This window comes from Brevibacterium epidermidis NBRC 14811 (assembly GCF_001570805.1).
In the GTDB taxonomy this organism is placed as follows: Bacteria; Actinomycetota; Actinomycetes; order Actinomycetales; family Brevibacteriaceae; genus Brevibacterium; species Brevibacterium epidermidis.
Genome location: NZ_BCSJ01000021.1, coordinates 1 through 57,671 on the forward strand (window position 1 = coordinate 1; position 57,671 = coordinate 57,671).

Annotated in this window: 46 protein-coding genes and 1 pseudogene (1 of these 47 running past the window's edge); 19 read left to right on the plus strand and 28 right to left on the minus strand. The window is 61.3% G+C overall.

All coding sequences use genetic code 11. The features are described from left to right. A pseudogene (locus BEP01S_RS16955) lies at nt 1-625 on the plus strand (hypothetical protein); the annotation flags it as partial. Between the two features lie 145 nt (nt 626-770). On the opposite strand, the gene BEP01S_RS16105 reads toward BEP01S_RS16955, so the two are convergent. Further along, nucleotides 771-2,300, minus strand: a complete 1,530-nt coding sequence (locus tag BEP01S_RS16105) for a deoxyguanosinetriphosphate triphosphohydrolase family protein (protein ID WP_062245420.1) — start codon at nt 2,298-2,300, stop codon at nt 771-773. 165 nt (nt 2,301-2,465) lie between these two features. Between BEP01S_RS16105 and BEP01S_RS16110 the strand changes: the two genes are divergently transcribed. Then, a complete protein-coding gene (locus BEP01S_RS16110) occupies nt 2,466-2,645 on the plus strand; it encodes a hypothetical protein (RefSeq protein ID WP_062245423.1) in 180 nt (59 codons plus the stop codon). 70 nt (nt 2,646-2,715) lie between these two features. On the opposite strand, the gene BEP01S_RS16115 is transcribed toward BEP01S_RS16110, so the two are convergent. Next, the gene (locus tag BEP01S_RS16115) at nt 2,716-3,465 is read right to left on the minus strand and encodes an aminoacyl-tRNA hydrolase (protein WP_306306270.1); all 750 of its coding nucleotides are present in this window, start codon (nt 3,463-3,465) and stop codon (nt 2,716-2,718) included. Nucleotides 3,466-3,705: 240 nt separating this feature from the next. On the opposite strand from BEP01S_RS16115, the gene BEP01S_RS16120 reads away from it, so the two are divergent. Further along, a complete protein-coding gene (locus BEP01S_RS16120; RefSeq protein ID WP_244882303.1) occupies nt 3,706-4,767 on the plus strand; it encodes an alpha/beta hydrolase fold domain-containing protein in 1,062 nt (353 codons plus the stop codon). A gap of 46 nt (nt 4,768-4,813) precedes the next feature. Here BEP01S_RS16120 and BEP01S_RS16125 read toward each other — a convergent pair whose 3' ends face one another. Both BEP01S_RS16125 and BEP01S_RS16130 read right to left on the minus strand, forming a co-directional pair. Next, the gene (locus tag BEP01S_RS16125; RefSeq protein WP_062245426.1) at nt 4,814-5,797 is read right to left on the minus strand and encodes a YihY/virulence factor BrkB family protein; all 984 of its coding nucleotides are present in this window, start codon (nt 5,795-5,797) and stop codon (nt 4,814-4,816) included. Nucleotides 5,798-5,823: 26 nt separating this feature from the next. Beyond that, on the minus strand, nt 5,824-6,909 hold the full coding sequence (locus BEP01S_RS16130; protein ID WP_082018782.1) for an AI-2E family transporter: 1,086 nt from the start codon (nt 6,907-6,909) through the stop codon (nt 5,824-5,826). A 142-nt stretch (nt 6,910-7,051) separates the two neighbouring features. Between BEP01S_RS16130 and BEP01S_RS16135 the strand changes: the two genes are divergently transcribed. From BEP01S_RS16135 to BEP01S_RS16150, 4 genes are all read left to right on the plus strand, one after another. Further along, nucleotides 7,052-8,137, plus strand: a complete 1,086-nt coding sequence (locus BEP01S_RS16135) for a phosphatase PAP2 family protein (protein WP_062245429.1) — start codon at nt 7,052-7,054, stop codon at nt 8,135-8,137. Nucleotides 8,138-8,267: 130 nt separating this feature from the next. Further along, nucleotides 8,268-10,058, plus strand: a complete 1,791-nt coding sequence (locus tag BEP01S_RS16140; protein ID WP_083532781.1) for a DEAD/DEAH box helicase — start codon at nt 8,268-8,270, stop codon at nt 10,056-10,058. Nucleotides 10,059-10,145: 87 nt separating this feature from the next. Then, nucleotides 10,146-11,612 carry a cryptochrome/photolyase family protein gene (locus BEP01S_RS16145; RefSeq protein WP_062245433.1) on the plus strand — a complete coding sequence of 489 codons (1,467 nt, stop codon included), beginning with the start codon at nt 10,146-10,148 and terminating at the stop codon, nt 11,610-11,612. Further along, the gene (locus BEP01S_RS16150) at nt 11,609-12,475 is read left to right on the plus strand and encodes a Rossmann-fold NAD(P)-binding domain-containing protein (protein WP_062245435.1); all 867 of its coding nucleotides are present in this window, start codon (nt 11,609-11,611) and stop codon (nt 12,473-12,475) included. Before BEP01S_RS16145 ends, BEP01S_RS16150 begins: the two co-directional genes overlap by 4 nt. 22 nt (nt 12,476-12,497) lie before the next feature. On the opposite strand, the gene BEP01S_RS16155 is transcribed toward BEP01S_RS16150, so the two are convergent. Then, nucleotides 12,498-14,042 (minus strand): SDR family oxidoreductase, encoded by a 1,545-nt coding sequence (locus BEP01S_RS16155; protein WP_083532782.1) that lies wholly within the window; start codon nt 14,040-14,042, stop codon nt 12,498-12,500. 94 nt (nt 14,043-14,136) lie between these two features. Then, nucleotides 14,137-15,177, minus strand: coding sequence for a baeRF2 domain-containing protein (locus BEP01S_RS16160; RefSeq protein ID WP_062245439.1), 1,041 nt, complete (start codon nt 15,175-15,177; stop codon nt 14,137-14,139). A 183-nt stretch (nt 15,178-15,360) separates the two neighbouring features. Here BEP01S_RS16160 and BEP01S_RS16165 point away from each other — a divergent pair, with 183 nt between their 5' ends. After that, nucleotides 15,361-16,314, plus strand: coding sequence for an NADP-dependent oxidoreductase (locus tag BEP01S_RS16165; protein ID WP_062245442.1), 954 nt, complete (start codon nt 15,361-15,363; stop codon nt 16,312-16,314). 107 nt (nt 16,315-16,421) lie between these two features. Here BEP01S_RS16165 and BEP01S_RS16170 read toward each other — a convergent pair whose 3' ends face one another. After that, complete coding sequence (locus BEP01S_RS16170) at nt 16,422-16,595, minus strand: hypothetical protein (RefSeq protein ID WP_157070599.1); 174 nt, start codon at nt 16,593-16,595, stop codon at nt 16,422-16,424. 167 nt (nt 16,596-16,762) lie between these two features. On the opposite strand from BEP01S_RS16170, the gene BEP01S_RS16175 reads away from it, so the two are divergent. Next, on the plus strand, nt 16,763-16,978 hold the full coding sequence (locus BEP01S_RS16175; RefSeq protein ID WP_062245448.1) for a hypothetical protein: 216 nt from the start codon (nt 16,763-16,765) through the stop codon (nt 16,976-16,978). A 94-nt stretch (nt 16,979-17,072) separates the two neighbouring features. Here BEP01S_RS16175 and BEP01S_RS16180 read toward each other — a convergent pair whose 3' ends face one another. The 10 genes from BEP01S_RS16180 to BEP01S_RS16225 all read right to left on the minus strand — a co-directional run bounded on the left by BEP01S_RS16180 (nt 17,073) and on the right by BEP01S_RS16225 (nt 30,940). Then, entirely contained in the window at nt 17,073-18,851 is a 1,779-nt protein-coding gene (locus BEP01S_RS16180; protein ID WP_083532783.1) for an ABC transporter ATP-binding protein, read from the minus strand. Beyond that, nucleotides 18,851-19,768 carry an ABC transporter permease gene (locus tag BEP01S_RS16185; RefSeq protein WP_083532784.1) on the minus strand — a complete coding sequence of 306 codons (918 nt, stop codon included), beginning with the start codon at nt 19,766-19,768 and terminating at the stop codon, nt 18,851-18,853. Before BEP01S_RS16185 ends, BEP01S_RS16180 begins: the two co-directional genes overlap by 1 nt. Then, a complete protein-coding gene (locus tag BEP01S_RS16190; RefSeq protein WP_062245452.1) occupies nt 19,765-20,718 on the minus strand; it encodes an ABC transporter permease in 954 nt (317 codons plus the stop codon). The genes BEP01S_RS16185 and BEP01S_RS16190 overlap by 4 nt, the downstream gene beginning before the upstream one ends. A gap of 1 nt (nt 20,719) precedes the next feature. Then, complete coding sequence (locus tag BEP01S_RS16195) at nt 20,720-22,267, minus strand: ABC transporter substrate-binding protein (RefSeq protein WP_062245455.1); 1,548 nt, start codon at nt 22,265-22,267, stop codon at nt 20,720-20,722. Then, a complete protein-coding gene (locus tag BEP01S_RS16200; RefSeq protein WP_244882304.1) occupies nt 22,264-23,295 on the minus strand; it encodes a TetR/AcrR family transcriptional regulator in 1,032 nt (343 codons plus the stop codon). The genes BEP01S_RS16195 and BEP01S_RS16200 overlap by 4 nt, the downstream gene beginning before the upstream one ends. A gap of 233 nt (nt 23,296-23,528) precedes the next feature. Then, nucleotides 23,529-25,406, minus strand: a complete 1,878-nt coding sequence (locus BEP01S_RS16205) for a glycosyltransferase (RefSeq protein WP_167348289.1) — start codon at nt 25,404-25,406, stop codon at nt 23,529-23,531. Nucleotides 25,407-25,592: 186 nt separating this feature from the next. After that, entirely contained in the window at nt 25,593-27,260 is a 1,668-nt protein-coding gene (locus tag BEP01S_RS16210) for a polysaccharide pyruvyl transferase family protein (RefSeq protein WP_062245468.1), read from the minus strand. Nucleotides 27,261-27,397: 137 nt separating this feature from the next. Further along, entirely contained in the window at nt 27,398-28,402 is a 1,005-nt protein-coding gene (locus tag BEP01S_RS16215; protein ID WP_218004350.1) for an NAD-dependent epimerase/dehydratase family protein, read from the minus strand. 97 nt (nt 28,403-28,499) lie between these two features. Then, nucleotides 28,500-29,222 carry an IspD/TarI family cytidylyltransferase gene (locus BEP01S_RS16220; protein ID WP_083532786.1) on the minus strand — a complete coding sequence of 241 codons (723 nt, stop codon included), beginning with the start codon at nt 29,220-29,222 and terminating at the stop codon, nt 28,500-28,502. Further along, nucleotides 29,204-30,940, minus strand: a complete 1,737-nt coding sequence (locus BEP01S_RS16225) for a CDP-glycerol glycerophosphotransferase family protein (RefSeq protein WP_244882305.1) — start codon at nt 30,938-30,940, stop codon at nt 29,204-29,206. The genes BEP01S_RS16220 and BEP01S_RS16225 overlap by 19 nt, the downstream gene beginning before the upstream one ends. A 288-nt stretch (nt 30,941-31,228) precedes the next feature. On the opposite strand from BEP01S_RS16225, the gene BEP01S_RS16230 reads away from it, so the two are divergent. Then, nucleotides 31,229-32,509 carry a CDP-glycerol glycerophosphotransferase family protein gene (locus tag BEP01S_RS16230; protein WP_244882306.1) on the plus strand — a complete coding sequence of 427 codons (1,281 nt, stop codon included), beginning with the start codon at nt 31,229-31,231 and terminating at the stop codon, nt 32,507-32,509. A gap of 76 nt (nt 32,510-32,585) precedes the next feature. On the opposite strand, the gene BEP01S_RS16235 is transcribed toward BEP01S_RS16230, so the two are convergent. The 7 genes from BEP01S_RS16235 to BEP01S_RS16265 all read right to left on the minus strand — a co-directional run bounded on the left by BEP01S_RS16235 (nt 32,586) and on the right by BEP01S_RS16265 (nt 43,137). Further along, a complete protein-coding gene (locus tag BEP01S_RS16235) occupies nt 32,586-34,253 on the minus strand; it encodes a glycosyltransferase (RefSeq protein ID WP_167348290.1) in 1,668 nt (555 codons plus the stop codon). 259 nt (nt 34,254-34,512) lie between these two features. Continuing rightward, on the minus strand, nt 34,513-37,161 hold the full coding sequence (locus BEP01S_RS16240; RefSeq protein ID WP_062245473.1) for a glycosyltransferase family protein: 2,649 nt from the start codon (nt 37,159-37,161) through the stop codon (nt 34,513-34,515). A 130-nt stretch (nt 37,162-37,291) separates the two neighbouring features. Continuing rightward, nucleotides 37,292-39,412, minus strand: coding sequence for an acyltransferase family protein (locus BEP01S_RS16245; protein WP_083532789.1), 2,121 nt, complete (start codon nt 39,410-39,412; stop codon nt 37,292-37,294). 148 nt (nt 39,413-39,560) lie between these two features. After that, the gene (locus BEP01S_RS16250) at nt 39,561-40,484 is read right to left on the minus strand and encodes a glycosyltransferase family 2 protein (protein ID WP_062245479.1); all 924 of its coding nucleotides are present in this window, start codon (nt 40,482-40,484) and stop codon (nt 39,561-39,563) included. Further along, a complete protein-coding gene (locus tag BEP01S_RS16255) occupies nt 40,481-41,311 on the minus strand; it encodes a CDP-alcohol phosphatidyltransferase family protein (protein ID WP_244882308.1) in 831 nt (276 codons plus the stop codon). Before BEP01S_RS16255 ends, BEP01S_RS16250 begins: the two co-directional genes overlap by 4 nt. A gap of 64 nt (nt 41,312-41,375) precedes the next feature. After that, entirely contained in the window at nt 41,376-41,765 is a 390-nt protein-coding gene (tagD, locus tag BEP01S_RS16260; RefSeq protein ID WP_062245484.1) for a glycerol-3-phosphate cytidylyltransferase, read from the minus strand. A gap of 103 nt (nt 41,766-41,868) precedes the next feature. Continuing rightward, entirely contained in the window at nt 41,869-43,137 is a 1,269-nt protein-coding gene (locus tag BEP01S_RS16265; RefSeq protein WP_062245486.1) for a CDP-glycerol glycerophosphotransferase family protein, read from the minus strand. A 135-nt stretch (nt 43,138-43,272) separates the two neighbouring features. On the opposite strand from BEP01S_RS16265, the gene BEP01S_RS16270 reads away from it, so the two are divergent. Then, complete coding sequence (locus tag BEP01S_RS16270) at nt 43,273-44,403, plus strand: magnesium and cobalt transport protein CorA (RefSeq protein WP_062245489.1); 1,131 nt, start codon at nt 43,273-43,275, stop codon at nt 44,401-44,403. Here the strand turns inward: BEP01S_RS16270 and BEP01S_RS16275 are convergent. Beyond that, nucleotides 44,387-47,053, minus strand: coding sequence for a glycosyltransferase (locus BEP01S_RS16275; RefSeq protein ID WP_167348291.1), 2,667 nt, complete (start codon nt 47,051-47,053; stop codon nt 44,387-44,389). The two genes, BEP01S_RS16270 and BEP01S_RS16275, sit on opposite strands and share 17 nt — an antisense overlap. A 63-nt stretch (nt 47,054-47,116) precedes the next feature. Here BEP01S_RS16275 and BEP01S_RS16280 point away from each other — a divergent pair, with 63 nt between their 5' ends. From BEP01S_RS16280 to BEP01S_RS16290, 3 genes are all read left to right on the plus strand, one after another. After that, nucleotides 47,117-49,042, plus strand: a complete 1,926-nt coding sequence (locus tag BEP01S_RS16280) for a CDP-glycerol glycerophosphotransferase family protein (RefSeq protein WP_083532790.1) — start codon at nt 47,117-47,119, stop codon at nt 49,040-49,042. Between the two features lie 27 nt (nt 49,043-49,069). Beyond that, nucleotides 49,070-50,104: an XcbB/CpsF family capsular polysaccharide biosynthesis protein gene (locus BEP01S_RS16285; RefSeq protein WP_157070600.1), complete on the plus strand. Its 1,035-nt coding sequence runs from the start codon at nt 49,070-49,072 to the stop codon at nt 50,102-50,104. Between the two features lie 143 nt (nt 50,105-50,247). Next, the gene (locus BEP01S_RS16290) at nt 50,248-50,853 is read left to right on the plus strand and encodes an HdeD family acid-resistance protein (protein ID WP_062245500.1); all 606 of its coding nucleotides are present in this window, start codon (nt 50,248-50,250) and stop codon (nt 50,851-50,853) included. Here BEP01S_RS16290 and BEP01S_RS16295 read toward each other — a convergent pair whose 3' ends face one another. Further along, on the minus strand, nt 50,854-51,756 hold the full coding sequence (locus BEP01S_RS16295) for a CPBP family intramembrane glutamic endopeptidase (protein ID WP_218004351.1): 903 nt from the start codon (nt 51,754-51,756) through the stop codon (nt 50,854-50,856). 196 nt (nt 51,757-51,952) lie between these two features. Between BEP01S_RS16295 and BEP01S_RS16300 the strand changes: the two genes are divergently transcribed. From BEP01S_RS16300 to BEP01S_RS16310, 3 genes are all read left to right on the plus strand, one after another. After that, complete coding sequence (locus BEP01S_RS16300) at nt 51,953-52,828, plus strand: glycerophosphodiester phosphodiesterase (protein ID WP_062245503.1); 876 nt, start codon at nt 51,953-51,955, stop codon at nt 52,826-52,828. A gap of 91 nt (nt 52,829-52,919) precedes the next feature. Next, entirely contained in the window at nt 52,920-53,681 is a 762-nt protein-coding gene (locus tag BEP01S_RS16305) for a pyrimidine reductase family protein (RefSeq protein ID WP_062245506.1), read from the plus strand. Beyond that, on the plus strand, nt 53,678-54,196 hold the full coding sequence (locus BEP01S_RS16310; protein WP_062245509.1) for a flavin reductase family protein: 519 nt from the start codon (nt 53,678-53,680) through the stop codon (nt 54,194-54,196). The genes BEP01S_RS16305 and BEP01S_RS16310 overlap by 4 nt, the downstream gene beginning before the upstream one ends. An 8-nt stretch (nt 54,197-54,204) precedes the next feature. Here BEP01S_RS16310 and BEP01S_RS16315 read toward each other — a convergent pair whose 3' ends face one another. Further along, complete coding sequence (locus tag BEP01S_RS16315; RefSeq protein WP_157070601.1) at nt 54,205-55,461, minus strand: phospholipase D-like domain-containing protein; 1,257 nt, start codon at nt 55,459-55,461, stop codon at nt 54,205-54,207. A 119-nt stretch (nt 55,462-55,580) separates the two neighbouring features. On the opposite strand from BEP01S_RS16315, the gene BEP01S_RS16320 reads away from it, so the two are divergent. Beyond that, nucleotides 55,581-56,684, plus strand: a complete 1,104-nt coding sequence (locus tag BEP01S_RS16320) for an FUSC family protein (RefSeq protein WP_062245512.1) — start codon at nt 55,581-55,583, stop codon at nt 56,682-56,684. A gap of 115 nt (nt 56,685-56,799) precedes the next feature. After that, on the plus strand, nt 56,800-57,216 hold the full coding sequence (locus BEP01S_RS16325) for a ChaB family protein (RefSeq protein WP_062245515.1): 417 nt from the start codon (nt 56,800-56,802) through the stop codon (nt 57,214-57,216). Nucleotides 57,217-57,436: 220 nt separating this feature from the next. On the opposite strand, the gene BEP01S_RS16330 is transcribed toward BEP01S_RS16325, so the two are convergent. Beyond that, nucleotides 57,437-57,671 carry the 3' portion of a hypothetical protein gene (locus BEP01S_RS16330; protein ID WP_244882310.1) on the minus strand. Its footprint extends 188 nt past the window's final position, so the window shows 235 of its 423 coding nt (coding positions 189-423); the start codon falls outside the window, past its right edge; it ends in the stop codon at nt 57,437-57,439.

The window sequence follows — 57,671 nt, forward strand, 5'->3', positions numbered from 1 at the left end:
AACGGCCGATTCCTCGGCTGAAGCCTCCGTGGCTGCGGCAGCTGACTCGTCCTCGGCAGGAGCTGCCGACGGTGCCGAAGCAGAAGCGGAAGCCTCGACTGAGGCCGACGCGGATCCGGAGGGTGCTGCCGCAGCCGACTCGGCTGAGGCTGAGGCCGAGGCAGACGCTGCGGAAGCCACCGCAGATGCCGAGGCTGACGCGGCCGAGGCATCGGCTTCGACCGATGGCGACAACGCCAACGCCTCGGCGGCAGACGATGCCGACAAGGCCACGGCAGCCGCCGATTCGGACCAGGCAGCAGCCACCGACGGCGGAGACAGCGCCGACGCAGCCGCAGCCTCGGCGAATGCTGGTGGATCGGCAAGTGCCGGAGACTCGGCCAACGCCGGAACCTCGGCGAACGCCTCCTCAGGGTCCTCGGCCAACGCAGGTTCCAGCGCCAACGGCGGAGCCTCGGCCGGTTCGAGCACGAACGCGTCGGGCAGCAGCGCCGGTGGAGATCTGCCGCGGACGGGTGCCGACGGCATCCCGGCCATGGCCGGATTCGCCGCACTGCTCCTCGCCGGTGGTGCCGCAGCGGTGTGGGCAACCCGCCGCTACCGCGTCTCGGCAGGCAAGCACTGAGGGTGACCCAGCTCAGTCACTGAGCTGACGCCACAACGGCGGGGTCGGAGTGAGAACTCCGGCCCCGCCGTTCGTGTATCCGCCCACTGCAACTTCCACAAACCGCCGAAAGCAGCCGACCACCCACCCCACCAAGCCCAAAAACCTACAACCCGCGCCCGGCCTCCCACGGTTCCTCCGAGGCCCCGGTGATAAGCGCGTTGACCGACATCGCCTGTGCGTCGGTGAACGAGGCGACGTAGTCCACGACCGCCCGAGCCCGGCCGCGCCGAACGATCGCCGCCGCGCCTTCCTCCCCCAGCGCTTCAGGATTGCGCGCGTACAGATCCTGGTACTCCTGTGTGGCCGCCTCGACGGAATCGACGAGCCGCCTCGGGATCCTGGTCGCCTCATCGGGGTCGAGGAGCCATTCGTGGAAGCCCTCGACCAGGGAGGCGATGATCCGCGTCTGCCCGCGCTGATAAACCGCGAGGTCGGAGCGTTCGAGCACGAACTTCGCGTGCACGAACTTGAGCACCACGACGTCGTGCCAGGCTTCCTGGCTCAGCCGCACGTGCCCGCTGCGAATGTGCGGATCCGGGTCGACGACGATCGAAGCCTGCAGCCGATCGATCCAGCGCCTGGTGAACCCGGTGACCGCACGATCCGCCTCCAGTCCCCCATCGTAGGGAACCGCCAGCAACCCCTCGACGAGGTCCCGATTGATCCGCTCGACCGAGGCCCGGAACGCCTCCTCTGACGCGATCCACGGATCCTTCTCCCCGATGTGTCGCCGGATTGCTTCGAGGGCATGACCAGGACGACGTCGATCCAACTCCGCGGAATCGAGCGTCGCCAACTCTCTGCAGTCGCGCAGCCACCGCCCGAGCTCTGCGGATACAGCCGTATACTGCAGCACGTTCGACCGGTAGAAATCGTCCAGGTCGTGCACCGCATACGCAATATCGTCGGCGACATCCATGACCGCACACTCGAGCGTCTGCTGATACTTCCCGATCGCCGGAAACGCCGAGAGCACGTCCGCCATCTCCTCGACCTCAGTGGCATAGGCGGAAAACTTCATCGCCCCCTCGCCGACATCGTCGCCGACCCCGCGGGGCATCCGCGCCGCCGACGACGCCCGATCGCCCGTCCATTCCCCGCGCTCCCACGGATACTTGAGCACCGCAGCTCGAACCGCACGCGTGAGGTTCAGGCCGCGCGCCGTTGCCTCGCAGCTGTCGAGAGCGGTGAGAATCCGAAACGTCTGCGCGTTCCCTTCGAATCCGTCATCGAGGCGCAGCACCTGCCGCGACACCCGGTCGAGTTCCTTCTCGCCGAGGTGGCCGAACGGCGGGTGCCCCAGATCGTGGGCGGCCGCGGCCGCCTGCACGACAACAGGATCGCACCCGCCGAGGCGGCTGACCGTATCCCGGGTCGCCTCGTCGGCGTTATTCAACGTGATCGCGATCGATCGGGCCACTGCGGAGACCTTGAGCGAATGGGTCAGCCGGTTGTGGATGACGGTGCCGGACCCGGCCTGCGGGATGACCTGGGTGACCGAGGCCAGGCGGGAGAAGAACGGGGAGAACCGGATCCGTTCGATATCGACGCGGAACTCGTCCTCTCCGGGGCGGGCCTCCTCGGCGACATTGCGATCGCGGCCCCCGGTCAAGTGAAATCTCTGGCGTTCCATGAACTCAGACTACCGATTCCGCACCCTGAAGACCCTCTATTGCTACCTGACGGGGGCCCAGCAACCTGGCGCCAGGTTGCTGGGCCCCCGTCAGGTAGCAATAGGGACCCTTGAGACTCAGATCACAGCATCGTATGGTGAGGATACCTATAGGAGGTGGTCACAATGACCGGAGTCAATGAAGATTTCTACCAGCCCCAGACCCATCCCGGCGACATCATCGAAGTCGAGGACGAAGAGACCGGTGAAATGGTCAAGCACATGATCTACCTCGACGAGTTCGGCAACGGCACGAAGACACGGCCGTTGAGCGAGGAAGAGCTCAAAGACCTCGACGACGCCTGAGTCTTCCCTCGCCGAGGCGGCTTCCCCCACTTCCCGACTCACCGACGACCCATGGGGGTCAGTCGCGCCCTCACCAGCGGGCGCGGACGGTTTCTGTGGGTCCGTCGACTTCCGTGAAGCCGGCGTCGACGACGCTGATCTGCTGGTCGTTCGCCGCCCACGATTCTCGGCTTGCCGTGATCACGCGCAGGCTGAACTCGGATTCGCGCCAGCGATTCCGCACATCGTCGGGCATCTGCTCGAACGCCAGCTGCGCAGCATGACCGCATTGGGCGGCGGCCTTCCCGGTCGTCAGCGTCAACGCAGGTGAGAGTTCGATCGTCACGACCGCTTCGACGGCGGACACGGAGCTCTCTCCCTCATCCGGGAATTCGGTGCCGCCGACCTGGAGCTTCTTCAGCTCAGTCGGCAGAGGTTCGACGGGTCCGGGGGCGAACACGAGCGCCTCGGCGGGAGCGAAATCGTCGGTGCCGCCGAAGGTCACGCTCACACACCCGAGGGCACGTGCGTCCTCGAGCTTCTTCCCGTCGCCACGACGCACGACCTTGCGGATGGCTCCGTCCCGCCAGTATTCAACGGCCTCATTCCATTCCCCTCCCGGCTGCGAACGCGGATCGTCGAGGAAGGTCACGACGGCGCGAGAGGTGGCCTCGAGGACGTCGACATGGCGGGCGATGGCAGTCTTGGACCGACGCACGACGATCGGCAGGGACCACGGGATGTCGTGGTCGGTCTCGTGCCGGCGCATGTGATCGGTGCGCAGATTCTCGGTCGGCACATCGCCAGGCTGCGGATGCCCGGGCTGCATGCTGTCGGTCAAGGTTTCGCTCCTGCAATGTCAGTGTCCGTGAGGATTGTCGTTCGGGGTGCGGGGCCGCCGGTGCCGCAGTCCCATAGTCATAACAGTCGCGACCGCCGGATATTCCGCGACACCGCCGATGCGCGCCGCACGGTCCCAACGTCGCACCCGAACCGCTGGCCCCTCCGCTTGATGACCAGGTGCCCTCGCTAAGCTGGGAATCATTGCCGCCGACCAAGAATGAGGCTGATGATTCCCGGCGTGACAGTCGACCCCGCGCTCACCGAAGCGCTGCTGGCCACCATTCCTGCCGACATCGTGGCATCGATGTCGCCACAGATGCGCGAGGTCATGGCCGTCCAGGCCACTCGGGCCGACGCGTGCCGCCGAGCCGGCGAGGCCTTCGCCGCTGCCCCCGGTGACCTCTCCCCTGCCGCTCGATCTTTGGCCGCCAAACGCGCCGAATACCGGACCGAACGCACGCTGTGGAACGAAGGTGGCCCAACCATGGCCCGCACCGATGATCACCACATCCGTGCCGCCGGGGTCGACGTTCCGATCCGCATCCATCGCCCCACCACCGAGGCGGTCCTGCCCGGTCTCCTGTTCCTCCACGGCGGTGGGTTCAGCCTCGGAGACCTCGATACGCACGACCGGATCATGCGCGTGCTCGCCGCTGCCGGCGGTTTCGCCGTGATCGGAGTCGACTATTCGCTGTCGCCGGAGGTGAAGTTCCCGCAGGCGCTGCACGAGTGTGCCGGGGTCGTCGACCATCTCGCCGGCCACGGTGAGGATTTCGACATCGACGGCACACGTCTGGCCATCTCCGGAGATTCGGCTGGGGCGGTGCTCACCCTCGGGGCAGGTCTGCTTCTGCGCGATGAACCGGAGACCATCGGGGCGAGTCCCGCGAGCTTCTCGGCTTTGCGCGCCCTTCTGCCCATCTACGGCAGCCACGGTCTCATCGACTCGGCCAGTCGCAGGCTCTACGGCGGCGACTGGGACGGAATGGGCATCCACGACCTCAGCAACCTCCTCGACGACTACCTGCCGACCCCGGAGGACGAACATTCACCGTTCGTCGCGCACCTCACCGCCGATCTCTCCGGTCTGCCGCCGGTGTTCGTCGCGGCCGCCGGTCTCGATCCGTTGCGCGATGACAGCCGGGCATTGGCCAGGACCCTGCAGCGGGCAGGCAACGACGTCCGCTTCGAGGAGTATCCGGATGTGCTCCATTCGTTCCTCCACTTCGGTCGGATCCTCGACGACACAACCACGGTGCTCCACAACGCTGCGGCTTTCGCTGCACACCATCTGAACTGATTCGTGCGGTCGGCGCCCAGCGGGCGCGGACGAAACGGGTTTCCGGTCAGCGGCCCGTGACCTGGTTCCTTCGCCCAGGGCTGCCGTGAGTGCCGTGACCAGGACGCCCAGGGCTGCTGTGACTGCTGTCAGCAGGACGCTCCTCGCTGCCGCGATCCGAACGACCGCCTTCCCTCGGCCGTCGGAACAGCACGTCTGCGTCACCGTCGGACTGCCGTTGCCGCTCGCGTTCGATCTCGGCGTCGAACTCGGCGCCGAGGAGCAGCGAGAGGTTGACCATCCACACCCAGGCGAGCCCGACGATCACTCCCCCGATCGACCCATAGGTGACGTTGTAGCTGCTGAAATTGTTGATGTAGAGCACGAAGCAGGCCGACACGGCAAGCAGCACGAGCAGCGCGACGAACGCACCGAGGCTGACCCACCGGAACTTCGGCTGCCTGACGTTCGGGGTCACGTAGTAGAGCAGGGCGATGAGCAGCATGACGAAGAAGACGAAGACCGGCCATCTGACCACGTTCCAGATCAGCAGGGCAACCGCGCCCATTCCGATGAGCTCGCCGAGCGTTTCGGCGATAGGCCCCGACAGCACGAGCAGCAGCCCCAGAGCGGCCAGGACAATAAGCGTGACCACGGTCATCAGGAGCATGAGCGGCTTGAACTTCCAATACGGCCTGGTCTCCTCGACCCGGTAGACAGCGTTCAAGGCACGACCGAGCGCGCCGATGTATTTCGACGACGACCAGATCGCCAGCAGCAGGCTGCCGATGAGGGTGACACCGGCCGAAGACGACTCGGTGAGTTCGACGATGATCGGGCGAATCGCCTTGGCCGCCTCGGCCGAGACTCCGTGGACCAGGGAGAGCACCGCCTTCGTGGTCGACTCGGCTTCCCCGACCACGCCGAGCAGCGACACCATGGCGAGGATCGCCGGGGCAGCAGAGAGCAGAGCGTAGAAGCTCAGCCCGGCTGCTCTGTCGAGGCACTCGTCGTCGAGCAGACGCCGAAGAGCGCCCTTGACGATTCGCACTCGATTCAACCGTGGCCCGGCCCGTCTCAACGCTGTCCCACTCTGTAGTCCTTGGCCGCGTGGATCATCGCATTGAGAGTCGCGATGACCGGCACGGAGAAGAAGGCCCCGGCGATGCCCGCCACCGCTGCTCCCGCTGTCACCCCGAGGATCACAGCCAGGGGGTGGATCTTCACTGTGGGCCCTGTCAGCCACGGCTGCAGAACGTGGCTTTCGAGCTGTTGGACGACGACGACGATCGCGAGCATGATCAGGCCGTGCACCCACCCGTTGAAGAGCAGCGCCAAGCCGACCGCGACCGCTCCGCCCACGATCGCTCCGACGAACGGCACGAAGGCACCGAGGAAGACCACCATGGCGATCGGCACCGCCAAGGGGACGCCGAGGATCAGAGCACCCACTCCGATTCCGATCGCATCGCTGGCCGCGACGACCAGCTGGATCCGAATGAAGTTCGTCAGCGTCTTCCAACCGGCCTCACCGGCCGCGAAGATCCGCGCATGCGCCTTCTTCGGCCAGATGTTGACGACCCAGGTCCAGATGCCGCGCCCGTCGATGAGCGCGAAGAGGGTGACGAACAGGATGATGATGACGCCTTCGATTACATGAGCCGCCGTCGTGCCCACCTCGGCGGCACCGGAGCCGAGACCGGCGGCGTTGTCCTGCAGCCACTTCCCCGAGGAATCAACGAGGTCGTTGAGTTTGGCTTCGGTGATTCCGAACGGCTGCGTGGCCAAGAGCTGCTTCGCCTCGTCCAGGGTCGTCGCCACCTGCTTCTGGATCTCAGGTATCTCACTTCTGATCTGAAAGGTGATGAGGAGGACGAGCCCGGCCAACAGGCCGAGGACGACCACCCACACGGTGACCACCGCCAACCATTTCGGCCACCGATGCCGCTGCAGGAACGTCGACATGGGGACCAGGAGGGCAGAGAGGACGAGGCCGGCCAGGAATGGAACGACGATCTGTGCGATCTGCAGTGCCACGAAGATCGCGACTGTGATTCCCGCGATGATCACCAGCAGGTATCCGGTGAAGCGGGCACCGAGTTTGAGTCCCTCGGGTATCGGGTCATCGCGATTCGGAGGCGCGTTCAATGGACCTTCTGTCATGGACCAACACTAATGCCGCGAGCCGCACAGTGGGTGGACCATTCTGTTCTGGCCCGCCGGCGCGGGCGAGAACGGGGCTCCGGTCAGCCGCCTCCGAGGAAAATCCGAAGATGTACTAAAAGTGAATTACTACGGTATTCCGATGACCAGATTGCGACGTTGGCCCTACAGCTTTGCCATGGCGCTCGCCCTCCTCGTCGGAGCGGCCGCCGTGTTCTCCTCCCTCTTCCTCGACCTCCCGCTGCGGGACCCCGACGGCTTCCTCGGTCCCTCATACATCCGTCTGCCTCTGCTGGTTCTCGGATTCATCGGCGCCGGGCTGATCGTGGAAACGGTGAGGCGAAACGGGTGGCGAAATCTGCCGACGTCGGTCGTCGACATCGCAAAGAAGGAGTGGAATGCCCACCGGCTGCTGTGCATCGGTGCCGGGCTGCTGAGTTTCTACGTCTGCTACGTCGCCTACCGCAATCTCAAGAGCGTGCTGCCGGTCTACCGCGAGGGCACCCTCTTCGATCAGCAGCTGTTCCACCTCGACCATTGGCTCGTGGGCGGGAACACTCCGGCCGTGCTCCTGCACGAACTCCTCGGCACCGGCATCGCAGCGAACCTCCTCTCTATCGCTTACCTCGCTTACCTGCCGCTCATTCCGATCAGCCTCGGCGCGGTCCTCGTGCTCAATCGCAGACTCGCCGTCGGCGCTTGGTATACGACGATGTTGAGCCTCAATTGGGTGCTCGGCACCGTCAGCTACTATCTCCTGCCGTCGGTCGGTCCCGTGTTCAGCCACGCCGAGGTCTTCCGGGCGCTGCCCGACACCGGAGTCAGTGAGCTCCAGGAATCCCTCATCGACACTCGCCTCGACTACCTCAGCAACCCGATCGGCAGCGATTCCATCCAGGGTGTCGCCGCGTTCGCTTCGCTTCACGTCTCCGTCACCTTCGCCGCAGCATTGTTCATGACGCTGACGAAACAGCATCGCGCCGTCCAGGTGTTCACCTGGATCTTCTTCGGTGTGACGGTCGTGGCCACCATCTACTTCGGATGGCATTACATCCTCGACGACATCGCGGGCATCGGCATCGGCTGGGCGTCGGTGGCGCTCTCCGCATGGGTGACCGGGCACCGCCGAGTTCGCCGACGGCCGGTCGCCGCAGTCTCCGAGCCTGATTCCGTGTCCGCGGCGAAGTCCGCGGATTCTGTCTCACGCACCGCCGGGGCTATACTGTAATCACCTGCGAACCCGTTTTCGGGTTCCCTGCGTCGTCAGGACGCCTCGTCTCTGCAGCTGGGTGATAGCACCCGCGCATTTCCGAAGCCGTTTTCTCTCGGCGATCGAGAGCGCCGACAGCGCTCATTCCATGACCGGAAGCGGCTGCCTGCCACCTATTCACGGCACCGGCACGCCCTCCGGCACGTCGAAGGGCCATCCCATCACTACTTCACAGACACGCACCAATCCCCGCAGCACCCGCACCCACGGAGGCAGCAACCGGAACACCAACACAAGCAGCACCGGCAATCGCGCGAAGAAAGCCACCTCGGCACCGACGTCGTTCTCCGACCTCGGCGTCCCCGCGAAGCTCGTCGACTCCCTCGACCGTGAAGGCAAGACCCAGGCCTTCCCCATCCAGCAGGACACTCTGCCCGACACGCTGGCCGGCCGTGATGTGCTCGGCCGCGGAAAGACCGGGTCCGGCAAGACCCTGGCGTTCTCCATTCCGCTCGTCGCTCGCCTGTCCGAATCCGGCGAGGGTTCGCAGAAGTTCCGCCATCCGCGCGGGCTCGTCCTGGCTCCCACCCGTGAGCTCGCCACGCAGATCACCGAGGTCATCGACCCGTTGGCCAAGGCCGTGGGCTTGCGGACGACGACGATCTTCGGCGGCATCAAGCAGCGTCGACAGGAGGTCGCACTCAAGGCCGGCGTCGATATCGTCGTGGCCTGCCCGGGCCGCCTCGAGGACCTGCTCCAGCAGGACATCCTCACGCTCGAGAACATCGAGGTCACCATCCTCGACGAGGCCGACCACATGGCTGACCTCGGGTTCCTGCCCGGAGTCACCCGAATCCTCAACCAGACCCCGGCTGAGGGACAGCGGATGTTCTTCTCCGCCACCTTGGACAACGACGTCGACAAACTCGTCCGTCGTTTCCTCCACAACGAGGTCCTCCACTCCGTGGATGAGGCGACCTCCCACGTTTCGGCCATGACCCACCACGTGTTCGAGGTGTCGGTCGACGACAAGAACGAACTCGTGCACAAGCTCGCCTCCGGCACGGGCCGCCGCATCCTCTTCACCCGCACGAAGCACCGGGCCAAGCGCTTCGCCCGCCAACTCACAGCAGCGGGCATTCCCGCCGTCGACCTGCACGGCAACCTGTCGCAGGGTGCGCGCGATCGCAACCTCGCCGCGTTCACCGATGGTGAGGCGAAGGTGCTCGTGGCCACAGACATCGCCGCCCGCGGCGTCCACGTCGACTCCGTCGAGCTCGTCGTCCACGTCGATCCCCCGACCGAGCACAAGGCGTACCTGCACCGCTCCGGTCGCACCGCACGTGCCGGCAGCGCCGGTGACGTCGTCACGGTGATGACCGCCGAAGAGCGCAAGGACACTCAGATCCTCCTGCGCAAGGCCGCCATCAAGGCGACCCCGCAGAAGGTCAACGCAGAGTCCCCCGAGGTGACCGAGCTCGTCGGTGAGATCGCCGAGTTCGTCGCCCCGCAGCCGAAGGAACCCGTCCAGCCGCGCAAGAAGACCGAACCTTCCACGTCGAATGGTCGTTCATCCCGCCGTCGCCGAGGCGGCCGTGGCGGAAGCTCGGGTCGCGGTGAGCCCGGCAACGGCGGCAGCGACCGCAGCCGTGAGAACTCGAGCGCCACCGGTGGCGGTCGCAGCGGCGAATCGCGTCGCGGCGAGAGCGGCGGCCGTGGCCGGGGCGCCGGGCACACCGGCGAGGGAAATCGTCGTCGCGAGAACTCCCGCGGCGGCCGTTCCGGCAATGGCCGCTCGGGCGGTCAGCGCGCGGAATCTTCGAGTCGTCAGCCGAGCAGCCGTCGCGCGTCCGAATCCCGCGGCACCAGCCCCGAGGCTCGTCGCCGCAACCGCACCCGTGCCGGAGGCTCGCAGCAGGTCTACTCGACCAGCAGCTGACGTCCTCACAATCGGGTTACCCTGCTCGGATACTACACTTTGGTGTAAATGCCGACTGGGCGAACCAGCTGTGGGAGGAGTCTGCCGATGAGCCAGGACCGCGAGTCCCTCACCCTCGTCTGGTTTCGCGACGACCTGCGCGTCGAGGACCACGAGGCCCTGACAGCGGCCTGCGGCGACGGGCAGGTGATCGGCCTCTGGATCAGAGAGTGCCGCAGCGACGACGGCCTGGGCCCACGCCCGTTAGGCGGGGCGGCCCGGTGGTGGGCGCACGAATCGCTGCGCGTCCTGGAGACCGAACTCGCACAGCTCGGCATCCCGCTGCTCTTCGCAGCAGGCTCGGCCGCCGACATCGTCCCGCAGGCGGCTGCGGACCTGAAAGTCGATGCTGTGCGCTGGTCGCGCCGTTATGCGCCGGCTGCACGTCGCCTCGACGCGCAGATCAAGACGGACCTGGCTGATGCCGGTCGTGCCGTGCACTCCCATACCGGCGCGCTGCTCGTCGAGCCTTGGACGGTCAGCCCTCAGGGCGGTGACTTCTACAAGGTCTTCACGCCGTTCTTCAACGCTGTGCGCGATCGCAGCGTCGGCGACAGCCTCCCGGCGCCGCGCACACAGAGTTCTCCGACGAAGGCCCAGCGACAGGCTTTTGCCGGGCGCTCCTGGGGACGCAGTCTCGACGATCTCGGTCTTCTCGACGGAACCGACACGGGCTCGGGCAGCTTCGCCTCGGCGAGGACTCCACAGTGGTGGCGGACGACCGTGGCCGGGCACTGGAACCCCGGGTGCAGGGAGGCGGCCGGTGAGCTCGCCTGCTTGAGCGACGGGCTCGACGGCTACGCAGATTCTCACGATGTCCCCGCAGACCCTGACAGCACGTCAGGCCTGTCGCCGCGACTGCGCTTCGGCGAACTCTCCCCCCGCCAGCTGCTGGCAGCGGCCCTGGACATACCGGAGGTGAGGGACGATGATCGGCAGGCATGGATCCGGCAGCTCTACTGGCGGGAGTTCTCCTGGCACCTGACCTATCACCTGCCGGCCGTCGAATCCGAACCGATGCGACCTGAATTCGCGTCCTTCCCCTATGAGGACGACCCCGAGGCACTCGACCACTGGTGCAGCGGCACGACCGGGATCGACCTCGTCGATGCCGGCATGGCTCAGCTGTGGCAGACCGGATGGATGCACAATCGAGTGCGGATGGCCACGGCGAGCTTTCTCACGAAGAATCTGCTGATCCACTGGTGGCACGGCGAGCAGTGGTTCTGGGACACGCTGGTCGACGCCGATGAAGCCAACAACCCGGTCTCGTGGCAATGGGTGGCCGGGTGCGGAGCCGATGCGGCTCCGTATTTTCGCATCTTCAATCCCGAACGCCAACGTGAGCGTTTCGATCCCGACTACGAGTACGTGGGCAGGTGGTTGGGCCGCGGTCCGGGCGGTCTCACTCGGGCGGAACGCTCGCGGGGTGATCGCGAGCCGATCGTCGATCTCAAGGCATCGCGCCAGGCGGCATTGGCCGCCTATGACAGGATGAAGAGTGAGGCGAAATGAGCACGACGAACGGACGCAGGATTCTCATGGCCGGGTGCGGAGACCTGGGCACACGGCTGGGCCTGCGACTGGTCGACCAGGGGCACCGGGTGATCGGACTGCGCCGACGCGTCGCCGAACTGCCCGACGCCTTTGAGCCGATCAGTATGGACCTCTCCGGATTCGGAGCTCCCGGCCGCGATAGGGTCGATGCTGCAGACCGCAGCGATCCGCGACTGGACGGACTCGATGCGGTCGTGATCACTCTGACTTCGGACGAACCGACTCGGACCGGATACGAACGGGCCTATCTCCACGGGCTGAGAGGTCTCGCCCGCGTGCTCGGGTCACAGCCGGGCCGAGTCATCCTGGTCTCTTCCACGCGTGTCCTTGCGGAGGACCCGACACGTGTGATCACCGAAGACGCTCCACTCGCCCCAGGGTCCGGGCCGGGTGAGGTCCTCGCTGCGGCCGAGTCCGAGGCGGCCGAGCTCTTCGACCACCTCACGATCGTCCGCCCGGCTGGTATCTACGGACCTGGCCGTACCCGCCTCATCGACTCCGTGCGACGCGGCCAGCGGTTCAACCATCAGCGGTGGACGAACCGCATCCACCGAGACGACCTCGTTCGCGGCCTCGAGCGCTTGGCACTTGCCTCGGAACCGCCGGACCTGGTCCACGCTGTCGATTCGCTTCCTGCTCAGATGGGCGACGTCGCCGCCTTCATCGCCGGCCGCCTCGGCGTGCCCGTCCCCGGCCATGCCGACGACGAGACGCCGAGCGGCAAACGTATCGACGGAACTCGCTTCGGCTCGCTCGTGGGCGAACTCGGCTACCCCACGTACCGGCACGGCTTCGCTTCGATGCTGACGACAGCCCCCTGATCATGGACAAAACCGGGAACGTTCAGGCTCGGCGCCGCGCCTCGGCTGCGATGTTCTTCGCCATGGCGGGAAAGATGAAGCGATGAAACGGGGCGACGAGGGCCCAGTAGATGCGGCCTCGCACTCCAGTGGGGATAAAGGTCGCCGTCTGGTGATACTCACAGCCTTCGAATGAGTCTGTCAGAGCGAATTCGAGCCACGCGTGCCCGGAGACCTTCATCTCGGCGCGCAGCAGGAGACGAGAGTTCGGCTCCAGCTGTTCGACTCGCCACCAGTCGACGGGGTCGCCGGTGCGCAGGCTGTCGGGCAGCCGTCGGCCCCGGTTGAGGCCAGCGCCTCCGACTGCTTTGTCCCAGATCCCACGAATCTTCCATGCCAGCGGCCACGAGTACCAGCCGTTGGTCCCACCGATCCCCTCGATCACAGGCCACACCTCGGCGGCGCTGACACCGCTGATCGTCGTCGACCGTTCATCGGTGAAGATGCGCCGGCCGGACCACTTCGGATCACTGGGCGACGGCTGGGCCGCCTCGTCGAGCTCTCCGGCGTCGGCGTCCCAGTTCGTATCCACGGCACCTTCGATTTCACGGCGCAGGGCGAGTCGGACGGCGTCGGCGAACCCGATGAGCCCGGACTCGGGCGGCGGAATGACCGCGTCGACGTCCTGATCCGAGGCCACCGCGTCTTCCTGCAAGGATTGGACGAGCGGCAAGGTGAGGCTGAACGGCAGCGGGGTGACCAACCCGACCCAGATGCCTGACAGCGTCGGCGCGGGAAGAGGCAAAGCGATGACGTGGCGGGGCTTGAGCCCTGCGACGGCAGCAAAGGTACGCATCACGTTCGCATAAGTGAGGATCTGACGTGAACCGATATCGAAGGACCGGTTGACCGCCTCCTGCACATCAGCCGCGGAGAGAAGGTAGTAGAGAGCGTCACGAACCGACAGCGGCTCGACGCGGTTGGACACCCAGTCCGGTGCCGGCATCCAGCGCAGGGTCGTCGCGAGGTGGCGGATCATCTCGAACGAAGCCGATCCGGAGCCGATGATGATGCCGGCGTTGAAGACGATCGCGTCGACCTCGGAGTCGAGCAGAATCCGTCCGACGTTCGCTCGTGAACGCATGTGCTTCGAGAGTTCACGTCCCTCCGGATGGAGCCCTCCGAGGTAGACGATGCGGCGTACGCCGGCAGATGCGGCCGCGCTGGCGAAGCGCCTGGCCGCCTCGGCTTCGGCTGCCTCGAAGTCCCCGCCGGAGCCCATGGAATGCACAAGGTAATAGACGGTATCGATGCCGCCGAGGCTGTCATCGAGACCGCCACCGGTGTCGAGGTCGACGGTTCTCACGTCGACGTCGGCTGCCCATGGAACCTGCTTGAGCTTCTCCGGTCGCCGCACACCGACCCGAACCTGGTGTCCGGCCTGCAGCAGTCGGGGCACAAGGCGACCGCCGATGTAACCGGTCGCCCCGAGCACGAGCACGCGCCGCGGGGTGCGGGTTCGGCGGATGACTTCGTCGCCGAGCGACTTCGGGCCAGGCGGGGTCGAGCGTTCCGTCGGGCGATTCATCGGGGGGTCCTTTCGGCCTGCCGAGATCGGCTGTCACGGACCAACCATACACATGTCACCCATTCAATACTGCCGGCCATCGTGTAGCTGCTGCTCAGTCCGCGAGCGCAGCGCCGACGTCGTAGCGGAGGATCGCAGCAATGCCGTCGCTCATCGGATCGTGGCTGAGTCCGATCTCAGCTGAGGACAGGATAGCCGCGGAGACGATCTCCGCTTCACCTGCTGAGGCCTCGGCATCATCGAGCAGCAGGACCGCCGCCGCTCCGCGTTCCACTGCCTTTTCGACTTCTGCTCGCCCTTCGACCGCACGGCCGTGTGCTTTGCTTTCGCCCAGACGCTCCGAGTTCTCAGCCTCTCGTTCTTCGGCGAGCCTCGTCACCAACGTCCTGATGGCCACGTCGATCGCCTCTTCGGCACCGTCATCGTCATTGCCGCCTTCTGAGATCTCGTGAAGCAGCTCTTCGGCCCGTACGGACAGTTCGGCCTTGACGACAGTTCTGCCCTGCACTTCTCCTGCCAGGACGACGGCGTCCGGTGCATGATCGGTGATCAATCGGTCGACGAAGTCGGCGACGCTGCGTGCATTGTCCTTGATGATCTCGTCGACACGGCGCCGGATCTGGTTGTGCGAGTATGCTCCTCGCCGCGGCTTGTTGATGTCTTCGTCGTTGTCGCCGGTCACGTGGACCGGCTCGTTCTCGATGCGTTCGCGATCCGGGGTCACGCTCAGTTCACGGACGGCCGCACCATCCTGCCCGGCGATGACGAGGACGACATCGAACTGTCTGCACTCCTGTCGGAGAAAGGCTCCAAGCTCCGGCGCCTCGCCGTAGTGGGCCGAATCTCCTTCTCCCAGCGCCGCGTCCCAGTGTTCGTCCAGCAGAACTCCCTGTGAGTTCGCGACGATGGTCCGACCGTCTGTGTGCACCTCGGTGGGTTCGTCGGCGAGGATGATCGCATCGATGGACTCGAGGAGAGACTCCTCTGCCCCGCTTTCGGACAGCTGCTCTCGCAGCTCCGACCAGCGCAGACGCAGCTGCGTCTCGGCATCGGCTGAAGGAGTACGACCCTCAAGGTAGACCGTGGCATATGGACCGCCGCTCCCGTAGACCGTGCGCAAGTGATTGTGGTTCATCCCCTGTTCCTCCTCAGCGTCTGTGGCTGTCTGACCTGCCCCCAAGGGGCTCGCCGCGCTGCGCGCGGTGTTCTCAGCGTGGCATTGTGGGGAGACCGCTGTAAACAGTCTTGACAAACCAGGGTCGGGCATTTACAGAAAGAGTCAGGTCAGCTGCGGCTTCTGAAGTGACACAATGGGACCATGAACACCGAAACGATGATGCGCGCCGTCAGCCAGCAGACTTTCGGCAGCGCCGACGTTCTCGAAATCACCGAGATTCCGCGCCCGAAGCCCCGCACCAACGAAATCCTCGTGAAAGTCCACGCTGCGGGTCTCAACCCGACCGATTGGAAGCACCGTTCTGGCCACGGCTTCGTCGACAAACTGCCATTAGTACTCGGCTGGGACGTCTCCGGTGTGGTCGAAGCCGTCGGTATCGGCGTCGCGACGTTCAGACCAGGCGACGAGGTGTTCGGCATGATGTCGTATCCGTTCGGACTCGGTACCCACGCCGACTACGTCGCCGCCCCGGCCAGATTCTTCGCGGCGAAACCCCGATCGGTTGACCACGTGCAGGCGGGGGCACTCCCCCTCGTCTCTCTGACCGCCTGGCAGGCGCTCGTCGACAATGCGGACTTACAGTCGGGACAGCGCGTGCTGATCCACGCAGCCGCGGGCGGCGTCGGGCACATCGCTGTGCAGATCGCGAAATCGCTGGGCGCATACGTGATCGGAACCGCGAGTTCGGCGAAGCACGGCTTCCTGCGCGAGGTCGGCGCCGATGAAGTCATCGACTACCGAACGGATGACTTCGCCGATCGAGTGCGAGACGTGGACGCGGTGCTCGATACGATCGGCGGTGACACGGCGATGCGCTCCCTGCACACGCTTCGCAAGGGCGGCTCTCTCGTCTCGCTCATCCCTGTCGGCTCCGCTGATCTCCTTCGCGAAGCAGATCAGCTCGGAGTGCGAGCACTTCGGATGCTCGTGGACTCCTCGCGCAGCACACTGGAAACCATCTCCGGGCTCGTCGACGACGGTGCACTGCGTGCCGCAATCGCCGGCACTTTCCCGCTCTCGGAGGCAGCAGAAGCCCATCGAGAAGGCGAGACCAACCACACCACCGGCAAACTCGTACTCACAATGGACGAGTAGGCCAAGCCCAATCTGGTCAGTTCCACAGTCGAAGCGGCACTATGCTCACTGCCGCGACGCAGGGCCCGGCACCTGTGCATCGGTGCCGGGCCCTGCGATCACGGAAGTCAGTAGTGTGCTGGCGGATCGCTCGCGGGGAAGGACTCTTCCTCCCACTCATCGACCAATTCGTCCTCTTTCTCCTTCGACGCGGAATCCGTGCCGGGATTTTCCGCAACGTCATCCCTGGCTCCCTCGGGGGCCGCTTTCGGATCCTTCTCGTCTTCGCTGAAATCGCTCATCACGATCATCCCTTCTCTATCGAGTGTACGAACCTATGCTGACGCTCTTTGGTCCAACTGGGTAGGGGTGCGGGCATATTGGCATGAGGCATTACGGGGGTGCCGCTCGGCAGAGGCCCCACGTAGACTGATCACCTATCCGCGCTCTCCAGCGAAAGGTGACCAGAATGTCAACCGACGACAACAGCACCGAAGGCAACACATCAGACAGCATGCGCAAAGCTGCGGAGAACCTCGATCACGAGGCCGGAGGCGCACCGTCATCCGAGTACCTCGATAAGGTCGATCCCGACGATTTCGGGCGGAAGGACGAAACCGGCGAGGACCAGAGCCGCGACGAGGATGACGCCTCAACGATCGACTCGCCGTCGACTGATCGCTGACGACCTTCAGAGCATCGTCGGCTCACAACACAGTTTGGGGCGGATAGCACCTGTTTGAACAGGTGCTATCCGCCCCAAACTGTGCCACAAGCCATCAGAACTTCGGCACGTCGGCGATCAGCGCCCGCGTGTACTCGTGCGACGGATCCTCGAGCACCTGCGCGGTCGGACCGTAATCGACGATTTTGCCCTGGTTGAGCACCGCAAGATTGTCGGCGATGTGCCGGGAGAGTGCGATGTTGTGCGTGACGAAGAGCATCGCCAGCTGACGTTCCTCCCGCAAGCTCCGCAGCAGGGCGACGATCGATGCCTGCACGCTGACGTCGAGCGCCGAGGTGATCTCATCACAGACCATCACCGACGGTGCGTTGACCAGCGCACGGGCGATCGCCGCCCTCTGCCTCTCACCACCGGAGAGGTCACCGGGGCGCCGGTGGTAGAACGTCCGTCCCAGACGCACCGAATCCAGCGCCTCCTCGACAGCGGCCTTCCGGCTCGCGGCCGTTCCCTGACCGCTCATCTCCAATGGCACCGTCAGCGACTGACCGATGGATCGTCGCGGATTGAGTGAGGAGAACGGCGACTGGAACACGTACTGGATGCCCACGCGCTCCTCGTTCGTGCGCTTGCGCGTCGACCGCGCCAGCTCCGTTCCGCGCAGCTTCACCGAGCCCTTGTAGTCGTCGTTGAGCCCGGCCACACACTGCGACAGAGTTGTCTTACCCGACCCGGATTCTCCGAGCAGCATCGTGCACTCCCCCGGCTCCAGCGTCAGGTTGATCCCGTCGAGGATCTGCGTCTTCCCGTAGGCGAGCGCCACATCTTTGACCTCGAGCAGAGGCGCAGTCACCGAGGGGGCACCGCCGTCCCCGTCCCCCGCCGAGGCGGCCGCCCCGTCGGATCCGGTCCGGTCCGAGTCCGCATCGCCGGGCTTCTCCCCCGCCGACACGAGGATATGTGTCTTCTCATCAGCCTCGGCGGCGGCTTTCGCCTCTGCGGCCCCGTCACCGATGGTCTTCCGTCCGGCAAGGTCGGGCACGGCTGCCATGAGCATCTTCGTGTACTCGTGCTGCGGACGTTCGAGCACTGCCGACACCGGTCCCTCTTCGACGAGGTCGCCGCGCAGCATCACGGCCACCCGATCGGAGATGTCCTTGATCACCGCGAGGTCGTGGGTGATGTAGAGGCCGGCGACGTTGTTCGCCACCGTCATCTGCCGGATCGTGTCGAGCACGACCGACTGCGTGGACACGTCCAGGCCGGTTGTCGGTTCATCGAGGATGAGCACATCGGGGTACATGGCGAAGGCCATGGCAATGCCGATGCGCTGCTGCTGACCGCCGGAGAGCTGGTGAGGCCAACGCCGCTGATAGGCACGATCCGTGGGCAGACCGACGTCGACGAGCACCTCTGCGACGCGATCAGCTCGCTCACGATCCGAGACTCCGAAGTCGTGGATGTCGAGGACTTCCCGGATCTGCTCGCCCACGCGCATGGCCGGGTTGAGCGAGAGGGCAGGATCCTGAGGGATGTACGCGATGCGGGATCCGCGCAGATCCCGCAGGGCCACCTCGTCGAGTTCGCCGACCTCAAGGTGAGTGGCGTCACCGCGCGGCCAGATGCTCACGGACCCCGACCCGAACTTCAGCCCCTCCCGGAAGTGCCCCATGCAGGCCAGACCGGCCGTGGTCTTACCGGAACCGGACTCGCCCACGAGCCCGAGGATCTCTCCTCGGGACAGGGCGAAGTCGACTCCGTGAAGGATCTCGTCTCCGGCGTTCGTGAGCACGCGCAGGTCGGACACGCGCAAAACGATCTTCTCGTTCGGCTCGTTCGCATCATCGTGGCGAACGGTCTCTGTCTTCGGGCTCATCATGCCTCCACGGATGTTGATGCGGTGGCTCGGGCGAAGGAGTCCGCGAGCAGGTTGGTGCCGATGGTCAGCAGCGCGATCGCAACGACCGGCAGCAGCACACCCCAGGGCTGGATGGACAGGGCGATGCGGTTCTCGTTGATCATCAGACCCCAGTCGGCCGCGGGCGGCTGCAGACCGAGTCCGAGGAACGACAGCGACGCGATGTAGCCGATCGAGTAGGTGAGACGCAGTCCCGCCTCCACGCTCAGCGGTCCGGTGATGTTGGGGAGCAGCTCACGGATGAGCACCTTCCACCGGGGCATCGCGTACATCTCGGCGGCTTTGATGTAGTCCTCGGTGATGACGCCCAGGGTCGCGGACCGCGCGACGCGGGCGATGCGCGGAGCGTGGGTGAGGCCGATGACGGTCACGAGCACCCACCCCTGCGGGCCCAACACTGTGATTGCCAGGAGGGCGAACACGAGCTGCGGGATAGCGAGGATGACGTCGTTGAGCCGCATGATCACGGCGTCGAAGGTTCCTCCGACATAGGCGGCGAGCATGCCGATGATCGCACCGACGACCATGCCGAGCGCCGTGGCGAGCACACCGTAGACGATGAGTGTCACACCGCCGGCGAGGAACCGGGAGAACACATCGCGGCCGAGGTTGTCCGAACCGAACAGACCGTAGGGACTGAACGGCTTCGTGACGAACTCGGTGGCGGTGTTGCCGGTCGCCCAGGGCAGCAGCAGCGGACCGCACAGAGCGAGCGCGACGACGACCACGGTGATGATCAGGCCGATCTTGCCCTGTTTCTGCGCGAGCACCCGCTTGTAGAAGGGAACGTAGGTGGTGGCGGATTCCTTGGGCACCTCTGCGGCATCGGTGGCCGCGGACTTGAGGTCATCAAGACTGTTGGCGTCGGTGCTCATGCTGCGCTCCTGAGTTTCGGGTTGGTGAGGATGCCGACGACATCAGCCGCCAGGTTCACCACGACGTAGACGGCGGCGACGAGCATGGAGATCGCTTGGACGACCTGCACGTCACGGTAGGTGACCGCATCGATGAGTGCTTGGCCGAGTCCCGGGTAGCGGAACAGGAACTCGACGACGACCACACCGCCGGCCAGCCACGCCAGCTGGATCGCGACGACCTGAGCGACCGGTCCGAGTGCGTGGGGCACGGCATGGCGCATGATCACGCGCTTCTCCGGGACACCTTTGAGCCTGGCCATCTCGACGAAACCGGAGTCGAGGACTTCGATCATCGTCGCTCGCATCATTCGCACGATATAGGGGGTGACGACGAGGATGAGTGTCAGGGTCGGCAGGATGAGCTGCTCCGGCCGGTTCCACACGGGTTCTCCCGGCGGGGCCAGGGTGACGGCCGGCAGGATCTGGAATACCGAGGTGGCGAAGATGGCAATGAGGCCGATGCCGATGACGAACTCGGGCATGGCCGCCAGCACAAGGCTGACTCCGGTCATCGCCTGGTCGCGGCGCTTCCCGCGGTGCAGAGCCTGATAGACGCCGAGGCCGATGCCCAAGGGCACGGAGATGACGGCGGCCAGTCCCATGAGGATGAAGGAAGCCCCGATCCGATCGCCCAGCAGTGCTCCGACAGAGCCTCCCGTCGCCGAGGAGGTTCCGAAGTCCCCGACGAACAGTCCTCCCAGCCAGGTGAAGTACCGCTGCCAGGCGGGTTGGTCGAGTCCCAGCTGTTCGTTCAGGGCTGCGATGCGCTCCGGTGTGGCCTGTTGGCCGAGGATCGCTCTAGCGGCGTCGCCGGGCAGCAGCAGGGTGGCGCCGAAGACGAGCAGCGAGACTGCGATGAGGATGAACGCGGAGAAGAGCAGCCGCTTACCGATGACTTTTCCGAACATGTCAGACCTCTCCGATCCATACGCGGTCGAATCTCCAACCGCTCAGCGGACGTCCTGTGGAGTTGGGGACGAGCCCTCCGACGTATTTCTGGAAGGCGTCGACCTGGTTGGCGAAGCCCCACACGATGTATCCGCCTTCGTCGTAGAGCATCTTCTGCAGCTCGTGCTCCAGGTCCCGGCGCTTCTCAGCCTCCGGAATCGCGCGGGCCTTGTCGAAGACCTTGTTGAACTGCGGGTCGTCCCAGTGGGTTTCGTTGAAGGGCGATTCGGACAGGGAACAGGAGATGACCTGCGGCATGAAGTCCCGGGTGTACCAGAAGTCCTGGGCGAAATCCCATTTGAGGTAGCCGTCGCCGAAGAACGTGGTGGCGTCGACCTTGCGGATCTTGACCCTGATTCCGGCGTCGGCGGCTTGCTGGGCGAAGACCTGGGCGGCTTCGACGGCTCCGGATTGGATGGGAGCAGTGACGAGCTCGACGTCGAGTCCGTCAGGATAACCCGCCTCGGCGAGGAGCTTCTTCGCTTTGTCCAGATCCTGTTTGCGCTGCGGAAACTTCGGGTAGTTCTCACTCAACGGCCCGAACATGTCGTTGCCCACGGTGCCATAGCCCGAGAGCACCTGTTCGATCATCTGTTCGCGGTCGACGACGAGCCGGAAGGCCTGTCGAACCCTGACGTCGTCGAAGGGCTTCTTGTCCACTCGCATGGTGAAGGGCAGCCACATGCCGGTCTTCGAGTTGAGGATGGACATGCGCTCATCGGCGGCGATGACTTCGACAAGGGCCAGCGGGATGCCGGCGATCGCATCGACCTGGGTGGACAGGAGGGCGTTGATGAGAGCGTCGTCGTCGTTGAAGTTCAGCACCTCCACCTCGTCGAGGTACATCTTGTCGAAGTCGAAGTAGTGCTCGTTGGGCACAAGCACGGTCGACTGGGCAGCGGTGAAGGATTTGAGTTTGAACGGTCCCGAGCACACCGGGTTCTCCGGATCGTAGCCGACGGGGACGATGGCGGCGGTGTATTCGGCGACGGCGTCCTTGAACAGGCCGTTGGGTTCGTTGAGGCGGAATTCGACGGTGCGATCGTCCTTGGCGACGACTTTCTCCAGCATGGAGAAGTTCGCTGCCGCGGTCTTCGGGTCGTCGGGGTCGTTGATCCGCTCGAAGGTGAAGACGACGTCTTCGGAGGTGATCGGTTTGCCGTCGGAGAACTTGATACCGTCCTTCAGCGTGCAGGTCCACACGGTGGAGTCGGAGTTGGCTTTGATCGATTCGGCCAGCAGCGGCACGACCTGGGAGTCGTCGTCCCAGCCGTAGAGGGCGTTGTAGAGGTTGACGGCACGGCAGACATCGCCGTTGTTGACCGGGATGTGGGCGTCGACGGTGTCCGCGGAGTTGCCTCCGGTGACGCCGACCCGCAGGCTTCCGCCCTTGACGGGGTCTCCGGCGTCGGCGGCGCCGACTTCCCCGCCGCCGCAGGCGCTCAAGCCCGCGACGCCGGCGACGGCAAGGCCTGCCCCCAGCGCTTGTCTTCGGTTCGGTGTGTTCATGTGCCTTCTTCCTGGGACGTCGGTTCGGGCCGGCTGCCTGAGGCGACCCGGTCTGACTTCGGGATTGGACTGCCAAAGGAGTGCGTATCGTCGCTGAGGACGTGGGCGGCGAGGTAGTTCTCGAGCATGGTCAGCGCTTCGTCATCGGTGATGGGCATGTGTTCGGTGGTGCGGGCCACGCCGAGGCCGTCGATGAAGATCGACAGGGATTTGACCATGAGTGCGGTATCGCCGGAGCGGATCCTGCCGGATCGTTGGCCGCCGTCGATGACGGTGGTGATCATGTCCATCCATTCGCCGTAGACGGCGGTGAGGTTCGCGCGGGCGCTTTCGTCGGTGGCCGCACGGGCCCAGCACTGGAGCCAGATCGACCACACTCTTCGGATCTTCGGGTCGACTCCGGCATGGATGCGTGCGAAGTGGCGGAGTACGCCGATGGGGTCGGAGGAGTCGTTGAGGTGGCGGGTCTCGGCGATGACGTCGAGTGAGTAGCGCAGGGCTGACTGCAGCAGCTGGCCTTTCGTCCGGAAGTGGTAGTTCACCGCCGAGGCGCTCACCCCGGCCGCGTCCGCGACATCCTCGGTGCGGACCTTGTCGATGCCGAGATCGGCATAGAGCCGCCAGGCGGCCGCGATGATCTTCAGCCGATTGCGAGTGCCCTTCGACATCCACTCGGGCACCGATGTCCGCGGCGGCGTCTCGGCCGCCGGTAACGAACCGGTGGTGTGATCATCACCCGGATCAGTGGGCCCAGCTGGAAGGTCAGCGACGATGCTTCGCCGAGGCGGCCGTGTTGTTCTCCCGGTCGTGAGCCAGTCCGTGGTGACCTCGGTGAGTTCGGCGATGAGCGAGATCTCCTCGACCCTGAACTTCCGAGTCCCGGCCAGAGATTTCGAGAGTTTGCTGGCGTCGAGCCCGATGTGTCGGGCGACTTCGCTGTGGTTGATTCCAGCGCCTTTGATGGCGGTGCGGACACGGCTGACCAGCGTCGTCTCTGTGCTGTCAGCACCATCGCTTGTCTTGACCACCTTTATAGTGTGCCCAGCAGTTGCGATTTTGGCAAGACTTACTGGGGTTTTAATCAGTAGTGATAGTTTCGGACCCGAACAGCGTTGTTCGATTGCCGTGGCAACTTCGGGACGTGTTACCACAAATCCGCCGTTGCAATGACGCGTAGAGTTCGGGCGCTGCTAGAGGCTTGCCCCGCCAACAGGGGCCTGGACAAAGCCTTCTAACCAGTGGTGAACACCTGCGTGCTATTTCACCGGTTGCTCACATTCTCAGACTCGTGAGTCTCGACTTTTTGTCGGAACTGGAAGAGTAGGTTTCCCGAACTAGCCGCCGCGAGTCGATACGGGCCATACCGCGAGACTTCCTCGTTCGGGGAAGCAATGATACGGACCCTTTGCATCTGATCCGAGTCTCCGAGATCGACCCAGAGTCCCAGTGGTGCATCAGATCGTGAATGTGCATGCTCAAGTTGCTCAAAATCGATGCGACCGCGTATAACCAGCTTCCCTGGCTCCCGCTTGAGTTGTGCCGAAGTCCTTCCGTATATGCCTGTCTTGCGTTGCACCCATGAAATCTTTGCCCATGACCAATCGTGTGCTGCCAAGTCCTTCGAGACTCTCAGCCGCAGGACAACGCCGTGTTCATCAACCCGTAATGCTCCGAGTTTGGCATATCCGTCGGGGAGGACGACCTTGGACTTTCTGTTCTTCCGCTCAATCGCACCGTGAAGCTCTTCGGCCCAGCGACGAGAGATCTTGCCCGGCAAGAAGTCTCGGGAACGGCGAATTGCCGCTTTCCTCATACGCAGAACTTCCGTTTCTGACATCGACCCAAAAAGCTCTATCTGTTTGCCCAGCCCCTCGATATCGTTCGGTTCGACGAGTAAGCCATCAACTCCGTGAGTGATCGAATCGGAAGGACCATATTTGATGTTGTAGGCAATCGGGATGCATCCTGCCGCCATGCTCTCCAGCACAACCAACAATTGCCCCTCGGTCTTACCCGTATGCAAGCTGAACGAATAGTCTCTGAACTTTCGTCCGCCCCTCGAGACATAACCCTGGAACGCCACCTGCTCGGATAAACCGAGTTCGGACGCAAGTTCCTCAAGCGCCGGCAGACTATCGCCGTCGCCGAAAATGTCTACACTGGCGCCTTTGTAGGCTGGACTCAGCATGTTCAAGGCCTTCAGCGAATGATCGATCTGCTTTTCTTGCGAAATACGAGAGACGATAACTCCCGCCAATCTATCGCGTTGTGTCGGCGATTTCAGTGGCTCTTCAGTCAGCCAGTTCGGCAGTGTAGCCAGGTTGTCGACTCCAGAGAGATTCGTTTCCCGCAGATCCTCTGCCTGTTGACCTGTCAGAGTTGCGACCATTTCGCGTTTGTCGAGAGACCGATAGAACTTGGCCTTCGGAGCGGGATAGCGAAACGCTTGGAGAGCCCCGGCACTATGATGATGCGAGTGCACCGCCTGTACGAATACAACGTTCTCCGCACTCCAGTTAACGAAGAGATTTGAGGTTGACAGCCGTTCTGCGATGACGATCGACATCTCTTGGGCTTCGGTCAGAAAGCCCAACCAGCGCCGGTAAAGCTCAGCTGGTGACGACCACTGCCCAACGGCATTCCCCCTACGAGAAAATGCTGTGATCAGTCGGCGCGATGGATTTCCCTCCGAATCAATTTCGCGGGTATCAGAGATCGCGGGACTCCCGTCCGGCCTGTATCGGTAGACACGGGCAAATCCCTCGCTTCTGGACGAGGCACGAACTTCGAACTCTCCAGAAAATTCAGGGAATTCGACATGACCTTCGACTGATGCCGATGAGCCCAACCGATTAAGCTCCTGATCCTCCAATTGCAGGATATCCGACCACGGATTTCGCAAGTTCACTCGAGAATCGAGACGCCCATCTGCAACTAGGTCAGACCGCAAAGCGTCGATTGACATCGCGTGAATGGGCGACACAGTCAACAAGGTGATCTCGCGGTCATCCATCTCGGCGAAGACATTGCATCGTCCCAGTGCGACTGTCGTTACACCTCCGTAGTTCTCCGGAACCTCACCGGTCAGCACAAAGATCGGCACGTTTGGCAATCTACGCTTCCGCTCGAATGGAAACAAGCACATCCTCCATGAGCTAACCGCAATTCAGCCGGTACAACGAAGTCATAGGTCAAGACTTCTGTTAAAAGGTACACCGCGACCATGAAGTTGTCGGCCACCAACTCGCACCCACGCGAAAGCTTTCTCTGAAGCGCTTTCAGAGCAGCAAACACTGTCGCCCCAGAAGGCAGACTACCAATTCAACTACCGCCGACGGAACAACGAGGCTAAACCGGTCCTCGGTTCTTTCAGCGCTTTCCACTGAGCGACTAAAACGACCACGTCAATATGGTTGACGGGAAGATGCGGAATAGCGGAGCCTGCTGAGAGCACAGCCTTCTCCTCTTCTGAGACACCCTCACCAGCGCTGGACGCAGCTACTGAGCCGTCTTTCTTGAGCCAGAACCACCTGTTGTCAATCCGGAATCTGAGAGTCCATCCCTCAAACGAATGCTCTGAAAGCTCAAACAGGGGGGCTTCGACGACAGCACCCCCGTCGTTCCCATATTTCTTGCCGGAATAGATGTATTCGACACTTCCGCTCGACAAACGCAGAACCTCCGCCTCATCAGGTTCACCGTTCGAGAACGTCAAACCGTCTCGCTGCCCAGCGCTGTTGAAATGGATGGGATAGTTCAGCTCACGACGGCGCAGCTCGTGTGCTGAGGTGTCAGGCTCACCGCCTTCATTGAACCGGCGCTCGGCGTCCCTAATCGCACCGAGGATGAAATCAGTCGACTCTGCTTTCAACTGATCAAGGATCTGGTATGCCTCGGTGAAGTCGAGGTCAGTTGAAAACGAATGCACGTCTGTATTCGGACCGAAACGGAGCGAATCGAGACCAAAGGTTTTCAAGAAGTTAGGGACTTTCTGGCCGTTTCTCTGTCCTGCATAGAACGGAGTTCCGAAGAGAAGCGAGAAGCAGCAACCGTGGAATGAGTTTGTGAAGACCACTTCGGCATTCGCGAGATAGCCCAGCCACTCTTCCATGCCGACGTCGTAACGAGATACATGTTTAACGTCAGGGTCAGTGATCTTACCGTGCTTTAGAGGACGATCAGACAGTTCCACGATCGTCAGATCATGCAGTTTGGCGTACTCGACAGCTTTGTCAATTGTGTCTGAAGCCCGTTCCATGACGTAATAAAGCGCAACGTACTTTTCTTCTTTGGGCTTTTCGGCTACATTCTCCCAAAATTTCTTATCGTGCAGCAGAACCGGATCCAAAACCAAAGGGGCTTCAAGCTCTGAATTCTTTTCGATGTATTCGCCGAAGTCACGTTCACGCACGGTTATCGTGTCGATATCTTCCAGATACTGGAAGAAGATCTTTTCTTGTTTCTCACTGAAGTCTTTAGACGCTCCGCGACTAGCGGCATAAGCTATCTTCTGTTTGCCCTCAAAAGCCTTGCTGCCAAGCATGAAACCACGGTCGAAATTATGCCGGGGGAGCGACTGCCAAATTACATCGGTTACGCATATGTAGCAATCAAACCCGGGATCCTCGACCTCGAGGAGATCCGAGTCGTATTTCTCTTCAGTGAACTTCATATGCTTGTTCGCGAAGGCTTCAAATTTGTCGAATCGGCGCTCTCGCTCGACTTCCACGCTGCGGTAGCCAACAGCCAGATCAGCCAGCTTCTGCAATGTGGCGGTGTCCGCCTTCTTGGCTACAGCATCACGGTACTTCTTCTCAGCAAAGGGAGCCGGATGACGCATATCGAATTTGCCGTAATAGACTGGCTTGTAGTCCAAGAATGTCGCATCGTACCCATTCTGGGATAAGAACTGCTGAAATGCATAGGCGTGCAAATCGCACGCAAAATTCAAGAATTTGGCGTATTTGTTAATTCCGATGAGACCAATTCTCATTGCAAGACCTCCGCGTTGGCCGAAAAATAGGAATATCGGCTTAAACTCAATATTTTATCATGGGAATTGATTGCTTCGTGATCAGCTCTCTGCTGTAATCGTCTTTCCCTACTCGCTCACCCAACAATAGCCTGCACTCACTCAGCGATAAGAGGTCCTTCTTCGAATGATCGAATACACCGTGAGACTCCAGACGAAAGCTTGGTGGCGGCGTCCCAACCAAGCCCGGTGAGCTTTGCAGCGTCCAAGCCGAGTGACGCGACTGGGGAAAACGACCGCCCGTCCTCGGGATTGACGAAATCCAGCGAGAGGTTCTTCTCCGGCCGTGCAGAGGCGAAGGTCTCTGCCAGTTCACGGATGCTGATGTTCCCAACGGGGTCAGCGACGTTGTAGACCTGTTCTTCACCGAGCAGATGGGCGAAAAACAGTCCTTCCACAGCATCCGCGACGTACGTGTATGTCCGCGTCGCAGCTCCGGGACTCATCATCCGCACATTCCGAGCACGAACGACATCTGCCAGGAAATCCGCCTGCACACGACCGTCGTCCAGGGCCATACCCGGGCCGTAGATGTGACCGAACCGGAGGCTGAGTCCTCTGATACCGAACTCATCCGCGTACGCGGCCAGTGCGGTCTCGGCGATTCGCTTGCCTTCTGAATAGCTTGCCCGCGGCGCGAAATGCTGCAGCGTCCCCTGATCGTCTTCGCGAATGAGCCCGCTGCCGTTGACCGCACCGTAGACCTCAGACGAGGAGAGAAGAACGAAAGACTCCCCTCCCGACTCGACGAACGCATCGAGGAGGTTGATGGTGCCAAGCGTGTTCGCCTTCAGAGTGGTGACCGGCGATGACTTGTGAAGACTCGGACGAGCCGGTGACGCGCCGTGGAAGACAGTCGAGAATTTCCGTTCGAAGCTCTGCGTATCGATGACATCGCCGCCGAGCAGTGTGAAATCAGAGCGTTCGAGCGCCGTGCCGAATCTCTTTTCAGCCTTCGTTTTGTTCCGCACCAAACCAGTGACCTGCAGTCCGAGGTCATGGGCATCGTTTGCAGCTAACAGTGCTCCGACTATGTACATCGGAATCATGCCGGACGCACCGGTGACCAGAATCTCGGTGTTCCGATACTTCTCCCACGGCAACTGAGCCGCAGCGATTCGAGCAATATCCTCGAAGAAGACAGGGGCGTCGAAGAGAACGACGTCTGTGGCATCGGCCACGGAAGCGGCTGCCTGGTCCTCACTCGCCACCGAAGGCCTCCCGATCTTCAATGAGGGTGAGGAAGGTCCGGCACACGTAGTAATCCGAGGCCGTGGTGATTTTGATGTTCGTCCGCGGACCTTCGACTCGGTGCACGTTATATCCGAAGCCGTTCATGAGCGTGCATGTGTCGATGGAATCGTCCTCGCCTTCAGCGACAGCACGGTCGTATCCTGCAAGGACGTCCTTGAGCGGGAATGTCTGCGGGGCCTGGGCAGTCCACAGTGGGTCACGCGGAATGACTTTCTTGATGCCGTCGCCCTCTTCGACGACGACGGTCTCCGTCATCTTGGTACAGGTGACTGCCGAACCGAAGTCACGGGCACTGGCGATGTTCCGCGAGACGAGATCAGCATCGATAAGGGGACGGACACCGTCGTGGATGAGCACGATACTGTCCGGGTCGTTGTGCTCGGCAACGACCTTGAGCGCATTGTGTCGCGATTCCTGGCCGGTCGACCCGCCGTCGACTATCCACTGCACCTTGTCCAGCTCGTAACGTTTGACCAGGCGCTCCAGGTGCTCGCGATACTGCGGAAGAATGGCCACGGCAATGGCATCGATCTCGGGATGCTGCTGGAAGATGTCGAGCGTGTGCACGATCACCGGTCGGCCATGGATCTCCAGGAACTGCTTCGGACGTGAGCTGTGCGCCATTCGAGCGCCGACGCCTCCTGCGAAGACTACTGCGATGTTTGCCATTGGTTCTCCTCGTCCTCTTCTTCGGTCTTATAGCTGCCGTCGGAGTCATTGTCCGTCGGGTCGTTGAGCTGGTCCTCTTGTCCTGGCGCGCCGGGATCTTCCTCACCGACACGTTCGGACATACGGTGATCTTCGTCCTCGGAAGGCACCTGTGGTTCGGCGGCAGGCTCGCTGAGGATGAGCGTGTCGATCACGCGGTCGGAGTTGTTCGTGTCCACGTAGTCGAAGTTCTCTTTGACAAACTCTTTCGTCGCTTCGTTGCTCAACTGGGGACGACGGAGCAGTTCGACGAGTTCGTCGAATGTCGTAGCGATGCTTCCCGGGGCGGCTTCCCGGTAGTCCTTGTGCATTCCTCGCGTCGCGGAGTATGTATCGAGATCGTAGGCGAAGAAGATCATCGGGCGTTCGAGAAGCGAATACTCATAGATAACGGACGAGTAGTCAGTGATGAGCACGTCCGAGATGAGCATCAGATCGTTGGTGTCCGGGCAAGACGCGACGTCGATGAGTCGGTCGCTGAATTCCTGTGGAATCGGAGCCGGATCAGGCACGAAATGATGCTGTCGGAACAGCACGACGGAATCGTCGCCGCACGACTCGTACAGCTCCCGGAAATCGATCTGGTCGTAGTCGTAGTGGGCGTCTCCGGAGCCGCGACCGCGGAAAGTAGGCGCAAAGAGGATCTTCCTCTTACCTTTCGCCGTCGGGAACTGCTTCTCGAAATCGACAAGGACCTCTTCTGCACGTCCTTCTCTAAGGAAACCGTCGATACGAGGCAGACCGGTCGCGAGGACTGCTTCTCTCTCGATGCCGAAAGCTTCGCTGTAGACATCCCGCAAGTGCTGGGAACCGCAGATGGCATACGAATAGAGGCGATGGGCGTTTCGCAGATTCGGTGAACCGTACTGCCCGAAGCGGCTGTATCCAACTGACTTGAATCCGCTTCCTGCGTGCCACAGCTGGATGATCTTCTGTTCATCTCGGTTGCCGAGGTCCTTGAGGATGGCGAAGTAGTCATCGATGAGGATGATGTTCGCTTTGCCCATCTCCCACGCCAGCGCGAACGCACTCTGGCGGCTGCTGGTGCGGCCGGTACGGAACGAATAGCCGAAGTTGAATTGCGAATCGAGACCGCGTTCGAGCATGCGGTCATGTACGGCCTTGAGGTTGCCCTGCATGTTCGGACGGGCCTCGGAGGCGAACAAGATGTTGCTTCCGTCAGACGGCCGTTTGTAAGCAGAGATGGCGAACACGGTACGCAGAGCCTTCCGCTTGGTCTTCGTCCATTTCTTGCGAGCCTTCGACTTCAACCGCGCCACCCTGGAAGATGGCTTGCCTCCGGATCGCCCGAAGGAGTAAGTGCGCATAAGGAAGTAGGGAGCCGTCTCGTCGTCGGAGATACCAAACGTCACTGTGTAGGCAGAGAAGTTCTTGTTGTAGACGAATGCTCGTGAAGCATCCCCGAGCTCTTCGGCTCTCGCCAGGGGGTAAGAGGCAGGAAGGTTCTCTTCCCCGCGTCGAGCCACGAGGTAGTATGTTCCGTTGGGGACCTGAGCACGACGGTTGAACTGGGTCACGTTGATCGTGAGCTCGAAACGCCCCTCCCCCAGAGGTTCCGCATGAACGGGGAGTTCGACCTCGTAGGGTCGCGAGTTCGGGGTCAGGAAAAACGAGTCAGGGGCATCGCCGGAAACCCTGACGACAAATGTCAGAATCACACGTTCCCACGAGATTCTTTCAATTGTCAGCTCATCTACCACAGGTTCCCCTCACCAGCATGATTTTGCAATGCTGACGCAACTCGTTCACTCTCAATTAACGTTGATAGCCTAGCAGTTTGCCTACTGCCGCCGGTAACTTGATGACACGCCCGCAAGCGGCATCCGACTAGTCGGCTTCGTGTTCTCATCGCCGCTCGTGAAACGATATTCTTGCCGAGTTGTCGGCTGCTTCTACGGCTTTGAGCCGCCGCGGCTGCGTTTTCACAACTGCAAGGAGATCGAACAGTGGCTAATCCGGTCCGATGGGTCGCACGCACTGCGGTGCGCTCTAGCGCGTGGAAACGCACCAGCAAATGGATCAGGGGCGCGGAGAGGTGGAATCGCCTCGAAGACGAGCATGACGGCAGCTACGTCAAAGCCGAGGTCGTCGTGTACTTCGGTGACCGAAGCTCGAAGTTCTATCAGCTGGAACAGTGGCTTCCCGTGCTTGAAGAGCTCCACAAGCAGCACCGGGTCGTTCTTGTCCTCCGCAAGGGAACTGCCCTGTTGAGTGCACTGGAGAGCACTCACCTCCCCGTGGTGTTCAAACGAAAGTTCGATCCGCTTCATACCTTTTACCACGCCAACGATTTCAAACTCGCTCTATACGTGAACAATGGAGTGACGAATTTCCAGTCACTCAGCTTTGCTCCGATGGTCCACGTCCATGTCAACCATGGTGAGTCCGACAAGCTGAGCATGGTGTCTAATCAGGCCAAGGCCTACGACAAGGTCTTCGTCGCCGGTGAGGCTGCTGTGGAACGTCACCGCAGGGCCCTCATCGACTTTGACGAATCACAGCTCGTCCGTGTCGGTCGGCCCCAGTTGGACATCAAAAGGCCACTCGAGCTCGAACCTTCATCGGCCCGTACGATCATGTATGCGCCCACGTGGGAGGGCGAGAATGATGCGAACAACTACACTTCCGTCGATCTCTTCGGTCCGCAGATCGTCGAGGCCGTCCTCCAGATCCTGGATGCTCGTCTGATCTACAAACCCCATCCGCGAGTCGAAACGTCCAAAGACCCGGACATGGTCGAGGCGAATGCGCGGATCCTCCAACTCATCGAGTCGGCAAACGCATCGATCGCTGACGAGACTCGACAGCACCAGGTGCTCATGCAAGGAGACATCCTCGGCATGTTCGACACGGTCGACCTTCTCATCACCGATATCTCTAGCGTCGGACTCGACTTCCTCTATCTCCACCCGGACAAGCCGCTCGTGCTCACCGATCGCCGCAATGACTCCGAATCGCTCAATGCCGAGGCTCCGATCAGCCGTGCCACTCCGCTCATCAGCGAAACGACGATTGAGGGAGTCGAATCACTGATCAGCGAGATGCTCAGCCACGATTCCACTGTCAAGATCAGGCACGAACTCCGGCGCCACTACTTCGGTGACGGCGAGCCCGGATCTTCGACCGTCCTATTCACTGAAGCAGTGTCCAAACTCATCGCCGACCGAACCGTTGCTCTCAAGAGCTTCCACACTGAAAGCGTCAACGCCGAGTCCGACGACGAATAGTCACGGCTCTCCTCGATCGACGAGATACGAACTCGGTCAGAAGACCATCGGGAGGGATGACGCCAGCAGCGGATGGTCACATGCGGGGCTTCACCGAGAGGTTCCCGTGCTTCGTCGAATACCATTCGCGAGCCGCCGCAGTCGTGGCGCGGAATCGCTTCGGAGTGCTGATCCTCCGCTTCGACGTCCACAGGTCCTGAGACCGCCGGAGAAAGACGTCGAACGTCTCATCCGCAGACTCGGAGAAGCTCTCATCGTCCAAGTCGAAGGCGAGCACCATTCTGTGCCCGAATCTGCGGAATGAGATCTCGGAAAGTCCGCAGATGAAAAACGTGCTGAGTTTCCTACCGGCCACGACCAGCTGCAGCGTCTCTGCAATCAACTGATGAATACCGTCGATTGCGATCTCAATTCTGCTGCCGCCCGCAATTGGGGTACAGGTGAGCTTCTTGGCTTGGATCGACGGCGCCGACTTCGCGTCACCGTTGTCCGGAAGGTTTGTCAAACGCATGTCAGTGAGCGCGTTCTGCCAACGCCGGTATCCGGCCTCGGGGAGGTAGCGTTCGACGGATTTCACCGCGGCACGACGCATGGACTCGACTTCGCTGGGCTCCAGAGAGAGGAAACTCTCGATCTGGTCAGCCAGTGCGTCGATATCGCTCCACGGCGTAATGAAGCCGTTGACGCCCTGATCGATGACATCTCGTGGACCATAAGTGATGTCGTAGACGATGGGTACGCAACCAGCGCCCATCGCCTCCAGCAGAGACAGCGGCAGACCCTCACTCGTGCTGGTCAGTGTTGAGAACGATGCCGATTCCAGTCGCTCGTGCACATCATCGACGTACCCCGGAAGTTTGACGCGGTCGCTGAGGTCGAGCTCATCGACGAGAGCTTCCAGCTTCGGTCTCGCGGGTCCCTCTCCGAGCACGGTCAGTGAGACCGCGACACCACGGTCGCGCAGCTTCGCGATTGCGCGGATCGGGTGCTCGATGCGTTTGAGATCGATGAGGTTCGCAACCATCACGGCGTTTCCCATTTCTCGCCCCATCGACGGATCAGCGACGATTGATCCTTGTGGCAGTTCCCCGGTCAGCAGTCGGATGTTGTCGCCGGAGAAGCCCATGGCTCGAATCGCTTCGGCCTGCTGCTGTGTCTGCACTCCGACGATGTCGAATCGGTCGAAGTTGCGCATCGTATCTGTACGGGCCCTCAGGGGCTGCCCGTGATTACCGTTCCATGGGTGGCTGAGATGGCTTCCGTGGAGGAAGAGGATGAGTGCGAAGTCGCGGTCCGAGATTTCGTGGATGAATTCGCTGACCTTCTTGTCATCGACGATGACAACTGCCGGCGACGTCGTCACGGTCGCTGTGATCCACGCATTGTAGAAATCGCGCGGCCGGCGCCACTCGACCATCGGCTCCCCCGCCGGAGAATGCAGGATGAATCGTCGGCCCAGTTTCGGATCCTCGATGTCAGCGAGCAGCAGGCTTCCGTCGCCTCGCAAATAGTTGCGCCGGATGACTCGACCGGTACGCGAGTTGCGGAACACGTCGTAGAAGGGGGTGATGTTCTCGAGCTCGCCGTCCTCGTCGGGGATCGGCATCCTCGGGGGTTCTCCCTCAAGGTGGGCCAGCTCGGCTTCGCTTCGTCCGCGAAGATCCTGCCAGATGTTGACGAGCTCGACATCGTCTCGCATCTTCCCCTGTGCGATCAGCCGGTCCCTGATCTCATCGGTGTCCATTCGCGGACTGAACGTGAGAATGGTCTGCGACAGCGGGCTTCCATAGTTCTGGAAGCTCCGAATCCGACGCAGCGCAGCCGTTGTCATGCCGCCCATGGATTCCGGGATGCCCCACAGTACGTTGTATACGTGGACTGCGTCGGTTCCGAATGCGGGACCGACTGGTTCAACGTCTCTGCCACTGCCGTCTGGGGTCGTTCGGGCTCGCAACCTCATAAGTGGTACCTTTCCTCAACGCTCATCGACGACGGTCGGACAGTCAGCGCGTCAGCGCCATATGGCCGAAGTGGCGAGCCTGGCGGCGCCAATTGACGATCTTGGGAGCGTCCGCTGCTTCCCACTGGGCATGGATGTTCCAGTCGTCGCCGAGGTCGGCATACCGGCCTTTCACGATCATCTGCATCGCGTCGATATGGCTGAGGCCGTTCTGCTGCACCAGACCTAGGACTCGTTCGACGACGCCTTCGCTGCGCAGTCCGGCCAGATTGAGCACGGCGATCTGCGGGTCGAACGGCACGAAGTCCTGGCTCATCCCTGCATGGCTGGCGAAGACGAAGTCGAGGGCACCCGTGTGATCGTCACCGAACGAACTCGCGATCCGTCGCATCAGAGTGAGACCGCTGGATCGGCTCTTCCTGACATCATGTTTCGCAGCCAGCAGCGTGTCCTTGAAGTCGACGGTCGAGAGTTCGGTGATGTCTGCAGAAACCTCGGCGGTTGCGGGCACAACGATGAGACGCTCGTGGTCCGCAAACAGCGCAGGCAGAACAGCCGACAGCACTTCAGACGAGTTCCTCTCGTCGCCCAATGCCACAGGCGGGAGGATGTCGATGCTTCCCTGAGTGAGCTCGCTGCGGATCTCGTCGACTTCGGCTGAGGTCAACGCACCGTTCGGCAGCCACACGCGGTAGGCGGCTCCCGCGTGGGTCTCGATAGTCCGGAGTGCCTGCCCGACCAACGGTACTTCACCCTTCTCAACGGTCATGACGATGTCGGTGACATGCGCTTCGGGTGCGGGTCGTTCTATCCCGCTCAGTGCCGAGGCAACTGACCCGCTCTCCGCAACGGGCAGTCGGGCTGATGCCAGATATTCGTCAGCGAAAGCCATCTCGTCTGCTGTGATCTCGACCCACTTTGCGTAGATCTCGTCTTCGGATGCACCGTTTGCGATGAGGGGCAGCAACACAGCGAGCTTGTCGAGGATTCCATTGCGAATGGCATCGAACTCGGCTGCGTCGATGCCGATGAGTCCGCCGAACCGCGAATCGGACTTGTTCTTGGGTTCGAAGTCGACGTCAGCCCCGACCGATCGTGCCGGCAGGTTCGCATGCAGACGGGAAGTGAGGACGTGCTTGTACTTGTAGGCATAGTCAGCGACCCAGTTGCGCGCGAGTTCGAGGTTCTCCGGGAACGATTTGTCGCGGATCGCGGTGACGGTCTGCTTCTTCTTCGGCCCCTTATTGTCCTTCGTCCAGTCGACGCGCAGCGCCCCCGAGCGACGGTCGGGTGAGGTTGTGGGGAAGAGAGTATCGACCGTCGTCGTCAGACAGCCAGAGAAGAAAGCGGGCACGCCGACTGCGCGCAGCACGGCAACGGACTGCCAGTCACGGCAACCGACCGGCCCATACTTCTTGAGATAGGCGATGGCTTCGGGAGTGAGCATCTCGGGGTAGCGCACGAACACGGACAGCAGGATCGGGCGCAGATTCGGGTGGAACGGAATATTGAACGACTTCCCGAAGATGTCATGCATGTACCAGCCGAAGGCGATGTACCAGGTGTCCTCTGGGATGTCCTGATAGACGTTGCCGTCACGATAGACCTCGACCAGGTTGAGTTCAGCCTCAGGTCCCCCGTATTTCCGCTCTTCCTTGACCGACTGGCGGAGCTTCGCGAAGAGGTCGGTCAGTCCATTGTCGCCTGTGAAGCTGAGGTTCTCGTAGCGGAGCAGGTGTCCGATCGACGCAATCGTCTGGATGTAGTCGCCGATGTTCCGCGAGCGGATCCCCGGCTGGTCGTAGCTGAGGACACCGAAGTTGCGCTTGCCCGCAGTAGTTGGAAGTGGTTCGAGGTGCTTTCCTCCCGGGAGCCAGTCGCGCATGCGGTTGAGTTCGTAACGCACGGCCGAATCGGCGTCGTCACCCATCCGGTCGAGACGAGTTTCGACCAGAGTCCGGACCTGGTCGAAGGCATCGATGCAGAAAGCCGATTCGGCGGTGCGCAGCACTGCCTTCGCACTCCACTTGTCGGTCTCCCCCGCTTTGTCCGCACTCTCCAAAAGCGGCAGTGCCTCGTGTCCGAGCGTGTCGATCGCGGTCGGGTAGTACTCCTCGGCGGCGGCGACGATGATCTCCCGGTCTTCGATCTTCTCGAACTGTGCCCATGCGACCTCGGGGTCCGATGACCGCTGGTAGGCCAAGCCTAAGAGAACTCTTCCGGCTTCCTCGGTGGAGGGATTGCTGCGAAGGTTGAGCCCGATCGACACGGTGTCGGCCAGGTGTCCGGCGGCGACGAGAGACCGTCCGGCCTTCACGACTGCGGGGCCGAACGACGATCCCTGGGTCAGGGCTTCGGATAGTGCCGCGTGGGCCTTGAGGCGTGCCAGCTGCCGTGCCTTGGCGTCGACCTCGCGTGTCGATGGGGCGACAGTCCATCCATCGGTGTTTTCTGCTGTCGCACCGTGCAGTCCCGTTGCCAGTTTCCGGTAGGCACGAGCGGTTTCGGTCGCGATCTTCTTCGGCTTACCGGACGATTTTCCAGCACCGGTCGCACGCTCGCGCACGTACTTGGTCCCTGAGGCCCGTTCAACCACAGGCAGAGCACGACGGGCGATCCCGTGGACAACGGGTTTCACCAGCTCTCGTCCCTTGCTGAGGTAGCGGTCCGCGGCGTTTCGTCCAGTGGTCACTCGTTTCGTCCTTTGCAGAGGTTTCGGTGAACGGTCGTGGGCTCAGATGTGAGGCTCAGAGTCAATCAGCCACACGATATCGAACTTCACTGTCAGTTCGATGAACCAGTGACCGTCTTCCTTCCGGAGGTCAGTCGAAGGTGTCCAAACCTGTCCGGCTGAGTCTCGCACCGAGCTGGGGTGCGAGAGTCTGCGCATAGGTCGAAGTGATGTGTGCAGTGTCGAAGTAGGTGATGACGCCGCCGATGACAGGCTCACAGCGTCCGTCGGGGCAGAACCAGTCCTCGGGATAGATGACAGAGAGCCGTTTCGAATCGATCGATTTCGCCGAGGCTGCCAAAGGATCCATCCAGTGCCATTCCTCCGGAGTTCCGGAACAGGCATCGAGATCGTCTTCATGTTTGGCTACACAGTCCGGCACATTGATGTCCTGCCCACCCGGGTACGGGGTGTCCCGGATGACGACGACATCGAATTCCGCATCGATCCAGCGTTGCAGGATCTCCTTGTGCCCTTCGGGCGCCTTCGCTTCGGTTTTGTCCCAGTCCATCCCGTCCAGCGGCGTCGACTGGCGCTCCGAGGTGATCACTGCGTCGAAGCCGCCTTGGGTCGTCCGCTCTGTGACCCAGTCGGCGTAGTCCTGACATCCCTTGGTCTCGTCGGGAGTCGAGAGATCCTGCGGCAGTGTCGAAATGCTGCAGTTCGAAGCGAGGAACGTGGTGATGGTCAGGTCTTTCTCGTCGGCCAAACGTTCGAGCGCCGGCAGCCAGTGACCGGCATGCGAGTTGCCGACCAAGGCGACGTGCTTCGAGCCGTCTCCGTAGGTGCACTCGGGTTTGCTTGCGTAGGGGGCGCTGGCCCAGCAGCCGTCCGCGTAAGCTTTGGACTTGTCCTTCTTCGCCGCGGCCGGTTCCATCTGGAGAGATTTCATTCCCTCGCAGTTCGGATTGTCCTTCGCACCGGGCAGGAGGATCCTGCCGCCGAGGCAGGAGTCTGGGTCATCCAGCTGGGCTTGGAGTTTGTCCTCATTCTGCTCGACGAGGTTGTTCGCGATGACCATCTGGCTGAGACCGAGGGCGACGACGAGCGCCATAGCCACAGCGGCGAAGCCGAAGGTCTTCTTTGAACTGCTGAAGAACGCTGATTTGCGGAATCGGTTCTCCACCCAGGTCGTCGACGCCCAGGCGGTGACTATCGAGACCAGAATGATGGCGATGTTGTCGATTACGCCGAGGCTCTCTGAACGGCCCAGCTTGACCGAGGCGTAGGGCACAAGGACGATGAGCGGCCAGTGCCAGAGGTAGACGGAGTACGAGATATCGCCGAGGAAGCGAACCGGTCGCAGCGAAAGCAGCGGAAGTACAGACGTGCGTCCACGGGAGTCGGCGAGGATGACAAGGGCAGTCGACAGCACCGGTACGAGCGCAATGTATCCGGGGAAGGGCATGTCCGCGCGAATGAGGAATGTGGCGGCCACGATGCCTGCGAGACCGATCCATCCGAGCAACGAACTGAACGGCAGTCGTTCCGGTCGAATATAGAGCACGAAGATGGCGACAAGGCCTCCGGCTGCCAGCTCCCACATCCTCGTCGGGGTGATGAAGTAAGCCATTGCGGGTTCCGCGGCCGTGTACCAGATGGAGAAGACGAACGAGGCGAGGAAGATTCCGAGGACAGTGAACCCGACGATTCTCTTCGATCGACCGAGCTTTGTTCCGATGAGGAATGCCAGGCCGATGATCATGGGCCAGACGAAGTAGAACTGTTCTTCGACTGACAGCGACCAGAAATGCTGTACCGGTGATGGAGCATTGTCTGCGGCGAGGTAGTCGACGCTGGAGACAGCGAAGTCCCAGTTGACGACGTAGAGGCCAGCAGAGAGGATCTGCCGCCCGGTATCGGCCCACACCGACTGCGGAGCGACGAGGAAGGTGGCGATGCCGACGAGGAAGAGGACGAGCAGGGATGCCGGCAGCAGTCGCCGGACACGTCGTGCCCAGAACTTGGCTACGTCCGACCAGCTTCGCGGAGGGGACTTGATGAGGTGGGTGGTGATGAGGAAGCCGGAGATGACGAAGAACACATCGACCCCGACGAACCCGCCGACGAAACGGTCGGGCCATAGGTGGTAGAGCAGAACGATTCCCACAGCCAGGGCTCGAAGCCCTTGAATGTCGGAACGAAATCCAGAGGATTTGGGTGTCGGAGTTCTTCTCGGTGAGTTTTCAGCAACAGTGGCTGTCGACTGCATCAAATTGCTCCACTCAGTTACTCAGTCGGTCAGGACGTACCCGCCTGCGGTCTGTGTCTGTTCAAAGTTTGAATTTCACGCGTTGGACGCAAACGACGCGCGGTGAAGATTCCAGCTGGAAGTTGTCAACTCCGGTACAGCTAGGCGACTAAACGACGGGCGGTCGGCCGTGCCGGGACATGCGAAGTACGCCTCTCTTCGACAGCTTCTGCCGCTCTTCGTCTTGGCCCCACGGGTCCAGACGCCAGCCGGCGCGCCATCCTTCCATCCAGGCTTTGAGCTGGTGAGGCTTATTCGCCCACTTGACGAACTGCATCAACGTCCAGGAGCCCACATAGGCCCAGCTGAAAGGCCACGGCAGGTTGCGTCGGGCCAGCCAGACTCTGTTTCTCGCATTCATGTAGAAGTATTCGTCGTGGCGCCTCGGGTCGATTACTGGGTGAGCGACGGCGAGGTCGCCCATGTACCAGACGATGTAGCCGGCGTCCCATACCCTCCACGCGAGTTCGATGCCCTCGTGTGCGTACCAGAAGGGGGCTGGCCATCCGCCGCACTCGTCGAAGGCCCGGCGCTGCATGCAGACTGCGCCTTCCCACACAGAGAACACATTCGATGAATGGTCGGCGCTTCCCTTCTTCAGTCTGGGAATCCACCGTTTCGGTGCATCCGGCCCACCGGGCTCCTCAACCCTTGGCTGGATCAGTCCGATCTGCGGTTTAGTCCGCATCAGTTGTGCCATGCGCATCAGCGACGTGTCGTCCGGCAGCCATGCGTCATCGTCAAGGAAGAACAGGAACTCGCCGTCGACGTGAGGAACGCCTGCATTGCGGCCGGCAGGGATTCCGAGGTTCTCCGGCAACCCGAGCTTCTTGACCTGGTCCGGTATGCCTTCCGGCTCCCAGCCGTTGCCGACGCAGACGATGTCGAGGTCGACGCCCTTCTGCGCCAGCAGTGATTCGAATCCACGGTTGAGGTCGTCCAGCCGCTTACCTTGGCTGAGAACGACAACGCCGAAGGTGTAGCGTTTGCTGTCTTCGAAGCGCTGGGAAAGAATCCGTGATGATTCGCTCATGACAGCCTCCTTGATGCCATGATCGACATGAAGTGTCCGATGACTGAAAGCAGGCACAGCGGAGCCATGATGATGACGAGCCACCGTTCGCCGAACAGTGGTTCGGCGCCCGCCGATACGGCTATCGCGGTGACAATGCTCGAGGCCAATGCCATCAGAGACATCTCTACCGAGTGGAAGATACGGTGGAAAGGCACGAACCGAGCGATTCGCTTGAGGGTGGAGATGACTCCCGGGTTCAGTGCTGTGGCTTCTTTCGAGTCCGCGAGCTTGTCGAGCCCGTTGAATGCTCGTGACACATGGACCATGTCGTTGAGCGCTTTGTTGAGAAGCACCAATCCGGCGAGGACGGTTCCTGCCAGCAGGAACGGATATGTGCCGGCCGGGTCTTCGATCAGGCTGTTCCATTCGCCCACGGCTCGCACTCCGAGCGCGACCGCGACCAGACCTTCGGTCGTGTAGTGGCCGACCTTGTCGAGGAACACGCCTTTTGCTCCGCTGGTTCCCCGCCACCGCGCGACCTCACCGTCACAGCAGTCGATGTACATCTGCACCTGGGAGAAGAGGACGGCAAGTACCGCACCCCAGATGCCCGGAATCAGCAGGCTGAATGCGATGCACCAACCGGCCAGGATCATCAGGACGGTGACTCCGTTGGCGGTGATCTTCGTACGCACGAGAAGCATCGTGAAATAGATCGAGATATGCCGTAGGTAGAGCTGCGCCGTCCAGTGCTCGGCGTTCTTCCGACTGCGGACTTCCGGAGGCTGTGCCTTGGCCCGAAGCTCCGACAGCGTCGGATGGTTCGCCGAAGACTTTTCGGGCACGTCCGTTCCTCTCAGATCCATGATGGTGTCCAGTCACGATAGCGCGAAGCCCGCGCCGTCACGGTCAGGACTTGCCCAGCTCGCTCTTGATCCGTGTCGTCGAGATCTCAGGTGTGCGAGGCAGGTAGACGACCTCGCACTTGTCTTTGAGGAAGTCGAACTCGCCTTCCCAGTCGTCGCCCATCACGAAGGTATCGATGTGGTATTTCTCAACATCGGTGGCCTTCTGCTCCCAATTGTCCTCGGGAATAACGAGGTCGACATAACGGATGGCTTCAAGCATGTGCTTGCGCTCTTCATAGGAGAAGTAGGACTTCTTGCCCTTGCCTGCATTGAATTCGTCACTGGAGAGGGCCACTACCAAGTAGTCGCCCTGGTCCTTGCACCTCTGGAGCAGTCGAATGTGCCCGTAATGGAGCAGGTCGAAGGTTCCGTACGTAATGACTCGTTTCATTGCTGAATCCGTCCAGTGTTTATTGCTCAAATCATGAGCCGCAGAATTAGTCCCGCGTAAGTTTACCATTCTGTAACTTCAAATTAAGAAAATGTAATACGACTCACCGGCCGGCTTTCTGCCGGTGTTCTTCGCTACGCAGCTCGATGACGCGTTCGCTCGCACGGATGAATCTTGCGGTCTGGTCTCCAGGCGCAGTATCGCCGAGGTAGAGCTGAGCGAGGGCGTCGACTGAACCACCTCGCGAAACCGCCAGATCGATGAGATCGACGACAGCGTTCTGCTTACCGGGTTCGACGGTCGGGCACCTCTCCAGCAGTCCCCCTTCGAGGACCTCTGCATCTGGTTCGTGAGGCTGAACCATGACCAGCGGCTTCCCCGACGACAACCAATCAAATGCCACCGAGGTCATCTCGACGACTGCGATATCAGCCTCATCCAATTGCCATGACACGTCCGGACTGTTGTCCCGGAAACCTCTGGGGTCGGACTGCACGATCTCTTCCACCGCTTCCAGCGCCTTTTCGAAATCATGGCGCATGACTCCAGTTCGCGGATGTGGCCGGAAGATCACCCGATATCCAGCATCGAGCAGGGCTGTGACAATGGCTTCTCCATTGAACGCGATGGTTCCATAGGCCATCGACGGTGAGTCACCTTCCCATGTCGGTGCATAGAACACGGCTTTTCCATCGGGATTCGTGGCCTTGAAATCTTCCCACTCTTGAGGAACGGTGCGGGGCCGATCCAGCTGGGGCCGTCCGACGTCGAACATCCGATCGTCGCCCATCCCGTACAGCGTCTGCTTGATGCGCTCTCTGGCCGCCTGCCCCGCTGTGAATACGAAGTCATAGCCTTTGAGCTGATTGGAGATCATCGAGATTTTCTCGCTCTCACCGTGGCTGAGGTGCACGTGTGCAGGTTCCGGGTATCGGAGCGATTGAAAGTTGCTGGTCGCCTGGTTGACATAGAAGACAGCTCGCAAGTTTGAGGCCTGCATAAAGTCGTCCAGGCCCTTGGTCAGGCGAGAGAATCGAATCGGGAAAGTCGTGGTGCCTTTGAGATATTTGGCAACCGTCGCATTGCGGACCATGATGCCGAAAGGCTTGTCACCAAAGCCGAGCTCTTTCAGACGCGCTTCCAACTGCTCGAAAGGCCATAGCCACTGTTCAAGCTGGTAGACCGAGCTGAGATCTCCTGCAAAGTAGGCGGCCGCGACGAAATCGTCATCTTCGCGAGGGTTGAATGCGTCCGGCAGTCTCGATTCGCGAACACGCTCGCGGAGTCTCAGCGCAGCGAGTTTCGCCGCCGATTGCGCAAACGTGGCGCCACGGACTGCGGTGTGCGGCAGATCTGCCGGTAGGAAGGTCATGCAATCTATTGTGCACGGCTGTCTGTGTCCGACCTGAACTCGACCTCCGTTCGAGATGAATAGAGTCATTGCTGGTCATCGACTAGTTCTGCGTCCATCGGCTAACTTTGGGTGGGAGCCAGCGAGGAGAACAACATGTCAGCACAAAACCGTCACCGGTTCGAACGTCCGACTCTGCGCAAGCGTGCAGTGCACCTGCCAAGTTCACAAGGCCAACGAGCCGCAACCCTTTTCAGTCGTCGCATCGTCCACAGCGAACCGCAGGAGCTTATCACTTCCAAGTCGTTTGCCGAGGCCGTGGCAGTGCGTATCTCCGAGGATGGCTCCTCGACTTCACCTGGCGCGATCACTCAGGTCATCATCCCCCAGTCCTCTCCCGAACTCTTGGCCGAGATCGCCTCGGCGTGGGATCTCCACCCGGTCCTCGTCGACGACCTCTTCCACGCCAACCAGCGTGCCAAGGTCGAACGCTACGACGATGTGCTCTTCGTCGTCCTCAAATCAGCGGTCTATATCGACGCGAAAGAGGAAGTCGATTTCAACGAGTTCCATCTGCTTATGAAGGACGATGCGCTCGTCATCATCTGTCAGGGAGACCGCTTCATCGACGGCACTCTGATTCCGCCGGACACAGCGGGAATCCAGGAGTACTTCACGAACGAGAAGCGCAGTTGGACGAAAGACCGTGGACTTCTCGCGCTTGGTCCGGAGGCACTCATCTACCGCCTGCTCGATACCGCGGTCGATGGATACTTCCCAGTTCTCGACGGGTTGCAGGATGACAAAGACGGGATCGAAAGACAGGTATTCAGTGGGGACACTGCTGCTGCCGAGCGCATCTATCTCCTCAGCCAAGAAGTCATCGACGTCCTGCACAACTCCACCCACCTCATTCGGCTGACGCAAGCGCTGGGCAATGGGGCCACCAAGTACGCAATTCCCGACGACCTTCGTGCCTACCTCGATGACGTCACGGATCATCTCACCAGAGTCCTTGCCGAAGCCGGAGAGCTTCGCGAGTCCCTGTCTCAGATCCTCAACGTCAATTCCACGCTCGTCGCTCAGCGCCAGAACGAGGACATGAAGAAGATCTCCGGATGGGCAGCGATCCTATTCGCACCCACCCTTGTCGGCGCGATCTACGGCATGAACTTTGACGATATGCCCGAGCTCCACTGGGCCTTCGGCTACCCGATGGCTCTGGGGCTCATGCTCGGACTGGGTGTCGTGCTCTACGTCGTCTTCCGAGTCAAGAAGTGGATGTGAGCGGTCGGGTCACCGGCGACTCTTCCCCGGCAGTTTCCTCGGAGGTTCCGAAGACCACCTCGACAAACTCCTTCATGACCGCGCGATTGTAATCGTCCCCGTCAAACGCACGAGCGCGGATCTGCCCGTCGAGGAACTTCCTCAGACCTTCGGCCAGCGCGTCTTCGTCCGTGTCGACGATGAGCCCTCCGCTGCCTTCCATGGCACTCTCGACAGAGCCGAATCGCGTGGTCACAATCGGCAATCCCAAAACTCTGGCTTCAAGGATGACAATCGGCTGCCCTTCATAGTCACTCGACATCACAAAGCAGTCGCAGGCGGACATCACTGAATACGGGTTTCGCAGTCGACCGGTGAACTGCACCTGACCGGCGATACCCAACGAAACCGCCAACTGCTTCAGCTCGCTCTCCAACGGACCTTCTCCGATGATCACCAACTTCGCGTCTGGTTTCTCGGCGGCGATCTCTGCAAATGCCCTGATCAGTCTTGCGTGGTTCTTTTCGGGTGAGAGTCGGCCTACCGTGACGAAGGTCGCCCCACCGTTATCGCCTACGAAACTCGAGAGACTGCGCTGTCTGGATGCCTCGGTGATGATCTCGTCATATGAATAGAACTGCCCGAGCGCCTTGACGGCGTCGCCCAGATTCTGAAGTGAGTGGTCCCCTGCAGCACAGTTACTCGCCATTGATCCGCCAGTACCGGAACGGATTCGCTCAATGTTGATGGTATTACGTGCGCTGGTGAATTTTTGACCTCGAACGTACCTGCCGAGGCTCTTCTGATTGATTCTGTCCAAGTCGGGCGAGACAGAGACCAGTGCGTCGAAATCTCGATAGAGCTTGAAAACTCCAGTCAGATTCCGAAAATGAGGTCGCACGCCGTTGACCTCGCGCTCAGCATCGGCGACCAGGTCGTTGTGCAGCCAAATCACCTTCCGCGGCGCGGTCGCGTGCGCAACTATCCGAGTCCAGTAGGAGGAGTAGCCGCTGAAATCGACAGCTGCGTCAAATTGAGCATGTCCGAAGATCCGTCGCCATTCCCAATCCCAGATGGTTTCAGCACTATCGCTTTCGGGAAGCTCTTCGACACTCGCATTTTCAAGGTCGTTCATGCTGCCCAGCAAGGGCAGCTGAAGTATGCTTCCATCCCTGATCACCTGCCGCACGTGTCCAGGGATCATTGCGGCGTTCTCTTTGCGATCGCGCTGCCCGGAACGATAGAAGAAGGCCGTGACATCGTATTGATCGCTGTCGATGCTGTGTAGCAGGTTCAGCGCGGAGGAAGTGATCCCATTGGTGATCATCCCGCCAAGATATATGACCAGCTTCTTACGGCCGTCACTGAATCCACGTCTGACGTTGTACTTGGCTTCGTTCTCTCCGAATATGACGTCGAGGATGCGAGATCCGGCTCCTCCGTCGTCCTTGGCATTCAGTTTCGACGCCAACTCGGAATAGCGTTCATTCTCTCGCGGGAACGCCGATCTGAATTGCTCGGCATCGACCATATCGACGATGTTCTCCACCAGCTGCTGGTCGGTGCGCGACGTGGGGCCGGGAAGCTCGCTCGGGTCGAGATACATTCCGCGGTCACTCGCATAGCTGTCAGAATCCGGGATGTGGAATGCGATCGGCCGACCTGTCGCAAGATAGTCGATGAAGATGCTCGAGTAGTCCGTCAGCAACATGTCAGACATCGCCAACGCTTCGTTCGCCGGCACGTCATTGGGGATCAGGAACTCTGCGAATTCGGGATCGTCGATCAGCTGGTCGAAGATGACTTGGTGGGCTTTGAGAAGAACGACCCAGTCCTGAAGTTCAGGACGCTCTCGTAGAGCCCTAACCGTTGCCTTCAGCCGATTGGCATCCGCGTTCGGCTTGTAGAACGACTCACCACGCCACGTGGGCGCATAGAGGAGGACCTTCTTGCCATCAGTCTCAATACCTCGTCCGCGAAGTGCCTTTCTGGCCTGGCTGCCCGCATTGGACCCGAACATCGAGTCAGTTCGCGGGTAACCCTCTTCGATGATCGCGCCGTCGTAGACATTCGCCAGCTTGTATGCACCTAGGTACATCTCGTTCGTCATGAATGAATTCTGGGAGACTAGATAGTCGGCTGACATGAAGTTGCGCAGGACATTCCTGGCGCCGTCAGCACCGTTCTCGATGTCGTAGCCCATCTTCTTGAGCGGAGTGCCGTGCCACAGGTTGACATAAGTCTGGTCAGGCCGCTTGATGAATTCAGCCGGAAAGGTTGCGTTGTTGAAAAGGTACTGACTGCTTTCCAACCGCTCGAAATAGCTAGTTGACCTGTACTTGACGAAGTCCACTCGTGGATGATCTGCGAACTCGGCGCGAAATGGCGAATCCCACGCTTTAGCCGACAGGACCCAGGTATGACGAAACTGTCGGTACTGCGGATCTTCGATCATCTGCCGGAAGAGTGCTTCGGGGTTGCAGAGTGCGCCGTTTCCTGAGAACGATTCCCACACAATCGTCTTCTTGCGCACCGGGGCTGACAGGGTTTTGACGAACGCCCGTGACTTCACCGCAGATGAAAGCGATTTTCTGTTCTGCCGCAGTTGCTTTGCCCACTGGACACGCTCCCGGCGGAGGTAGGCCGACATCGCCGACGGAAGTGTCTTCAACAGAGCTTGCTTTGCCTGAGGTCCTAAGTGCACAGTGCTCCAAATCAGTTTCGGTGACCCATCATGATGAACGCCGGGCCGACGGCGATCAAATGTGTAGTGAATTTTTCGTCGTTAGGTATTCTAACGGCGGACAGAGTTGACGTCGGCAACGACATGAAGCCAGGGCGCAGCGGTTGGAGAGAACCAACAATCCAAGGCTTGTCGTATAGCGCCCGCCAGCTCAACAACAATCGATCGGAGAGCCCAAACGTGCCAGGCCGCATAACCCGAGAAGCGCCTAAGGGCCTCCTGCACCATCGTCGAACAACTGGCGACGAGTTTTGGAAGAAGAAGCTGCGCAACGTCGAAGAGATGAAGACTCGGCAGGCCGAATACAACGAGTCCGTCCCGACGAATGCCACAGTGATCTTCTACGAGAGCATGTCCGGCGCTCGAATGATGGACTCTCCTTATGCCCTATTTGCTCGTATCTTCGATGACCCTGAGTTTCGCGATTATCACCACGTGTGGTCAGTTCGGTCTCAGGACCTGGTGCCGGAGGAACTCAAAGACGAGCCGCGAGTCACTTTTGTCACCCGCAGCACCGACGCTCACATGTATTTCCTTTCGCTGGCCGGGTACATCATCGGCAACTCCCTGCTGCCCGATCACTTTGTGCGCAAAGCTGATCAGAAGTACCTCAACACATGGCATGGGATTGCTTATAAAGCGTTGGGCCGAACCGAAGACTCGCTACTAGGAGCTGCGGGAAGTGTCTACAACCTGTTACAGGCCACCCATGTTCTCACTCCCTGCCCGTTCATGACCGAGACCGAGCTGTCGAGGTTCTCTCTGCGCGGCGTCTTCTCCGGATCAATGGCCGAGGTCGGCTATCCCAGACAAGATCTGACGTTGAACATGCCTAAGGAACGGGCAAGCCGTATACGGAGCGAGCTGGGGCTCGACCCCGACAAGAAGACAGTCTTATACGCGCCGACTTGGCGCGGGAACAAGGGCTCAGCTAGTTTCGACGCGGAACAGCTCGAAAGGGACATCGACAGCCTGACCAAGCTTGACGCAAATGTGGTCTTCCAAGCTCACCACATCATGCTCAGGCACATAAAGAATGTCGACTACGGCAACATCATTGTGCCGCCGCCCAGTATTGTCACCAACGAGCTGCTTGCCGTCGTCGATCTGCTCATCTCAGACTACTCGAGCATTTTCTTCGACTTCTTAGCCACGAATAAACCCATCGTCCACTACCTCTACGATTATGACGCGTATGAGGAAGAGCGTGGACTCTTGCTCGATAAGAGTGAGCTTCCCGGCCCGATCGTCACAACAAGTGACGAGCTGATTGCGACAGTCAATGACCTGACAGCTGACACGTTTTCACCCGATGAGAAGTACCGACAAGCACAGTCGAAATTCGTACCCCACGACGACGGACATGCCTCCGATCGGACGATCAGATGGTTCTTTCATGGAGACACCGGCAACACCAAACTGATTGAAACACGCAAGCGCCCGAGCATCATATTTTGGGGGGCGCGTCTCGACAAAGGAAAGAAGACCAGAGATTTCCTAGAATCAGTACGGATCGCGGCCGAAGCTGGCGACAAGGATGTGACTCTGTTCGTCGCTCATTCGGTGAAGTCCAATGAGACCGCGATGGAACAGATCAGAAAGTTGGGCCTCTCGGTATCGGTCGTAGCACGAAACGACTATGAGATGGCCATGACAACGGCGGAACGTCATGCTCGAAGTCCGGAAGATGCTTCGCGGGATGCACGCCAGGAGCAGAGGACAACACCGTTCTGGGAACGACTGACGTCGGTTTTTCGGAGAACTCGGAAATCCGATGAACGTCCAGACAGTCTTCTGTCTGACATGTACAAGCGCGAATACCGTCGCGTGTTCGGGGATTCACTATTCGACGAAGTGGTGATGTTCCCGGGAGCATCGCACTTCTGGAAGAAGCTGGCTGAGCATGCGCACAAGTGACACCTCGAACTATTCGAAAGGTCCGTTGTGAAGAACAACATCCTATGGCTGACGCTCCAGACACAGCCCAATGAAATCGACTCAATGGTCACGGACAACAACGGGTTGCCTCGCTACTTTCGAGTCGACACGTCGTCAGTCGAGCAGCCGGATGTCGACATGATGAAGTTGTCGCTGAAGAACACGATTGCCAAGGACCTGTTGCTGACCCTGACCAATCTCGGCTATTCCCTGTACTACAACACAACTGATGAGAGCCGCTTCGTCAGACACGATCGTATTGTTCATCATTGGCCCGCAGTGAAAGACGGCACATTCGAGGCGTCCGTGGAGGGCATCGTCCACCAGTTCGAGGCTCCCCCTTCGGGCGAAGTCGAACGCCTCGTGGTCATCATGTCACCGATCAATTCGAAGCCCCGCCTGATTCGGTACTTCCGTCCGTCTTTCGCCACCCTGATGAAGTATGTTCCACGGAACACAGCAATCCTGAGAATTGCAGACGTCGGCGGAGTCAAGGGAGCGTTCTACCTGAACACGAGTTTCCTCCCCGACAACAGCACGAGGATCCAGAACCTGATCAAGTCGACTATCGATCGCCATGGAATCAGTTCACGCAATGTCGTCCTGTTCGGCGCCTCGAAGGGCGGAACCGGGGCTTTGTTCCACGGGCTGACCGGGGGTTGGAAGTTCGTCGCGGTCGACCCCATCCTCTCCGACGCCTGGTACGTAGAGAACGAAAATGACTATCACTTCACCACCGGTGGTGTTTTCCCGCGCACCAAGCAAGAAGTGTTCACAGAGCTCGTCGACCAGGTCGAGTCCGATCTGCGAACTGAAACCCGAGACTCTGTGATTGTCACGTCTTCGAGATCACCGCAGTATTCCTACACGGGTGAAATCGTGCACCCGATCAACGACCTATTGACGATCTTCAGCTCCGACAATCCGGAGATCGTGAAGCATCCAGACGTGGCCCCAAAGACCATCTATTCGCAGGTATTGGCGATCAACAGCCTCTTGGTCGATCTCCCTCTGCCGAAGGGAGAGCAGCCGATCCCCTGAAAACCGACGGTCCTAGTCGGAGCGGTCGGTGTCTTTCCGAGACAAGAAGTGGACAAAGGTGCCGAGAAAGCACCCCCACCTCCCCGCCTAATACAGCGAGCATAGACTGGCAGTGACCAGAAGACTTGTCGGCAGGAGGAATCATGGCCACACCCCAGAACCCCACTAATCCTTCGGGCACGGTCCGTTCACTCATGACCGAGCTCGGCAAAGGCGCTTTCTGGGCGGTACTGATCCGCGGCATCCTCGCAGTCCTCTTCGGCATCCTAATTCTCAGCGCACCCGCCGCAATGGCGCTCACCCTCGGAATCTTGATGGGCGCCTGGCTCGCCGTCGACGGCGTCTTTGAAATCATCCATGCCATCCACGCACGCAGACAGAATCTCTCCTGGGGTTGGGAGATGGCCGGCGGCATCGCCTACATCATCGGCGGCATCATCATTATGGTTGTGCCTCTGACCTTCGTCGTCATCGGCGGCGCCGTCATCCTCCTGATGATGGCCTCGGGTATGCTCATCCGCGGCATCCTCAGCGTGGCGTCGAAGACGTTCCGGGGTTGGTCAAAGATCCTCGGCGTCCTCGACATCATCTTCGCGATCATCATGTTCATCGTCGTCTTCTCCAACCCGGGAGCCGCACTTCTCGCTCTGGCCTGGATCATCGCGATCTACACGATCATCTTCGGCATCTTCCTCATCATCATGGCCTTCGCCGCTCGTTCACAGACGAAGAAGGCATTCGGAAACTGACTATCCGGCAGGGAGTGCCGGCCGGTCGAAGAACAGACGGCGCTCCCTGACGAGGATGATCATCGAGATGACGAGCATCAGGCCGGTCTGAATGAGCTTCGAGTCCGGGTCGGTCATGAAGATCTCCGCAGACATATTCGCCGAAGCGTGAAAGACCACCGGAACCAAGATGCTGCGTCCGCACCGAAAGTACAGCCAGTTCATCACGAGCACGAACGCCACCATCGAAACGGGGAAGTTCAAGGTCTGGAGCACCCCGGATTCGACGACCTCGTTCTGGTAGTAGCCGTCGATGAACGACAGCGGCACATGCCACAGCGCCCAGATGAGTGTGAAGAGCATCGATGCCGAGAACACCCGCATCTTCCTCACCAAGGTGTCAGTGCCATAGCTGTGCCAGGCGAGCTCTTCGATGACGGCGGCCCCGATGAGCGTCACCCAAACCGGCATCAGCCCTGTGGAGAAGGTGAACCCTCCCCGCAATTTGAACTGCCCGGGATCGTAGCCGAAGAACAGGGACAGTCCCTGCGCAGCCATCAGGGTCAGGGGAACAAGGAACACAGCCGCAACGAGGAACGGCCACCGTGCCGAACTCGGCCACCTCAACCTGCTGACGATGTCGGCTCGCAGTTCCGGCCGATGCCGGACAAAAGCAATGACCACGGCAAGAGGGGAAAACAGGCCCGCCAATGACAGCACCAAGGTCGCGACGAGCATAGCTCGATTCTGCTCCGGCAGATGACTGAGGTAGGCGGCCGTGAACCAGAACACCCACGGCAGCACTGTCGCCCACACATAGTACGCAACCGGGCGATCGTATCTGTGCAGAACCGCTTCATCCTGGCGACCCCCAGTGCTGTCGGGGTCGACGGGAACGTTGTCGAGGACGGGGTCGGTGACCATAGCGCAAAGAATAGAGTCCGGTCGAGTTCGAAACCAGGGATGAACGTTCCTCACCACGATGCCCGCGAATCCGGGCGTACGGCAGTCGTCGGCCGCCTCGGCGAGGTCATTGATTTTCCACCCGTTCGCCCACTCTGCCGATGACGTTCACAGCACCTTTGCCGCAAGGTCGCCTGCGCTTCGTAGCGTCACGGACGTGAATACACAGAGAGAGACATCCACACGCACCCGTCCGTTCACGATTCTCGCCACTGCAGTCCTCACGGCCTCGGCCACCTTCGGTGCCGGCCTCGCCCCCGCGGCAGCCACCGGGCTCGGATCCGCCGGTGACGCACCGGGACTCGGCTCCCCCAGCGGATTCACCGCCCCGGACAAGGTCGCCGACATCGAATTCCCGACCACGATCTCCCACCGAGGCGGCTCCAACGTCTATCCGGAAGAATCCATGGAAGGATTCACCGCCTCGGCGAAGGACGGATTCCTCCCCGAGATGGACATCCAGTTCCTCGAAGACGGCACCCCCGTCCTCATCCACGACGACACCGCAGACCGCACCCTCAACGGCGTGACCGGACCCATCCGGGACCTCAGCCGTGAGGAATGGGACTCGGCCACGATCAAGCACCCGGCCGGCGGAGAGGACGCCGCCACCGTCACCCTCGACGAACTCCTCGACGAAATGGGCGGCGAGGTCGTCATGGTTCCCGAGATCAAGCCCGGGGCCACCCCCGAGGAGGTCGACCGGGTTCTCGACGAATTCGACGAACGCGGTCTGAAGGATTCCCTCGTCGTCCAGTCCTTCGACTTCGAAGCGGCTAAGACGATCGCCGAGCGCGGATACACCTCGCTCTACCTCATGGGTTCGACCATGCCGAAGGAATCCCCGGCCGAGATCAAGGACGCCGGAATCGAATGGGTGGGGCCGAGCAAGAACCTGCCGACGAACAAGATGCGCGAGCTCGACAAGGCCGGCTTCCACGTCGCCCCGTACACCCTCGAGACGGCGAAGGACGGGCATCGCCTGCCCGGGTTCATCGACGGCTACTTCACCGACGACGCCTGGACTGACTGAGTTCCTCGCACCGATGATCAAACAGCGGGATCCGGGAGAGGGTCGGAAAATCACCGCCGCGAGTGCCCGCGACGTTGAGTAGACTGCACGAATGGAGCCTCTCGAACGCGGCGCCCCGATCCCGGACCCGCTGACACCCTATCTCGAGGTCAACCGCTCCCAGCCGCGGCACGAATGCTGGGTGACCGGTCACATGGTGGCCGGTCTCGACGGGACGGCTGCCATCCACGGACGCGTCGGCGCACTATCGACAGAACCCGACCAGGATCTGTTCCGGCGGATGCGGCAGATCGCCGATGTCGTCATGGTCGGCGCGCAGACGGTCCGCAGCGAAGGCTATGCGCCGATGCGGCTGAGCGAGCCCGCCCGAGCGCAGCGTCGAACGCGGGGACAGTCCGAGATGCCGCCGGTGGCGGTGGTCAGTCGCAGCCTCGACCTCGACTGGTCGTCACAGGTCTTCGCCGAAGCACCCGAACACGCACGCACCATCGTCATCACGTGCGCCAAGGCCGATCCAGTGCGGCTGGCGGCCGCCGAACAGGCGGCCACGGTCATCATCGCCGGTGAGGAGCGGGTCGAACCAGCCGCCGCTCTGCAGGCCCTTGCCGGTCTCGGCTACCGGGTCGTCCTGTGCGAAGGCGGACCCCGGTGGCTCGGGGAGCTCGTCGCCGCAGACCGCCTCGACGAGCTGTGCCTGTCGATCTCACCGATGATGGGCGGCGATGCGCTGCCCGTGAGCGTCGCGCCGCCGGGAGCCGACATCGCACAGTTCTCGCTGAAGTCGACGATGGTCGCCGATGACACCCTCTTCCTCCGCTACGAGGCGAAACCGCCGGACGGAAATGGCTCATGAACACCATCGAGGACCTCATGGGGTCGGTCGATTCCCCACTCATCGTCGTCACCACCTCGGCGGAGGGCGAACGGGCCGGCTGTCTGGTCGGTTTCCATTCGCAGGCGAGCATCGATCCGGAGCACTACTGCTTCTGGCTGTCGAAAGCCAACCACACCTACCGGGTGGCGCTGCGTTCGGACCACTTCGCCGTGCATTTCCTCACCACCGCGGATCGCGAACTGGCCCGGCATTTCGGGGCGCTCTCCGGATCGGAGACGGACAAGTTCGCCGGTCTTGACTTCACCGTCACCGAGGATGGGGTGCCGCTGCTCGCAGACCTGCCCAACCGTCTCATCGTCGAACGCATCACGATGCTCGACGACGGCGGCGATCACGTGTGCACCACAGCACGTGTCACCTCGGTGGAGGTCGCCGGCGACTTCACCGCTCTGCGGCCTTCTCAGCTGGGAGATCTCACCCCCGGTCACGGCAGCGACGAACGGGCGGTCCACCCGTCGTACCCTTCGCAGTAGGGTTAGCGTCAGAGCCAGGGGCGCATCGGCACCAGGGCACGTTCGGCCAGCTTCGTCAGCCGGTGGCGATTGAGCCAGTCCCTGCCGAGCTCGGTGCAATGCGCAGAATCGCTGTCGAACACCTTCTCCATCTCGGCCGCAAAATCGGCATCGATGACTTCGACATTCGTCTCGTAGTTGAATGACAGCGACAATCTGTCGATATTCGCCGTGCCCACCGTCGACCATTCGCCGTCGACCGTAGCGACCTTCGAATGGATCATGCTCGCGGTGTAGAGCAGGACCGTGATCTTCGAGTTGATCAGCTGCTCGAAGAAGCCTCGGGACAGCCAGTCACCGAGGATGTGGTTGGACTGCTGCGGCACCATGAGCCGCACATCCACGCCGCGTTCGGACGCCTCGATGAGGGATCGCAGCAGCTGCTGGTCGGGGATGAAATAGGGAGTCGTCAGCCAGATCCGCTTCCGTGCGCGGGCGAAAGCATTGATGTACATATTGCGAATCGGGTAGACCAGTTGGATCGGAAGATTCGCCGAGACTCGCACCTGCGATTCCCAAGCAGCGGGCCGGACCCAAGAGATCTGTTCGTCCGCAGGGTGGTAGGCGTTCCACACCTGCGCGACGGACTGTCGCAGCGCCCATGCACCGGTGCCAACCGAGCGCAGATGGGTGTCACGCCAGTGCCGGGCATAGAGAGACCCGATGTTGAACCCGCCGACGAAGGCCACACCATCATCGACGACGAGGATCTTCGAGTGGTCGAATCCTGAATGGCGCAGAGGCCCTCTCCAGAACTTCCTCGTCACCGTCGGCATTCGGAACACATGGATATCTGCGGCCAGTTGGCGGTAGAAAGAGGACGGGACAGCCAGATTGGCGAACCCGTCATAGATGAGGTGGATGTCGACGCCGCGGGCAGAGGCTGCGTTGAAGGCGTCGATGAACTTCTGCCCCACCTCGTCGTTCTTCCAGATGAACGTCTCCATGAGGATCGATTCCTGCGCGGAGTCGATCGCGGCGAGCATGTCTTCATACAGGGTTGAGCCATCGGTGTAGATGTCGAGCTTGGAGTCCTTGACCTGCGAACTGAATGTTCCCGGCCTAGGTGCCACCCGCGACTTCCGTCCCCGCTTCTGGATGAGATCGACGGCCATCGAAACAGCGACCGTCGCCGGGACTGCACTGGCCAGACCTGCGGCCGCCCAGGGCACGAGGCGCCGCAGACGGTCGAAACGGCCGACGGACTGAGTTCTCAGTGGAGACATCTGCTCACTCTAACTCGTCCGTCCTCCCACCACCTTCACCCGACCACAACTCGAAGATGAGCCTTTACACTGAGGCCGGAGCTGAATTGTTCTGACCATTTCGAGGCGAGGAGCCAGCCATGCCCCACAACGGCTCACCGACGAATTTCCTGCGGCGGCCCGAGTTCACCACCGATCTGCTCCAGATCGCCAAGGGAGTGATCGCCGCCACAGGTGCCTGGTGGCTGTCCGACAACGTGCTCGACAGCCAGATGCCTTTCCTCGCTCCATGGACCGCACTGCTGACCGTGCACGCGACGGTCTACAGGTCGTTGTCTCGCGGAGTGCAGACGACGGTGGCGTCGGCCATCGGAGTCGGTGTCTCTTTCCTCATCGGCAGCTACCTCGGAGTCGGCCTGTGGACGTTCGCCTTGGCTATGCTCGTCGGTCTGGCCGGTGCCCGACTGTCGTGGATCCGTGACGAAGGCGTCGCGATCGCGACGACGGCGATCTTCGTTCTCGGTTCCGGTTTCGATTCGCAGCAGCCGCTGCTCGCTGATCGGCTGCTCGAGATCGCCCTCGGCGTAGCAGTCGGCATCGCGGTCAATCTCATCGTGCTTCCGCCCCTGCGCGACCGCCAAGCGAAGCGCTACATCGACAGTGTGAACCGCCAGATGGGTGAAGTCCTCATCGACATGTCGAAAGAGTTCACCAGCTCGTGGGACACGGATTCGGCCGAGGACTGGTTCGAGAGGACCGAAGCGATGAGTCGTGAACTCGACTCGGCCTGGCAGACCGTGCGGTTCGCCCGCGAGAGCCGCCGCGTCAATCCGCGGACGGCGATCCATGCGGAACGGCGAAATCGCCAGTCGAGTGCAGGAGAGGCACCTGAGAAGGAAAGCTATGAGAACATCCTGCTCAGAGCCGATGAGGGCATTTCGCATCTGCGCAACCTCGCCCGAACTCTGCGCGATGCCTCGTCGGCCGAAAGAGACTGGGATGATGAGTTCCGGGAGGAATGGGCGGCGATCGTCGCCGATGCGGGCCGTTCCATCGCTGATCCGGATGCCGAGGTCGGTCCGATCTTCGACCGCCTCGAGAAACTGTCGGCGAGCATCTCTCAGGACAGGAGACTGTCGACGACCTCCTGGCCCATCTACGGCTCCCTCATCACCAGCCTGCGTCACATCGTCGTCATCGTCGACGATGTCGCCTCGGCGCGCGACATCCGCGAATCCGTGTGAGTGAGCGACTCATCCGGGCAGCACCTCGGTGCCGAAGCCGTGAAAGTCCTGTCGTCGGACGGGGCGACAGCGTTACCCTGAGTGACAACGTCAGACGGAAGGAAACTGTTCCACCATGCCGAAGACAACGAAGTCAGGTAAGCCGAAGAGTTCCGAACTGCCCTCGACCCTGAAGAAGTCGAGCAGTAAGGCTCAGCGGACCTTCGCCAAGGCCTTTGACTCGGCTCTTGCCGAATACGGCGATGAGCAGCGAGCGCACCAGGTCGCCTATGCCGCTCTCAAGCACAGCTATGAGAAGGTCGGCGACGAATGGGTGGCCAAGGAAACGCCCGGTCCCTCGGACGCACAGAGCGCCGGCGGAAAGAACACCGACCGTGAAACGGCCGGCGGAGTCAACGCCAACGCCACGAAGGATCATCTCTACCAGCAGGCGAGGGAACTCGGGATCGCGGGACGGTCAACGATGACGAAGAGTCAACTCGTCGACGCCCTCGAAAAGGAAAGCGACCGGAGGACGAAGCAGAACTCCTGAGACCGGTCGCTGCAGCACCAGCTTGACCGCTTCGGCACCAGCGGTCAGCGTCAGCGATCAGGCAGGAGCACCGTTGAGCATGCTGGCGATCAGGCCGAGCACCGCCACGGCGGCCAAGACGATGATGACGACACGTTTGCGCATGCCCTCGATTCTACTGCGGCCGCCCCGCCCGGTGTCGACTCCGCAGTTAGCCGACGGGGCAGTTGGCCGATGAGGCTCACCAGGGGTTGGCCTCCTGCCATTTGGCGAACCAATACGGATCGCCCTGATAGTGCGACTTCTCCCGCTGGTAGCCCTTGAGGTCCGAATGTTCCCCCAGCCATTCCCGCACGAGGGGACGGACCTCCTCCATGCGCTCGACCCAGTCATCGAGCGGCAGCAGAAGCACCGCTCCGTCCTCGGAGGTCAGTCGGCACGAATAGTTCGGCAGCCCCTCGGTGATCTGCGAATGC

Bases quoted from the DNA above. Each gene is read 5' to 3' on its own strand.
- BEP01S_RS16325 (WP_062245515.1), top strand. From the start codon at position 56,800: ATGCCGAAGACAACGAAGTCAGGTAAGCCGAAGAGTTCCGAACTGCCC.
- BEP01S_RS16185 (WP_083532784.1), bottom strand. From the start codon at position 19,768: ATGAGCACCGACGCCAACAGTCTTGATGACCTCAAGTCCGCGGCCACC.
- BEP01S_RS16265 (WP_062245486.1), bottom strand. From the start codon at position 43,137: ATGACCTTCCTACCGGCAGATCTGCCGCACACCGCAGTCCGTGGCGCC.
- BEP01S_RS16170 (WP_157070599.1), bottom strand. From the start codon at position 16,595: ATGAGCGATTTCAGCGAAGACGAGAAGGATCCGAAAGCGGCCCCCGAG.
- BEP01S_RS16175 (WP_062245448.1), top strand. From the start codon at position 16,763: ATGTCAACCGACGACAACAGCACCGAAGGCAACACATCAGACAGCATG.
- BEP01S_RS16180 (WP_083532783.1), bottom strand. From the start codon at position 18,851: ATGAGCCCGAAGACAGAGACCGTTCGCCACGATGATGCGAACGAGCCG.
- BEP01S_RS16130 (WP_082018782.1), bottom strand. From the start codon at position 6,909: ATGACAGAAGGTCCATTGAACGCGCCTCCGAATCGCGATGACCCGATA.
- tagD (WP_062245484.1), bottom strand. From the start codon at position 41,765: ATGAAACGAGTCATTACGTACGGAACCTTCGACCTGCTCCATTACGGG.
- BEP01S_RS16245 (WP_083532789.1), bottom strand. From the start codon at position 39,412: ATGCAGTCGACAGCCACTGTTGCTGAAAACTCACCGAGAAGAACTCCG.
- BEP01S_RS16190 (WP_062245452.1), bottom strand. From the start codon at position 20,718: ATGTTCGGAAAAGTCATCGGTAAGCGGCTGCTCTTCTCCGCGTTCATC.
- BEP01S_RS16235 (WP_167348290.1), bottom strand. From the start codon at position 34,253: ATGGACACCGATGAGATCAGGGACCGGCTGATCGCACAGGGGAAGATG.
- BEP01S_RS16290 (WP_062245500.1), top strand. From the start codon at position 50,248: ATGGCCACACCCCAGAACCCCACTAATCCTTCGGGCACGGTCCGTTCA.
- BEP01S_RS16195 (WP_062245455.1), bottom strand. From the start codon at position 22,267: ATGAACACACCGAACCGAAGACAAGCGCTGGGGGCAGGCCTTGCCGTC.
- BEP01S_RS16295 (WP_218004351.1), bottom strand. From the start codon at position 51,756: ATGGTCACCGACCCCGTCCTCGACAACGTTCCCGTCGACCCCGACAGC.
- BEP01S_RS16105 (WP_062245420.1), bottom strand. From the start codon at position 2,300: ATGGAACGCCAGAGATTTCACTTGACCGGGGGCCGCGATCGCAATGTC.
- BEP01S_RS16140 (WP_083532781.1), top strand. From the start codon at position 8,268: ATGACCGGAAGCGGCTGCCTGCCACCTATTCACGGCACCGGCACGCCC.
- BEP01S_RS16155 (WP_083532782.1), bottom strand. From the start codon at position 14,042: ATGAATCGCCCGACGGAACGCTCGACCCCGCCTGGCCCGAAGTCGCTC.
- BEP01S_RS16310 (WP_062245509.1), top strand. From the start codon at position 53,678: ATGAACACCATCGAGGACCTCATGGGGTCGGTCGATTCCCCACTCATC.
- BEP01S_RS16160 (WP_062245439.1), bottom strand. From the start codon at position 15,177: ATGAACCACAATCACTTGCGCACGGTCTACGGGAGCGGCGGTCCATAT.
- BEP01S_RS16320 (WP_062245512.1), top strand. From the start codon at position 55,581: ATGCCCCACAACGGCTCACCGACGAATTTCCTGCGGCGGCCCGAGTTC.
- BEP01S_RS16250 (WP_062245479.1), bottom strand. From the start codon at position 40,484: ATGAGCGAATCATCACGGATTCTTTCCCAGCGCTTCGAAGACAGCAAA.
- BEP01S_RS16150 (WP_062245435.1), top strand. From the start codon at position 11,609: ATGAGCACGACGAACGGACGCAGGATTCTCATGGCCGGGTGCGGAGAC.
- BEP01S_RS16210 (WP_062245468.1), bottom strand. From the start codon at position 27,260: ATGAGAATTGGTCTCATCGGAATTAACAAATACGCCAAATTCTTGAAT.
- BEP01S_RS16280 (WP_083532790.1), top strand. From the start codon at position 47,117: ATGATGAACGCCGGGCCGACGGCGATCAAATGTGTAGTGAATTTTTCG.
- BEP01S_RS16315 (WP_157070601.1), bottom strand. From the start codon at position 55,461: ATGTCTCCACTGAGAACTCAGTCCGTCGGCCGTTTCGACCGTCTGCGG.
- BEP01S_RS16165 (WP_062245442.1), top strand. From the start codon at position 15,361: ATGAACACCGAAACGATGATGCGCGCCGTCAGCCAGCAGACTTTCGGC.
- BEP01S_RS16135 (WP_062245429.1), top strand. From the start codon at position 7,052: ATGACCAGATTGCGACGTTGGCCCTACAGCTTTGCCATGGCGCTCGCC.
- BEP01S_RS16145 (WP_062245433.1), top strand. From the start codon at position 10,146: ATGAGCCAGGACCGCGAGTCCCTCACCCTCGTCTGGTTTCGCGACGAC.
- BEP01S_RS16305 (WP_062245506.1), top strand. From the start codon at position 52,920: ATGGAGCCTCTCGAACGCGGCGCCCCGATCCCGGACCCGCTGACACCC.
- BEP01S_RS16110 (WP_062245423.1), top strand. From the start codon at position 2,466: ATGACCGGAGTCAATGAAGATTTCTACCAGCCCCAGACCCATCCCGGC.
- BEP01S_RS16270 (WP_062245489.1), top strand. From the start codon at position 43,273: ATGTCAGCACAAAACCGTCACCGGTTCGAACGTCCGACTCTGCGCAAG.
- BEP01S_RS16220 (WP_083532786.1), bottom strand. From the start codon at position 29,222: ATGGCAAACATCGCAGTAGTCTTCGCAGGAGGCGTCGGCGCTCGAATG.